42 protein-coding genes, 1 tRNA gene and 2 pseudogenes (1 of these 45 cut by a window edge) are annotated in these 57,671 nt (G+C 53.2%); 23 read left to right on the forward strand and 22 right to left on the reverse strand.

Translation table 11 applies throughout. The features are described from left to right. A partial coding sequence (locus tag HALA3H3_RS05120; RefSeq protein WP_199105050.1) for a signal recognition particle receptor subunit alpha occupies window positions 1-298 on the reverse strand: 298 nt, incomplete at its 3' end. A gap of 246 nt (window positions 299-544) precedes the next feature. On the opposite strand from HALA3H3_RS05120, the gene HALA3H3_RS05125 reads away from it, so the two are divergent. Together HALA3H3_RS05125 and HALA3H3_RS05130 are read left to right on the forward strand one after the other, a co-directional pair. Beyond that, on the forward strand, window positions 545-1,342 hold the full coding sequence (locus HALA3H3_RS05125; RefSeq protein WP_022520235.1) for a cytochrome C assembly family protein: 798 nt from the start codon (window positions 545-547) through the stop codon (window positions 1,340-1,342). 104 nt (window positions 1,343-1,446) lie between these two features. Further along, window positions 1,447-2,721: an HlyC/CorC family transporter gene (locus HALA3H3_RS05130; protein WP_022520236.1), complete on the forward strand. Its 1,275-nt coding sequence runs from the start codon at window positions 1,447-1,449 to the stop codon at window positions 2,719-2,721. A gap of 15 nt (window positions 2,722-2,736) precedes the next feature. Here HALA3H3_RS05130 and HALA3H3_RS05135 read toward each other — a convergent pair whose 3' ends face one another. Together HALA3H3_RS05135 and HALA3H3_RS05140 are read right to left on the reverse strand one after the other, a co-directional pair. Continuing rightward, complete coding sequence (locus HALA3H3_RS05135; protein WP_241254355.1) at window positions 2,737-3,345, reverse strand: 1-acyl-sn-glycerol-3-phosphate acyltransferase; 609 nt, start codon at window positions 3,343-3,345, stop codon at window positions 2,737-2,739. A gap of 50 nt (window positions 3,346-3,395) precedes the next feature. Further along, entirely contained in the window at window positions 3,396-4,010 is a 615-nt protein-coding gene (locus tag HALA3H3_RS05140) for a TetR/AcrR family transcriptional regulator (RefSeq protein ID WP_022520238.1), read from the reverse strand. Window positions 4,011-4,201: 191 nt separating this feature from the next. On the opposite strand from HALA3H3_RS05140, the gene HALA3H3_RS05145 reads away from it, so the two are divergent. Then, complete coding sequence (locus HALA3H3_RS05145) at window positions 4,202-4,888, forward strand: SOS response-associated peptidase (protein WP_022520239.1); 687 nt, start codon at window positions 4,202-4,204, stop codon at window positions 4,886-4,888. After that, window positions 4,888-7,755: an insulinase family protein gene (locus HALA3H3_RS05150; RefSeq protein ID WP_022520240.1), complete on the forward strand. Its 2,868-nt coding sequence runs from the start codon at window positions 4,888-4,890 to the stop codon at window positions 7,753-7,755. The genes HALA3H3_RS05145 and HALA3H3_RS05150 overlap by 1 nt, the downstream gene beginning before the upstream one ends. Window positions 7,756-7,794: 39 nt before the next feature. Here HALA3H3_RS05150 and sbcB read toward each other — a convergent pair whose 3' ends face one another. From sbcB to minC, 4 genes are all read right to left on the reverse strand, one after another. Next, window positions 7,795-9,288: an exodeoxyribonuclease I gene (sbcB, locus tag HALA3H3_RS05155; protein WP_022520241.1), complete on the reverse strand. Its 1,494-nt coding sequence runs from the start codon at window positions 9,286-9,288 to the stop codon at window positions 7,795-7,797. Between the two features lie 81 nt (window positions 9,289-9,369). Further along, a complete protein-coding gene (gene minE / locus HALA3H3_RS05160; protein WP_007111776.1) occupies window positions 9,370-9,621 on the reverse strand; it encodes a cell division topological specificity factor MinE in 252 nt (83 codons plus the stop codon). Then, complete coding sequence (gene minD / locus HALA3H3_RS05165) at window positions 9,618-10,436, reverse strand: septum site-determining protein MinD (protein ID WP_022520242.1); 819 nt, start codon at window positions 10,434-10,436, stop codon at window positions 9,618-9,620. The genes minE and minD overlap by 4 nt, the downstream gene beginning before the upstream one ends. Window positions 10,437-10,593: 157 nt before the next feature. After that, a complete protein-coding gene (gene minC / locus HALA3H3_RS05170) occupies window positions 10,594-11,340 on the reverse strand; it encodes a septum site-determining protein MinC (RefSeq protein WP_022520243.1) in 747 nt (248 codons plus the stop codon). Window positions 11,341-11,566: 226 nt separating this feature from the next. Between minC and HALA3H3_RS05175 the strand changes: the two genes are divergently transcribed. Then, on the forward strand, window positions 11,567-14,383 hold the full coding sequence (locus HALA3H3_RS05175; RefSeq protein WP_022520244.1) for a DUF349 domain-containing protein: 2,817 nt from the start codon (window positions 11,567-11,569) through the stop codon (window positions 14,381-14,383). 62 nt (window positions 14,384-14,445) lie between these two features. Here the strand turns inward: HALA3H3_RS05175 and phbB are convergent, their stop codons facing one another. After that, complete coding sequence (gene phbB, locus HALA3H3_RS05180) at window positions 14,446-15,192, reverse strand: acetoacetyl-CoA reductase (protein ID WP_022520245.1); 747 nt, start codon at window positions 15,190-15,192, stop codon at window positions 14,446-14,448. Between the two features lie 271 nt (window positions 15,193-15,463). Between phbB and HALA3H3_RS05185 the strand changes: the two genes are divergently transcribed. Next, window positions 15,464-15,540, forward strand: a tRNA-Met gene (locus tag HALA3H3_RS05185). A gap of 192 nt (window positions 15,541-15,732) precedes the next feature. Here HALA3H3_RS05185 and HALA3H3_RS05190 read toward each other — a convergent pair. Next, on the reverse strand, window positions 15,733-16,005 hold the full coding sequence (locus tag HALA3H3_RS05190; protein ID WP_022520246.1) for a helix-turn-helix domain-containing protein: 273 nt from the start codon (window positions 16,003-16,005) through the stop codon (window positions 15,733-15,735). A 104-nt stretch (window positions 16,006-16,109) separates the two neighbouring features. Here HALA3H3_RS05190 and HALA3H3_RS05195 point away from each other — a divergent pair, with 104 nt between their 5' ends. From HALA3H3_RS05195 to HALA3H3_RS05245, 11 genes are all read left to right on the forward strand, one after another. Beyond that, a complete protein-coding gene (locus tag HALA3H3_RS05195) occupies window positions 16,110-16,349 on the forward strand; it encodes a hypothetical protein (protein WP_022520247.1) in 240 nt (79 codons plus the stop codon). After that, entirely contained in the window at window positions 16,342-17,562 is a 1,221-nt protein-coding gene (locus HALA3H3_RS05200) for a tyrosine-type recombinase/integrase (protein ID WP_022520248.1), read from the forward strand. Before HALA3H3_RS05195 ends, HALA3H3_RS05200 begins: the two co-directional genes overlap by 8 nt. Beyond that, window positions 17,549-18,508, forward strand: a complete 960-nt coding sequence (locus tag HALA3H3_RS05205) for a TraI domain-containing protein (protein ID WP_022520249.1) — start codon at window positions 17,549-17,551, stop codon at window positions 18,506-18,508. The genes HALA3H3_RS05200 and HALA3H3_RS05205 overlap by 14 nt, the downstream gene beginning before the upstream one ends. A gap of 205 nt (window positions 18,509-18,713) precedes the next feature. After that, on the forward strand, window positions 18,714-23,969 hold the full coding sequence (locus HALA3H3_RS05210) for a DEAD/DEAH box helicase (protein ID WP_022520250.1): 5,256 nt from the start codon (window positions 18,714-18,716) through the stop codon (window positions 23,967-23,969). Continuing rightward, window positions 23,966-26,812 (forward strand): helicase-related protein, encoded by a 2,847-nt coding sequence (locus HALA3H3_RS05215; protein WP_022520251.1) that lies wholly within the window; start codon window positions 23,966-23,968, stop codon window positions 26,810-26,812. Before HALA3H3_RS05210 ends, HALA3H3_RS05215 begins: the two co-directional genes overlap by 4 nt. Window positions 26,813-26,876: 64 nt before the next feature. Continuing rightward, window positions 26,877-31,136: an Eco57I restriction-modification methylase domain-containing protein gene (locus tag HALA3H3_RS05220; protein WP_022520252.1), complete on the forward strand. Its 4,260-nt coding sequence runs from the start codon at window positions 26,877-26,879 to the stop codon at window positions 31,134-31,136. Beyond that, window positions 31,133-33,778 (forward strand): McrB family protein, encoded by a 2,646-nt coding sequence (locus tag HALA3H3_RS05225; protein ID WP_022520253.1) that lies wholly within the window; start codon window positions 31,133-31,135, stop codon window positions 33,776-33,778. Before HALA3H3_RS05220 ends, HALA3H3_RS05225 begins: the two co-directional genes overlap by 4 nt. Continuing rightward, complete coding sequence (locus tag HALA3H3_RS05230; RefSeq protein ID WP_022520254.1) at window positions 33,775-35,001, forward strand: McrC family protein; 1,227 nt, start codon at window positions 33,775-33,777, stop codon at window positions 34,999-35,001. The genes HALA3H3_RS05225 and HALA3H3_RS05230 overlap by 4 nt, the downstream gene beginning before the upstream one ends. A gap of 248 nt (window positions 35,002-35,249) precedes the next feature. Then, window positions 35,250-36,278 carry a TRAP transporter substrate-binding protein gene (locus tag HALA3H3_RS05235; RefSeq protein ID WP_022520256.1) on the forward strand — a complete coding sequence of 343 codons (1,029 nt, stop codon included), beginning with the start codon at window positions 35,250-35,252 and terminating at the stop codon, window positions 36,276-36,278. Window positions 36,279-36,361: 83 nt separating this feature from the next. Further along, window positions 36,362-36,895, forward strand: a complete 534-nt coding sequence (locus HALA3H3_RS05240) for a TRAP transporter small permease (RefSeq protein WP_022520257.1) — start codon at window positions 36,362-36,364, stop codon at window positions 36,893-36,895. A gap of 3 nt (window positions 36,896-36,898) precedes the next feature. Next, window positions 36,899-38,176 carry a TRAP transporter large permease gene (locus tag HALA3H3_RS05245; protein ID WP_022520258.1) on the forward strand — a complete coding sequence of 426 codons (1,278 nt, stop codon included), beginning with the start codon at window positions 36,899-36,901 and terminating at the stop codon, window positions 38,174-38,176. A gap of 187 nt (window positions 38,177-38,363) precedes the next feature. Here HALA3H3_RS05245 and HALA3H3_RS05250 read toward each other — a convergent pair whose 3' ends face one another. The 4 genes from HALA3H3_RS05250 to HALA3H3_RS05265 form a co-directional block, all read right to left on the reverse strand. Then, the gene (locus HALA3H3_RS05250) at window positions 38,364-39,560 is read right to left on the reverse strand and encodes an FAD-dependent oxidoreductase (protein ID WP_022520259.1); all 1,197 of its coding nucleotides are present in this window, start codon (window positions 39,558-39,560) and stop codon (window positions 38,364-38,366) included. After that, the gene (locus tag HALA3H3_RS05255) at window positions 39,557-40,267 is read right to left on the reverse strand and encodes a GntR family transcriptional regulator (protein WP_022520260.1); all 711 of its coding nucleotides are present in this window, start codon (window positions 40,265-40,267) and stop codon (window positions 39,557-39,559) included. Before HALA3H3_RS05255 ends, HALA3H3_RS05250 begins: the two co-directional genes overlap by 4 nt. Window positions 40,268-40,486: 219 nt before the next feature. Next, window positions 40,487-41,968 (reverse strand): NAD-dependent succinate-semialdehyde dehydrogenase, encoded by a 1,482-nt coding sequence (locus HALA3H3_RS05260; protein WP_022520261.1) that lies wholly within the window; start codon window positions 41,966-41,968, stop codon window positions 40,487-40,489. 25 nt (window positions 41,969-41,993) lie between these two features. After that, a complete protein-coding gene (locus HALA3H3_RS05265; RefSeq protein WP_022520262.1) occupies window positions 41,994-43,262 on the reverse strand; it encodes an aminotransferase family protein in 1,269 nt (422 codons plus the stop codon). Window positions 43,263-43,786: 524 nt separating this feature from the next. On the opposite strand from HALA3H3_RS05265, the gene HALA3H3_RS26905 reads away from it, so the two are divergent. Continuing rightward, window positions 43,787-43,957, forward strand: a complete 171-nt coding sequence (locus HALA3H3_RS26905; RefSeq protein ID WP_022520263.1) for a hypothetical protein — start codon at window positions 43,787-43,789, stop codon at window positions 43,955-43,957. A 30-nt stretch (window positions 43,958-43,987) separates the two neighbouring features. Continuing rightward, window positions 43,988-44,296 (forward strand): hypothetical protein, encoded by a 309-nt coding sequence (locus tag HALA3H3_RS25965; RefSeq protein WP_238326117.1) that lies wholly within the window; start codon window positions 43,988-43,990, stop codon window positions 44,294-44,296. Window positions 44,297-44,678: 382 nt separating this feature from the next. On the opposite strand, the gene araD1 is transcribed toward HALA3H3_RS25965, so the two are convergent. Both araD1 and HALA3H3_RS05280 read right to left on the reverse strand, forming a co-directional pair. Then, on the reverse strand, window positions 44,679-45,665 hold the full coding sequence (gene araD1, locus HALA3H3_RS05275; protein WP_053856906.1) for an AraD1 family protein: 987 nt from the start codon (window positions 45,663-45,665) through the stop codon (window positions 44,679-44,681). 8 nt (window positions 45,666-45,673) lie between these two features. Further along, the gene (locus HALA3H3_RS05280) at window positions 45,674-46,846 is read right to left on the reverse strand and encodes an L-rhamnonate dehydratase (protein ID WP_022520265.1); all 1,173 of its coding nucleotides are present in this window, start codon (window positions 46,844-46,846) and stop codon (window positions 45,674-45,676) included. Between the two features lie 354 nt (window positions 46,847-47,200). Here HALA3H3_RS05280 and HALA3H3_RS27600 point away from each other — a divergent pair, with 354 nt between their 5' ends. The 3 genes and pseudogenes from HALA3H3_RS27600 to HALA3H3_RS05295 all read left to right on the forward strand — a co-directional run bounded on the left by HALA3H3_RS27600 (window position 47,201) and on the right by HALA3H3_RS05295 (window position 50,333). Beyond that, window positions 47,201-47,938: a FadR/GntR family transcriptional regulator gene (locus HALA3H3_RS27600; RefSeq protein ID WP_022520266.1), complete on the forward strand. Its 738-nt coding sequence runs from the start codon at window positions 47,201-47,203 to the stop codon at window positions 47,936-47,938. Window positions 47,939-48,187: 249 nt separating this feature from the next. Then, window positions 48,188-49,186, forward strand: a pseudogene (locus tag HALA3H3_RS05290) (IS30 family transposase); the annotation flags it as partial. A 190-nt stretch (window positions 49,187-49,376) separates the two neighbouring features. Continuing rightward, window positions 49,377-50,333, forward strand: coding sequence for a LysR family transcriptional regulator (locus HALA3H3_RS05295; protein WP_022520269.1), 957 nt, complete (start codon window positions 49,377-49,379; stop codon window positions 50,331-50,333). Between the two features lie 113 nt (window positions 50,334-50,446). Here HALA3H3_RS05295 and HALA3H3_RS05300 read toward each other — a convergent pair whose 3' ends face one another. Both HALA3H3_RS05300 and HALA3H3_RS27060 read right to left on the reverse strand, forming a co-directional pair. Continuing rightward, window positions 50,447-50,845 (reverse strand): transposase, encoded by a 399-nt coding sequence (locus tag HALA3H3_RS05300; RefSeq protein WP_158414236.1) that lies wholly within the window; start codon window positions 50,843-50,845, stop codon window positions 50,447-50,449. Continuing rightward, complete coding sequence (locus HALA3H3_RS27060) at window positions 50,755-51,021, reverse strand: hypothetical protein (RefSeq protein WP_053856908.1); 267 nt, start codon at window positions 51,019-51,021, stop codon at window positions 50,755-50,757. The genes HALA3H3_RS05300 and HALA3H3_RS27060 overlap by 91 nt, the downstream gene beginning before the upstream one ends. A gap of 8 nt (window positions 51,022-51,029) precedes the next feature. Between HALA3H3_RS27060 and HALA3H3_RS27990 the strand changes: the two are divergent. After that, a pseudogene (locus HALA3H3_RS27990) lies at window positions 51,030-51,462 on the forward strand (IS481 family transposase); the annotation flags it as partial. 656 nt (window positions 51,463-52,118) lie between these two features. Here the strand turns inward: HALA3H3_RS27990 and lhgO are convergent. The 5 genes from lhgO to HALA3H3_RS05330 all read right to left on the reverse strand — a co-directional run. Then, a complete protein-coding gene (gene lhgO / locus HALA3H3_RS05310; protein WP_022520271.1) occupies window positions 52,119-53,315 on the reverse strand; it encodes an L-2-hydroxyglutarate oxidase in 1,197 nt (398 codons plus the stop codon). A gap of 619 nt (window positions 53,316-53,934) precedes the next feature. Further along, on the reverse strand, window positions 53,935-55,512 hold the full coding sequence (locus HALA3H3_RS05315) for an aldehyde dehydrogenase (NADP(+)) (protein ID WP_022520272.1): 1,578 nt from the start codon (window positions 55,510-55,512) through the stop codon (window positions 53,935-53,937). A gap of 146 nt (window positions 55,513-55,658) precedes the next feature. Next, the gene (locus tag HALA3H3_RS05320; RefSeq protein ID WP_022520273.1) at window positions 55,659-55,973 is read right to left on the reverse strand and encodes an NIPSNAP family protein; all 315 of its coding nucleotides are present in this window, start codon (window positions 55,971-55,973) and stop codon (window positions 55,659-55,661) included. 36 nt (window positions 55,974-56,009) lie between these two features. After that, entirely contained in the window at window positions 56,010-57,176 is a 1,167-nt protein-coding gene (locus tag HALA3H3_RS05325) for an iron-containing alcohol dehydrogenase (protein ID WP_022520274.1), read from the reverse strand. A gap of 59 nt (window positions 57,177-57,235) precedes the next feature. Then, window positions 57,236-57,671 carry the 3' end of a TRAP transporter large permease gene (locus HALA3H3_RS05330; protein ID WP_022520275.1) on the reverse strand. 830 nt of this gene lie beyond the right edge of the window, so only the last 436 of its 1,266 coding nucleotides appear in the window; its start codon lies beyond the right edge, outside the window — the gene reads right to left on this strand; its stop codon occupies window positions 57,236-57,238.

The following is a 57,671-nucleotide window of genomic DNA, read 5'->3' on the forward strand; positions in this document are numbered from 1 at the left end:
CGGGGGAGCCTTTAAGCACAAAGCCGTCGTTGGCTTCGCCCATAATCGCTTCCAGCTCCTGCTGGACGATTTTGACGAACTGCTGGCCTGGCGACAGGCTTTTGGATACTTCCTGCCCGACCGCCCGCTCGCGCACGCGTTCGATAAACTCCTTGATAACCGGCAGCGCTACGTCGGCCTCAAGCAGTGCGCGGCGTACTTCGCGCAGGGTATCTTTAATATTGTCGTCGGTCAGACGAGCCTGACCCTTAATCGACTTTAACGTCTGGGAAAGACGCTCACTTAGATTCTGGAACATGGGGCCTCTCTGCCTCCGTCACTGCCGTTGGCGCGCACGCCCTGGACTAATTAGTAAAAAGATTATACGCGCTCACGCCTTGAGTCTCCATGGGGTGCATTCAGCACACATGGCTATTTCGTACGCCCACCCTGCTGTGCGACGCCGCTTGGATTAGTTATAGTAGTTGGATAGATTCTCGTCGTAATCACACTTAATTCGTTTATTTATTCACAGCAACGCGCTGCAAGGCGCACGGATAGCATCATGCAGGCGCTCCCTTTCGCCACGATTGCTTTTGTTTTTTATGTCGCCGCTGCCATTTGGCAGGGTATGACGCTTTTTCGGCGCGTACCACCCCGCCAAGGCATGGTTCGCCTGCTTGCCGTTCTGGGCTTACTGCTGCACATTCCTGTGGTGGTCAAATTAGTCGGCCAATCCCCTGGCCTGCTGCCCGGCTTTACCACCAGCGCCACGCTACTGATGGCGGTCGCGGTGAACGTCGTGCTGGTAGCCAGCCTGTTTAAACCGGTGCTTAACGCCGGGATTGCACTTTTCCCACTGGCGGGTATTGCGCTACTCGCCGCCACTTGGCTACCCAATCAAGGCGGCCATACCGGACTTACACCGGGCATTTTGTTGCATGCGATAAGTTCAGCCCTGGCGTTTGCCGTGCTGGCCATTGCCGCCGTTCAAGCGGTGCTGGTCGGCCTGCAGAATCAGGCGCTGCGCCATCATCACATTCGCGGCATTGTGCAGTCGTTACCGCCGCTAACCACGATGGAACGGGTACTTTTTGAGCTGGTATGGGCGGGCATCATTCTATTGACGCTCTCCATCGCGAGCGGGCTTATTTTTCTGGACAACTTCTTTGCCCAGCATTTGGCGCACAAAACCGTACTCTCGCTGCTGGCCTGGGTAATCTTCACGACCCTGTTGGTTGGCCGTTATCGCTTTGGCTGGCGCGGCATGCGTGCCGTGCGCTGGACACTGGGCGGCTGCGGTCTGCTGGTGCTGGCCTACTTTGGCAGTAAGTTCATACTTGAGGTTGTACTCAACCGATAAAGGCTCAACCGCTATCGGGGCGCAACCACGCCTTTGGTTGTCTTGACACACTACTCGCTACCTTCTACAAATCGAGCCTAATTCGCCACAAAGGACTTTTCGACTTGAGCGACGACTTCCCCCTGGGGTTACTGTTCGGCCTGCTAGCCTTACTGATACTGCTTTCTGCGTTTTTCTCCAGCTCTGAAACCGGCATGATGTCGATTAACCGCTACCGCTTGAGCCATCAGGCCAACAGCGGTGACCGCAGAGCCAAACGGGTCATGCGCCTGCTCACCCGCCCAGACCGCCTGATTGGCGTTATCCTGATCGGCAACAACTTCGTCAACAACCTGGCAGCCTCAATTGCCACCATTATCGCCATTCACTTCTTCGGCGACGTATCTGGGCCTGCAATCTCTACCGCCCTATTGACCATCACGATTCTTATTTTTGCCGAAGTCACGCCGAAGACCTACGCCGCGATTAAACCCGAGCGTATCGCCTACCCCACCTCCTACGCGCTTGAGCCGCTGCTAAAGCTGCTCTATCCGCTGGTATGGCTGGTGAACGTGATGTCTAACGGCCTGCTCCGGCTCATTGGCGTTAAAAGCGTTGATAACGGGGGCGATAGCCTTACCCGTGATGAGCTGCGCACGGTGGTTCACGAGGCGGGCACGCTGATTCCCTACCGCCACCGGGCGATGCTGCTGTCGATTCTCGACCTTGAGAACGTCACCGTGAACGACATCATGGTGCCGCGCCACGAGGTGCTGGGTATCGACCTGGATGATTCGCTCGAAGATATTTTGACCCAGATTCGCACCAGCCAGCATACCCGGCTGCCGGTTTATAAAGGCGATATCAATAATATTATCGGCATGCTGCATCTGCGCAACGCTGCACGCTTTCTCTCCCGGGACGAAGTCACCAAAGCGTCTATCGTGCAGGAAGCCCGTGAGCCCTATTTCATTCCCGAGTCCACACCGCTGCATACCCAACTGCTCAATTTTCAGAAGCAGAAACGGCGCATCGGTATCGTGGTGGATGAGTACGGCGACGTAGAGGGCTTGGTCACCCTGGAGGATATTCTGGAAGAGATCGTCGGCGAGTTCACCACGGATGTCTCTGAAGATGAAGAGATTCACCAGCAGGACGACGGTAGCCACGTGATTGAAGGCACCGCCAATATTCGTGAGATTAACAAGATGCTCGGCTGGCAGCTACCTACCGATGGCCCCAAAACGCTCAACGGACTCATTCTTGAGCATCTTGAAGCCTTTCCAGAAGGCCCAGCATGCCTACAGATCGGCAATATGCGCATGGAGATTTTGGAGATCCGCGACAACCTCATTACCTCGGCGCGCTGCTGGCAAAAACTGCGGGCGCCACGCCGCTAGTCAGTGACAAGCGGGTTAACGGGGGTTGGAAAGATCCTGATCAGCCGCCGCTTTTAACGCCCTAACCCGCGCTTCAAGAAACCGCCGCAGCGCTATATCATCGGCGTCCAGGCGGTTGAGCGGTGGCCCAAAATGCAGGCTCACCGGCGCCCGAAAACGCTTAGGGCACTTCTTTAGCGCCTTGCCATCATGGTGAGAGGTCCACGACCCCCATAACCCTGCCAGCCCTGCCGGGATCACTGGCACATCGTCGCGAGCGAGAATGGCCTCTAAGCCGCGTCGGAAGGCGTGAATCTCGCCATCCGGGGTTAGTCGCCCTTCAGGAAAAACCATCACAACCTGCCCCTGGCGCAGCGCTGTGCTCACGTCATCCAGGGCGCGCCTAAGGGCGCCGGGGCTGCGTCGTTCAGACTCAATGGGAATTGCGCCAACCAGCTGAAACCACCACTTAAGCCAGGGCGAGTCAAAAATCGGCTGGTCCATCACAAAGCGTAGCGGCCGGGGGCTAGCACCACCGAGCACCAAGGCGTCCATAAAACTGACGTGGTTACACACCACCAGCGCAGCCCCCTGCTTGGGGATATGCTCACGCCCATGCACCTGAAGCCGGTAGCAGAGGCGCATCGAAACAAAAATTATCCAGCGCAGCACCTGGCGCGCCGCAGTGACCCCCGTCACGTCGCCGCCCCGCGATGGCGCAAGCCGGCCAGAATGGTGCTCATCAGCTGATCCAGCAGCTCATCTACTTTTAATTGCTGACCCTGCCAATAGCCCAATCGCTCATTAAGCCCTAGCTGGACTAACCCATGCACGCTGCCCCACAGCGTGCGCCCCAAACGGCGGGCTTCGAGATCATCCAGCGCTGGCTGGTAGGATTTAAGCGACGCTTCCACTTGGGTAAACAGCGCTTCGATCAAATCGCTCTGGCGCTGATCAAGCTCGCCTTCTTGGGCCAGCGGGTAATCAAACAGCAGTTGCCAGCGGTAACAATCCTGCTCGGCGAACCGCCAGTAGGCACGCGCCAGCGAACGTAGCCATGGCTCAGGGTCATCGTCGATCAGGCTGGTAATGGTGTGCTGTAAACGCGCCAACGTTTCCACATTGACGTGCTGCAATAAATTATTGAAGCTGCCATATAGCTTCAATAGGGTGCTGGGGGCACAGCCGACCTCTCTGGCCAGGGCACGCAGTGAGAGACCATGGACTGGCTGCTCAGCCAACCACTCATCACAAGCGTGCATGACCTGCGCATGGAGGGCATCGGGCGCATGCTGTCTAGGACGGGCCATGGCAATCTCTTAAGGTCAACGGCAAACAAGAAGGAAGCCTCACTGCGCTTTAGCGGGAGCAAGGGATAAGATAGGATACCTTACATCGAACACTGTTTTCGACACTAAAACGCTACATTTCGTGCTTTATTGCGCGCAGTCCCCCGCCATCCAGGTACACTTCCACGACGATTCTGCTTAAGGAGATAGCTATGACGGGGCGATTGCATGTGCAAAATTTACCGCTGACCCGCTTATTGCCAACGCTAGCCACTCCTGAACCGTTGATTGAGTCGCCTAATCTAGCGCCTCGTAGGCCAATCTCTGCTATTCGCTTAGAGCAGGGGCAGTACCGGCTCTCATCGCTATTCTGGGGCCTGACGCCACCCTGGCTGGAAGTGCTGGATCATGCCCCCCACTGCGCTCGGGCGGAAACCCTTGAATCACGGGCGATGTTTCGCGATGCCTTTAGCGCTCGCCGCTGCGTTATTCCGGTCAGCGGTTTCTATGTATGGAAAACCCAGCCCCGCAGCAAGCAACCCTATTTGGTGACCCAGGTATCCCGGGCGCCGCTGCTATTGGGCGCGCTATGGTGCCGTTACCACACCACGTTAACGGCGTTTACCGACTCTGCCGCACTGATCACCGTGCCCGCCAATCTGCTGTTATCGCCGTTAACCGACCGCCTGCCGGTCACTATACCCAACCATGCGTTATCCGCCTGGCTCGACCCAGACACCGATACCGAAACGCTTAATTCACTGTTAGCACCCGCACCATTGGAACTGTTGGGCGCTTTTCCGGTATCTAAACATGTCAATAATCCCGCCTACCAGTCACCGGCCTGTGCCCATCCTACCGGGTCGATGCTGCGTTGGGCTGTGTCACAGGAGCTGTAATGTTGCGATCCACTTGCATAACCCGCTGGCGTGTTTTCCCACAGTGCGCAGTGATTGGCGTTATCGCCAGCATCGCGTTAACACCACAGGCCTTCGCGGCCACCGATGACGCAGTTGCCGACGCCATTGCTGACACGGTCACCCCGATCATTAGCCCCTATGACAGCCGCGACTACCGGGTTTTGACGCTTGAGAACGGCCTCAATGTGCTGCTGGTCAGCGACCCGGAGGCGGACAAGGCGGCAGCGTCGATGAATGTGCGAGTAGGCAGCGCCCAAGATCCTGATGACCTTAAGGGGTTAGCACACTTTCTAGAGCATATGCTGTTTTTAGGCACCGAGCCCTACCCGGAATCTGATGCCTACCAGCGCTATATTTCCAATAACGCGGGCTCTCACAACGCCTTTACCGCGCAGCAGGATACCAATTACTTCTTTGATATTGAGCCCTCGGCACTGCCGGGTGCACTGGATCGTTTCAGCGAATTTTTCCTCTCGCCGCTGTTTAACGCCGACCACCTGGAGAGCGAACGCAATATCGTTCACTCGGAGTACATGGCGCGTATTCGTGATGAGTCCCGTCGCGAAAACGATGTGCTCAACCAACTGCTCAACCCTGACAACCCCACCACCGGATTTGCCGTGGGCAGCCGGAAAACCTTAGCCAGCCCGCCAGAAGGCGAGGCAACGCTACGCGAGCGGGTCATCGATTTCTATCACCAGCATTACGACGCCAATGTAATGAATCTGGCGATTGTGGCGCCACAACCGTTGAACCAGTTGGAGGAGTGGGTAGCCGAGCGCTTTGCCGATATTCCCGACAACGACTTAAGCGTGCCGACGATTGACGCGCCGCTGGTTGATTCAGACACGCTACCCCGCTATATCGAGCGCCAGTCGCTGCAGGATCGTCGACAATTACGCTTCTACTTCCCAGTACCCGACCCCACTGACGACTACCGAACAAAGCCGACCCAGGTAATCGCCCACCTGCTTGGCGATGAAGGTGAAGGTAGCCTGTTAGCGGTACTGCGCGATGCAGGACTGGCCGATGGGCTTTCCGCCGGTGTGGGGCGCGGCGATGGCAACGAAGCACTATTCACTATCTCCATCAGCCTGACGCCCGCAGGCGCCGAACGCTTGGACGATATTGAAGCCACCCTGTTTGCCGCCATTGATCAACTGCGTAATGATGGCCTCGCCGAATGGCGCTACGAAGAGCAGGCAAAACTCAATGAGCAGGCCTTCCGCTTTCAGCAGTATGGCGCCCCACAGCAGGAAGCCACTCGCCTTTCAATGAGCCTATCCCGCTACCCGGTAGAGGACGTACAGTACGCGGCCTACCGTATGGATGGCCCCGATGCAGAACGCCAGCAGGTTTATCTTGACGCGCTAACGCCGGACAACATGCTGCGCTTCTACTCAGCACCGGATATCGAAAGCGACACTGTCTCCCCTTGGTTCAATACCCAATGGGACGAGCAAGTACCCGGACAGCCGGGCCAGCCCCTGAGCGGTTTGGCACTCCCGGGGCCCAACCCCTTTATCGCCAGTGACCTGACGCTGTTGGAAGGCCAGGATGAGCGCCCCAGCCTACTGGTCGAAACACCATCGTTTACCGCTTGGCACATGCAGGATGAGCGCTTTAACACTCCCACAGTTGAGTGGCGGGTCAGTCTGCAAAGCCCCACCGCCAGCTACTCCGCCCATGAAGCAGTGCTCACTCGGCTACTCGCCAGCTGGCTTAACGACAGTTTGAATGAATCCCTCTACCCAGCGTGGTTGGCAGGGCAGTCGTTTAGCGCTTATCCCCACGCCAGGGGCATAACACTATCGTTCTCAGGCTGGCGTGATGGCCAAACCCCGCTGATTGAACAAGCCCTAGAGCAATTAGAGAGCGCAGAAATCACCGACAGTGCTTTCGAGCGGGTGCGTTATCAGCTGCAGCGCGAGTGGCGTAACGCACCCCAGGCGTCACTCTACGGTCAAGCTAGCCGCACGCTGGGCGAAGCTTTACTCACACCACAGTGGTCTACCGCTGAGCTACTTGCCGCCAGCGAGCGCTTTGACAGTGGTCACCTGGAAGATTTTCGCCAGCGCTTTCTAGATAACCTGTACGTCGATGCCATGGCGGTGGGCAACCTGGACGCTGACCTGGCACGTGAACAAACACAGCTGATGCGTGCCAGGCTAAAACCGCGGTTAAACCGCGATGATATTGCTAACCTCACCCCACTTGCAGCAAGTGATGAGCACAGCGTGCTGCACCCTCACAGCTCTCGGGATGAGTCCTTGGTTCTGCGCTATCTGCAAGGCCGCGATCAGACGCCAGAGGAACAAGCCACCACCGCGGTGATCGCCCAGTGGCTGGAAACACCGTTCTACCAGCAACTGCGCACCGAGCAGCAGCTCGGCTACATCGTGAATGCCGGCTATTCGCCGCTGCTCGAAGCGCCAGGGGTTGCCCTTATGGTGCAATCACCCGACGTAGACAGCGGCACCATCGCCGAACGCATGGATGTGTTTCTTGATGAGGCTAACCAGCGCCTTGAACAACTCAGCGACGCTGACTTAGCACCTTATCGCCAGGCTGTTCACGACCAGTTACGCCAACGCGATACCAGCCTTGCGGGCATGGCCAACCGCTATTGGCAAGCCACCGCGTTGGAAGATGTGCGCTTTGATCGCCGCGACCAACTGGCCGAACTAGTGCTGAACGTTAGCCTTGAGGATATTAAGGCCCTATGGCCATCGTTGCGCGAGCACACCCTGGATATTCGCTTTAATCCGGGCGACGAACCCAGCGATGTCAGCGATTATCGTGAAGAGCGCTCACCCCTGCCCAAAGTGCGTGATGACAATGCGTAAAGAGAACTCCCTACAGGAGTGACCTAAACGGGTACCGGCTCAGGCGTCAAAGGCTTGAGCCGGCATCATGGCTTCCACGAACATCACCAGCTCTTCCAAAATCTGCCGCTCGCGATCAGTAAGGGTTTGCTGATTGTACTGAGCGATTTCCCGCGCAAACGCCTTGAGGGTAAAGCCCGCCAGGGCCGGATCATTGATCCGCATCCAACGAAACGCTTCCCACTGCTCGCGCTCTTCGCCTTCCAACGTGTCGGGGTAACTGCGTGCACGAAAGCGAAACAACATCTCTTCCAAGCGCGGATCCTGAAACGCAAAGCGCTGCCCTACCAAATCCCACGGCTCCATCTCTCGCACCCGCTCCATCTGCTGACGGTCAGCAGCCGAGAAGAAACTGCCTGAGTAGAGCATTAGATCAGGGTCTTGTGGCGCATCGTCGTAGCCTGCACTAAACACCTCTGCGATCTTAGCGGCAACACCGCTGGCATCACGCAGGGCTTTCCAGTGCTGCCGACAAGCCGCCACATCCAAGCCTAAGCGCGCAACGATGGTGCCATATTCACCCTGCTGAGGCCCCTCAACATCTTTCAAAGCACTGGCGGGAAACACCACCGGGCAACGGTTGATATGAATCACCTTCAGCGGAATACGCGCCTCGCCTTCGGATAAATCCTGCTGACTGACAAACACGCGCTCACGAATCTGCTCCGCCGACATACTCAGCATATCGCTGGGATCAACGCTCAAATCGTAAACGATCACCCCATTAGGATTTGTCGGGTGTTCGGCCAGCGGCATGACTAACGCACTACAGCCCCGGCTGGCGGGATAACGACGGGAGATATGCAGCAGCGGTTTGGCGTTGGGCAGGTCCAACTGCTTAGCCACCGCGCGCTTACCACGCAGACCGAGCAAATAGTCGAACAGCTTCGCATTGCGCGCCTTGAGCAAGCGGGCCAACGCGATCGTGGCCCGTACATCAGCTACCGCATCGTGGGCACCCTCATGGGCAATGCCGTTAGCTGCAGTTAAGTGCTCAAGCTTGAAGCTGGGTGCGCCGTCTTCGCGCAGCGGCCACTCAATGCCATCAGGACGCAGCGCATAAAAGGCGCGCACAACATCGATTAAATCCCAACGGGAATTGCCGTTTTGCCACTCACGGGAATAAGGGTCGAGCAAATTGCGGTAAAACAGATGGCGGGAGACTTCGTCATCAAAACGCAGGCTGTTGTAACCCACCACGCAGGTGCCCGGCTCACTCATATGGCGCTGAATCTCGCCCGCGAATTCTGCTTCGGGTAGACCATGGCGTTGGGCTTTTTGAGGCGTAATGCCGGTGATCAAACAGGCGGTAGGATGAGGCAGGTAATCATCGGCGGGCTTGCAGTAGAGCTCGATCGGCTCACCGAGCTCGTTCAAGTCAGCATCAGTGCGCAGGGCTGCGAACTGTGCGGGCCGATCGCGACGCGGATCCGCCCCGAAGGTTTCATAGTCATGCCATAGAAAACTGGCAGGGGCAGCATTGGGTGGCGCCATGAACAATCACTCCGCTGGGCAGTTAAAAGCCCAAGCCTAGCACACCCGCCACCCCTTTCGCCGCGTCTTCAGCGCTTAGGGTTAGCTTTTGGGGAGCGTAACGTTTAGTTCAAGCACTGAGCAGTTGTCTTCGCTGTCCAAGGAAATTTGAATGGCGTCGTCATCCACATGGACGTAGCGACGGATCACCTCAAGCAACTCGCGCTCAAGCATCGGCATATAGTCGGGCTGCCCGCGCTGGCTACGCTGATGCGCCACAATAATTTGCAAACGTTCTTTGGCTACCGAGGCGGATTTTCTGCGCTCACGCTTCAAGAACTCAAGCAGTTTCATCGACGACCTCCCCCGAACATACGGCTGAGCAGGCCTTTGCGTTGCATTTCATGAAAACGCAGCGGCATGTCTTCGCCGAGCAGGCGCGATACCGTATCGCTGTACGCTTGGCCCGCATCGCTGGAGATATCGTGGGTGACGGGCACGCCCTGATTAGAGGCACGCAGCACGGCCTCAGACTCAGGAATCAAGCCGAGCAGGTTAATCGCCAAAATTTCGCGGATATCGTCGAGCGTCAGCATATCGCCTGAGGTCACACGCTCGGGATTATAGCGGGTCACCAACAGGTGCTCTTTGATAGGGTCTTCGCCCTGTTCGGCACGTCGGGTTTTAGAAGCCAGCAGCCCCAAAATACGGTCAGAGTCACGCACTGACGAGACTTCCGGGTTGGTGACCACAATCGCCTCGTCGGCAAAGTACATGGCCAACTGCGCACCACGCTCAATACCGGCGGGTGAATCGCAAAGAATGAAATCGAAATCTTCTTTCAATTTCTCCAGAATCTCCGCGACCCCCTCTAGGGTCAAGGCATCTTTATCACGGGTTTGAGAAGCTGGCAAAATAAACAGATTCTCGACGCGCTTATCACGAATCAGCGCTTGGTTAAGCCCCGCTTCACCTTGAATCACATTGACTAAGTCATACACCACGCGTCGTTCGCAGCCCATGATCAGGTCGAGATTCCGCAGGCCCACATCAAAATCGATTACGACTGTTTTTTTACCGCGCAGCGCAAGCCCCGTAGAGATGGCTGCCGCGCTAGTGGTTTTACCGACCCCTCCTTTACCAGAGGTCACTACAATTATCTTGGCCAAGAGTCACTTCCTTCTTGAAGTCGTTCATCGCGAGCGCGAGTCAGCCGGCGCTCTGCGCATAACGGGAACGTCAATGTCATCAACATGCCATACTGTAACGGATAGCGCCTTCGGCGTCGCTAGGCATGAAGCACCAACGCAGCCTCATACAAATACCTTAGCTCAGTGGCTTAATTTCAAGCTGTTCTTTTGTAAAGTGAACTTCCGCGGGTCGCCCCAGAAGCTGTGCATCAATATCTTCAGAGCGTTTGTAATTACCTGCCACTGAAAGCAGTTCAGCCTCCAATTCGCGGCAGTAAATACCCGCTTGGATATTGCCATGAATACCCGCCAACGCACGGCCACGCAGCGCGCCATAAACATGAATACTGCCAGCGGCCAGCACTTCTGCACCGGCATTCACCGCCCCAATCACCACTAAATCTCCATCAGAGGCGCTTACTTGCTGCCCCGACCGCACGGTACCGCGATAAAGCCGCGTAGCGAGCGTTGGCGCTTCCGCCTCACTTACTGCCTCCTCACGGGAGACTTCTTGCACTGGCGAATTACTGACACTTTCAAGCCCCCGGGCACGGCCCTCTGCCACTGGTGGAAACCACCCCAACCCCAGCGCCCAGGACGATTGGCGCACCGGCTCGGTGCCACCGCGTACGGCCACCGGCAACAGCTTGTGGTCACGGCACACAGCACAAATGCGTTCAAGGGCTAAGTGGGGTTCATCGAGTTTTTCCACGCTGAGCACAACCGGTGTATGCTGAAAGAAAGCAGGAGACTGGGAGAATTTGCCAGCCAACTGCTGCCGGATTTGCTCCGGATCAGCACTACTTAGCTCCATGACGGTCATCGGCAACATGCCCCCTTTGAAGGTAAAGGCCACTACGGCACTATCCACGTTAAGGCTCATGGCCGAACTCCCCGTCATGTTCAGATAAGATAAAGGTAGCGTACTATCACGCATTTCGTCGTCTAGAAACACTGTAGTCTAAAAACAGTGTGGTCTAGAAGCAGTGTGGCCTAGAAAATAGACGTTTATCACACCATAGTAAGGCCAAGCTAAGCGACAGCGCCGGTGACTGCAACCACTGAGCCGCTTTTTTCATGCTACGCATTTCATACTAGCAGGATGATTCATGCACGGACTGTTAAGACGACTGTTCGCACCTCGGTGGCAGCACCCTGACCCCGAGGTGCGCCGTCAGGCCCTCCAGCGATTGAACCCTGAGCAAGCAGAGCAGCGCCAAGCGCTGCAGTCGCTCACTCAAGATAGCGACAGCCAGATTCGCCTAGCCGCGCTGCTAGCCCTGGATGACTGCGCAGGCCTGGTCGACGCTTACTCGCACCACCAGCAGGATGAGGCCTGGTTCAATGCTATTTGCCAACGGCTCAGCGGGCGTGAAGGCCATACCGACTTGCACCAACGCCAATCCTTGGTGGAACAGATCGAAGAGCCGCGGGTACTGAGCGCGGTGGCCCTGCAGGGTGACAACCTGAATCTACGCTTGACCGCACTGAGCAAGCTGGGCGATGAAAATGATCTGATTCATCAAGCTTGCCACAACGGCGTGGCCGCCGTTCGCCATCAGGCTGCCGAACGCATTGAGGGCGAAGAGGGGCTAAAACGGTTATTAAAAGAGGCCCGCCGCGACCGCCAAGTGGTGCGTCTGGCACGGGAACGCCTCAACCGCTTGCGTAGCGACGCCCAGTGGCTAGAAGCAGAAGCGCAGCAACGCGAAACGCTCCTGAATCAATTAGAGCAGCACGCCCGTGCGCCTTGGGAACCCCTCTATGGCGGCCGCTTTCGCCACCTTGAACGGCAGTGGGAACAGTTGAACCAGCCGCCAAGCGTGGAGCAAGAGCAGCGCTTTCATCAAGCGGTGCTCAATTGCCGCAAGACGCTTCACGACCACGAAACCCAGGAGCAGGCGCGCCAGCAGAGCGACGAGCGCCGTGAAGAAGCCGAAAACACCCGCGAACAGCTGCTTGAAGGCATCGAAGAAACCCTTGATGGCCTGCGCCACGCCTCAGCCATGACCGTGCAGGATATCGACAGCCTGCGCGCCCAGCGCCAACTATTAGGCCAACGCTGGCAGGCGCTTTCTGATATCCATCCGCCCAGTGAGACCATGCGCCAGCGCTACACGTTGGCGATTCATCACTACGACCAGTGCTTAGAGGCATGGCAGCGCTGGTGCGCGGCAAGCGCCCCCATCGAAACCGCATTGGCCAACGGCGACCACGCTACCCTCGCCACGCTGATGAGCGAATGCCAATGGCCGGATGCCTTAACGCCGCCCGCGCTGCTCGGCCGTGCCCAAGCGGCCCTCAACGCTGAAAACACTACGCCCTCGCAGCCGACAGAAGACAACGCCTCCCTAAAAGCACATGGCGCAGAACTCGACACCTTTGAGCACTTGTTAGAGCGCGGCGCCTTTAAAAGTGCCAGCCGTCTGCATCAGCGGCTAAAGCCGCGCATTGAAGCGCTGGAAAGCCCAGCCGCTCAACCGCTCAAAACGCGCTTAAAGCACTTAGCCGCCCGGCTCGCGGAATTACGCGATTGGCGGGGGTTTGTCGCCGGGCCAAAGCGCGAGCAGCTATGTGACAGCATCGAAACCCTCGCGAATGACCGCCATATGGCAGAAGAAGCACTTGACCGCCACCATCGCCAACTGGTCAAAGAGTGGAAATCACTGGGAGATGCGGCGGCTAACCGCGAACAGTCTGCTCGTTTTCGCAGCGCCTCGGATCGCATCCACGAACGTCTCGCCCCTTGGCGAGACCAGCTCAGCGAAGAGCGTGAGGCAAACCTTCAAGCCCGCGAAGCGCTGTGCGATCAGTTGGAAAACCTGCTGGCTCAGCCCGCCGAAGACGCCGACCCCGATGTGCTACGGCAAATCCGCGACAAAGCGCGCCACCAGTGGCGACACTACAGCCCCGTTCCCCGTGAACGCTCCGAGTCCGTTGGGCGGCGCTTTGGTGTCATTCGCCATCAGCTACAGGCGTTGATCGATCAGCGCGCTGAAACTATCGCCGCGCAAAAACGGGATCTGATCAGCCAGGTGAGCGCGCTGCGCAGCGACGAAAGCCAACCTCTTGCACAGCGCATTCACTTGACCAAACAGCTGCAGCAGCAGTGGCGGGCCCTGGGCCGGGCACCCAAAGGCGAAGAGCAAACGCTGTGGAAAACCTTCCGCCACGAATGTGATCAACTCTTTGCCCAGCGCGATGCGCATAAAACTGAGCAGGTAGCGCGCCAGCAACAGCATCTTGATGAGATGCAAGCCCTCATCGACGAAATGGATAGCTGGCAGCCGATTGAGGCGAGTGAGTCGGCCACGTTGGAGCGCTTTATCGAACAAGCCAATCAACTTGAGCCGTTGCCACGCAATCGGCGCAGCGAAGGCATGCAGCGGCGGATGAGTGGCATCGTGCGTGCGCGCAGAGAACGCTTAAACCGTCTGGCGGTTGCCGATACAGTTCAACAGTGGCATGCGATCATGCCATTAGTGAGCGCTCACTTGACTGCCGACCAGCGCTACCTCGACGAAGGGATCCCAAGCAACGTGGACGCACAAGCGGCTCTCGGCACTTCACTGCCTACCGCCTTTAATGAGGCGCATAACGCACGCAATCAACAGCGCCATAGCGTAGCGGTACCGCTATCAGACGCTGATCACACTCGCATCGCCGACTCCCTCGCCAGACTGAGAGTGCACCTCTCGATGCTGGCCGTGGGTAGCGTGCGGCAGAGCGATGAGCCGCTGCGCTTGGCGATTCAGGTAGAGCGTTTGAATGAAGGCTTCAATCAAGAGCGCAGCCGTGATCAAGAAGTGATCAACATCTTGGTCGCGCTATTGGCGCTAGGGCCAATGCCAGCCACGCTATGGGACACTGAAGTAGAAGAGCTGGATAACCTGCTTAGCCGACTAGCGCGAGTCCCGCTACCTTAAGCGTTAGCAAGAAAACGGGAGGCTTATAGCCTCCCGTTTGCGCTCTCCTCTTGGGCTAATCACTAGCCCATAAACTGACCACCGTTGATATCGATGTTCGCACCGGTGATAAATCCTGACTCCTTATCGGCTAAGAAGGTAACCAGTCGACCAATCTCCTCTGGCGTGCCGTAGCGCTTCACCGGGATTGTTTCCCGGATTGCTTCGCGCACTTTTTCTGGAATATTCATGATCATATCGGTGGCGATATAGCCAGGCGATACGGTATTGACGGTAATCCCTTTGGTCGCTGTTTCCTGTGCCAGCGACATGGTCAAGCCATGCATACCGGCTTTCGCCGCCGCGTAGTTGACCTGGCCAAACTGACCTTTACGACCGTTGATGGATGAAATATTAATAATTCGACCATAGCCATTCTCAAGCATCATCTCAATGACACTTCGGCAGGTGTTAAAAACGCTGTTGAGGTTGGTATCAATCACTTCGTACCACTGCTCGTAAGACATTTTTTTCATGGTGCCATCACGGGTGATCCCCGCACAGTTCACCAGCACACTAATCGGGCCATACTGGTCGTGGATTTGACGGGCTCCTTCCAGGCAGGCGTTGTGGTCAGAAAGGTCGACACCCGACAATTCGATATTGCGATAACCGTCGGCGTGCTGCGTTTCTAGCCAGGTCTTAGCCTTGTCGGGGTTGCGATAACCCGCCACGACCAGATATCCCGCATCTGCCAACGAACGACAAATTGCCGTACCGATACCACCAGTTCCACCAGTTACCCAGGCGACGGGGGCTTGATTGGCCATTGACTACCTCCCTGAAATGACAAATGGCTTGGATCTCAAAGCACGCACATCGCGCCGCAAGCCATTGTGAATAAGCGCGACTGCGCCTGTATTACCCTAGTGCATAATTTTCTTGAACAATGCACCAACGTAAGCTTTTTGTTATGGCTATATAAAGCATAGCTGCACTTACCCCATGTTGCCGCAGGTCATAATCAACGGCTATAAGCCAAACGTGTTAATCACCCTATTGACTTCACCTAAAACTTCTGTAAAATACGCCACACGTTGATGCGGGGTGGAGCAGTCTGGTAGCTCGTCGGGCTCATAACCCGAAGGTCATCGGTTCAAATCCGGTCCCCGCTACCAATATTTTGAGAGGCAGATCAGTCACTTACTGATCTGCCTTTTTTGTTGCCCGCTTTTTCAAATTCCTCTGTGCCCACTTTGTGCCCACACCGTGCCCAATATTTTCATTGCCCCTGAAGATCAAAAATTTGCATGACCTTCAGGCACCTGACGGCAAATTCCTACCTCACCATTAATTTCCATACTACGTTCTTAGTCGGACAATGGCGTAGATCTATCTTTAGCCTCCTTGATATGAGTTACCAGCTGCTCGATCTCACAATCAAAGTAGTCGCAGAGCTTATCTAGGTTATCCGTCACCGTACTATGCCCTGGATGGTTGATGATCTTAGACAACGTCATCCGATTAATACCCGTTTCTTTTGCTATCTCGCCTATCGTAATCCTGCGCCGTTCTTCAAATTCTTTCTCCGCAATCAGCTCTTTTAAGTGATACCGAATCATCTCTTTGCCCAATATGATCATTAAAATTATCAAAAAGGTGTTGAAATAATCATTTGATCGTTTATATTTATAATCGAACGATTAAAAATATTATCAAATGATCACTTGATCGAGGAGATAGTCTCATGGCCTGCACTTTTTTGACAACAGAAGAGCTAGCATCACTTATCAAGTACGATGCGCGTACTATCCGCCAGCAACTCAAAGATAGTGTGCTCATTGAAGGCACTCATTACATCCGCCCCTTTGGGCGTCGGAAAATCCTTTATATCTGGGAAACTATTCAGGAAGAAATGCTGAAAGCGACCCCTCGTGAGCAAGCAATCGCCATTCCAATGGCGAACGGAGGCGTATGCCATGGGTAAGGTTCGCGTCCGCCAAGAGAGCAAAAAGCTTTTTATCGACTTCAGGTATGACGGGCAACGTTTTCGTGAACAAACGCTTCTAGACGACAACGCAAAAAATCGTAAGCAGTTGGAGCAGCTTTTACAGCGCATGGAAGCAAAAATGCTGCTCGGCGAATTCAATTATGCAGAATTCTTTCCTAATAGCAGCAACTTGCAGAAATTGAAGACTTGTCAGCCTACCAATACAGCTAAACCTCAAGTTGTCAGCGATTTAGACACACCGCTCTTTAATGATTTTTCTAATCAGTGGTTCGACGAGAGCAAAATCCAGTGGCGTGCTTCCCACGTCCGCAATGTGAGTTCGATCTTGGATAGCTCGCTGAAGCCAACTTTTGGGAAAAAGCCCATCGGAGAAATCACCAAGGCCGACATCATGGCGTTCCGCGCTAAGCTCGCTAAACGCAGGGGCCGCGGTATCACAGGGTTTGTGTCGCCTAAAACGATCAACAGCCATATGTCCATTTTGCGTATGGTGCTCGATGAGGCGGCCGAGCGTTTCGATTTTGAGACGCCGTACAAAAACATTAAGCCGTTAAAGCTACAGAAGACGCACATCGAGCCGTTTTCACTACACGAGGTGCAACGCATCATCGATAACGTCCGCGCAGACTATTGCAACTATTACACAGTGCGGTTCTTTACCGGCATGCGCACCGGTGAAGTCGATGGGTTGAAGTGGAAAAACATTGATTTTGCTAAGCGGGAAATCTTAGTGCGCGAAACATTGATCAATGGTGAAACGGAATACACCAAGACCGATGGATCGCAACGAGAAATCCCCATGTTCGGACAGGTGTATGACGCCCTCAAAACGCAGTACGCCGCCACTGGGCACATGAGCAAGTACGTGTTCTGCAATCAGATGGGACAGCCGCTTGATCACAATAACGTGACGAAGCGCGTGTGGTATCCCTTGCTCAAGTCTCTTGGGCTGACCAAACGCCGTCCTTATCAAACACGCCATACTGCCGCGACACTCTTTTTGGCATCTGGCGAAAACCCAGAATGGGTAGCGCGCATGCTGGGTCACAGTTCAACCGAAATGCTGTTCAAGGTCTATTCGCGTTACGTCCCCAATGCCACCCGTATGGATGGCTCTGCCTTTGAGCGTTTGTTAGGCAACACCACGCCCACTAAGCCCCAGAAGGAGCAGCATCATGAAACGGCTTGATAACGCCCCTACGCACCTGTCTCGCACCTTCACGGGCACTTATCGCCTTACTGGGCGCGTGGTGGAGTTTGATAGCGTGAAAACGCCCTTCTTAAAACTGCGGTTGAGCGATTGCGTGGGGGATCAAGTCGCGATGCTCAACCTGAACAAAACGCTTATACCTGAGCGCATCGGTCATTTGGATTTTGTCACCGCCTCTGGAGTGAAGTGCTTATCAGGCCAGTTTTTACTTGATGAGTTTCGCAAGGCGACCCGAGAGGAAGTAAATTCGCTTGATACACTGCAGTCGTTGCCGCGGGTGTATTGCCCAGTACCAACGGTATTCGATCAGTTAGTCACGACCGTGCAGTCGCTTCAATCAGAGCACCTCCGGGCGTTTTTGACGCGGGTACTGGAACGCAAGGATCGTCTTGAAGCTTTTTTGAATGCACCCGCCAGCGTGACGTATCACCACGCTTATCCGGGGGGTCTGTTAGAGCACTCACTGGACGTTGCTAATAATGCCGTGGCAATGCTGCGTCTTAACGAGCCAGCCATCCCGCGCCTGATGCAGGAGACATGCTTTGTGGCGGGGTTATTGCACGATATTGGGAAGACCTATACCTACGATTCTAAAGGCAAACCAAACGCCGCCTGGAAGCTTTGCAGCCACGATGCCTTTACCTTGGAAGCCTGCGCCTATGGGCTGGCGTATTTGGATAAGCACGCGCCTGACCTTGCCATCATGCTGCGGCATATTTGGACATGCGCGTCACCGGGCGCGCGCTACGGCCAGAAAGCAGCCATAACACTCGCTCGTTATATTCGTGATGCCGACGGGCAAAGTGCAATGGCCGATAACCAAATGCGAGCATTTCGTACCAAAAACCAGTGGGGCTTTGGCCGCCTGGGTCAAAACCTTTTCTGGCGACCTGAGATACCAGCTTTGCAGCCTCAGCCTCGATAGCGCTACACATGCCATCACTTTAATGCCGCCAACGCTGTCGTGTGGCGGTTTTTTTATGCTTTTTCGTTAAACCAAAGCTCTAGCACTCATGTTATTTGGTGACACATTAACGCTTGGCTGACACCCTCTCTTGATAGCATTAGACTGCTTTCCTAAATAAGGCTAGTCGAAGTGCCTTTTCAAACTTAAGTAGACAGGGGCGTGCATGGACGTTTTCGAGTTTAGGAACCAGCTAGTAAACGATTATCGCGATTTCACTCGGTCGTTCATTCAGCCCAAAGCATCAGACATCATCACTTTCCTAGATAGCGAGTATGACGGCGGCCACTACTGGCCATCACCACTTATTCAGATCAACCCAGCTTATGTCACGGAAGGCACTGTCGAAACACTGGTTAATCAAAAAGTTTTACATCCAGCTACAGCCAACATATTTCGCTTTGGAAAAAGCAAACAATCCCATGGCACACCAGCATCGTTGTATAAGCATCAGCGTCAGGCAGTTGATTGCTGCCTAAGGCTAGAGCCCTACGTATTAACAACCGGCACAGGCTCTGGCAAATCATTGGCGTACTTCATTCCAATGATAGATGCGATCCTTAAAGACAAAGAGCAGGACGCAACACCGCGAGTCCGCTCGATTGTTATTTATCCCATGAATGCGTTGGCCAATAGCCAACGAGAAGAGCTAGAGAAATTTTTAGCTGACTTCCCTGATGATAAGCCTCCGGTGACCTACGCACGCTACACAGGCCAGGAAAGCCAGGAGGAGCGCGAACGGATCATGCAGGATCCGCCCGATATTATCCTCACCAACTATATGATGCTTGAACTGCTGATGACTCGGCAGAGTGAGCGCGACAAAGCCGTGATTCGTCACTCTCAAGGGCTGCAGTTTTTAGTATTAGATGAGCTGCATACCTACCGCGGAAGACAAGGTGCGGATGTTGCTATGCTGGTTCGCCGCGTGCGTGAACGCATGAATCCGGATCTCACTTGTATTGGCACGTCCGCGACGATGGCAACAGAAGGTACTAGAGATGAACGACGCTCTAAAGTTGCTGAAGTAGCGAGCAAGATGTTTGGCCAAACAGTTCCGCCGGGCAATGTGATTGGAGAAACCCTGCAACGCCAAATCCCAGGAAACATGCCAGCCTCTGAAGCATTGGCAAATGCTCTTAACAACCCGCCACCGGCCAATGCTAGCTTTGAATATCTTAGAGAACACCCCATTGCCGCTTGGGTTGAGCTCACACTTGGGATTATGAAGGACGAAGGAGAGTTGGTTCGAGCCAAACCCAAATCATTGGGCGAAGCCGCTGAGCTCTTAGGCAAACAATCAGGTATAGAGGTCTCAATCTGCCAAGACTACTTGGCGCGCTTCCTGCTACTTGCCTACCAAGCAAGAGATATCAACGACAAACCTCTCTTTGCTTTTCGCCTACACCAATTTATTTCTGGCGCTGGCAACCTCTATGCCACGCTTGAAGCACCAGGAAAGCGGCGCCTGGATTTACATGGGCAACGCTTTGTCCCTGGTGAACGCCACAAGCGTTTTTACACGGTGCATTTTTGTCGTGGTTGCGGTCAGGAGTATTACCCAGTCTGGCATGAAGTTGACGTGGAAACAGGTTCGCTTGGTTTCCAACCTCGTGATATCAAAGAAACCGCTAGTGGTGACAGCGAAACCTCTTACGGGTTCTTAATGCTGAACCACTGGAATGAAGAGGATTACCCCGAAAACTGGCTAGATTTCAAAAAAGACCCACCTAAGCTCAAACCACACTACAAGAAATTCCGTCCACAAGAAGTGCATGTACTGCCTGATGGGTCGCAAGGGCAGAGTGGTGAACGAGGCTTTTATATACCAGGCGGCTTTCGCTTTTGCCTTTCATGCGGTCAATCTCACGTTGCTGGTCGAGACTGGACGCGCCTTGGGTCTCTATCAGCTGAAGGCCGTAGCTCCGCGACGACGACACTGACGCTATCTTCACTGCGTTATTTGCTAGGCGCCGAAAACGATCTTGCTGACGAAGCACGCAAGCTCTTGGGTTTCAGCGATAACCGTCAGGATGCTGCGCTTCAGGCCGGTCACTTCAATGACTTTATGCAGATTCTACTGGTACGCGCTGGCGTTTTGGCCTCGCTAGGCGACAACAGTAACAGCGTGCTCTCAGATCAGGATCTAGCCCAGCACGTTTTTCATGCATTAGGCTTGGATAGTAAAGATCCTGCTATTAGGGCTGACTTCCTCTCTAATCCAAATGCTCGTGCACCGCATGCCAGACGCGGTGCCGAAGAAGCCATGCGTAATGTCCTTGGTTATCGCGCTTATCACGATTTGCGCCGTGGCTGGCGCTATACCGTACCCAACCTAGAGCAGGTAGGACTGCTACAAATTGAATACGGTGGCCTGGATGAACTTAGCGAGCTCCAGGAACTCTGGAATGATGCCCCGCCGATGCTAGCGCAAGCAGACCCCAAAATACGTTTTCATGTGACAAAACTAGTGCTGGATGTCATGCGGAAAAATCTCTGTATACGCACGCGATATCTTGATCAGGAAGAACAGGAGAAGTTCGTCAACGCCGCCTACACACATCTAACGGAAAAATGGCAGCCAGGTGACGTGCGCGATATGGCAAAAGCCAACCACGCTATCACTGGCAGTCGACCAAAAGGGCGTGAACTAGATTTAATTTCACTTGGCAGCCGTTCTCGCCTCGCCCAAGAGCTAAAAAAGCCCGCTAGTTGGGGTAACGGGCCATTTGAGCCGCTAGATGATAAAAGTTGGCCTCCCTTCATCGACGCGATACTGAAAGCGCTGTGCGAGTATGGCTTGATTGAAGTTGAAAATGTCGATAAGGAGCTGGTCGGCTATCAGCTGATTGGGGAAGCACTGATTTGGCGTCGCGGGTCTGGTGAGCCAGAGCGCGACCCATTAGCACCAGCCACCAGTCAAAACCCCTATTTCACTGAGCTTTACCAAGCGGTGGCACAAAGTCTCGCACATCAACACCATGACTGGTTCCAGTTCATGGCACACGAACACACAGCCCAAGTAGACCCAGAGGACCGAGAAGAGCGTGAGCGCGATTTCCGTAGCGGTGATCTACGCGTAATGTTCTGCTCACCTACGATGGAGCTCGGTGTCGACATTAGCTCACTGAATACTGTTTACCTCCGCAATGTCCCGCCAACACCTGCCAACTATGCACAACGCAGCGGTCGTGCAGGACGCTCAGGCCAACCTGCTCTAGTCGTGACTTACTGTGCCGCGCAAAGCCCTCATGACCAGTATTTCTTCCGTGACCCAAGACGTATGGTTCATGGCCAAGTAACACCGCCCATGCTGGATCTCGCCAATGAAGAGCTAGTTAGCAGCCACCTTTATGCGACTTGGCTGGCCGAAACCGGTGTTAGGCTGCCCGCCGGTATCAATGAACTCATTGATGTAACGAAAGAGGAGATGCCGTTAGGAGACGACTATGCCAACCCGCTAAGCAAAACGGAAGCGCTAAAAGGCGCTCAGCAGCGGGGTGCTCAGCTAATGCGCTTAATCGGAAATGATTTAGCCCCTGCTCAGGGCGTATGGCTTCCAGATAATAAGCCCCTGGAAACCGCTGCTGCTGACTGGGCTGATCAGCAGCTTAACAAGGCCATGGGAGCTTTTGATGGTTGTTTCAACCGATGGCGTGAGCTTTACACGTCGACGCTTAATCAGATTGAAGAAGCTTCTAAGTTGATGACCCAGCCTGGTAGCAGCAAGCGAGAACGTGAGGTCGCAAAAAGACGCTTCGACGAAGGCTCGATCCAGCTCAACTTGCTACAAGACAACAGCAAACGACAATCCGATTTTGAAACGTATCGCTACCTGGCAGGTCAAGGCTTTCTTCCTGGATATAATTTTCCACGTTTACCTCTGGCTGCCTTCATTCCTGGCACACGCAAGAACCGCAGGGAGACACAAAGTCGCGTGCTCTCACGCCCACGTTTTCTAGCGATTGCCGAGTTTGGCCCACTGAGCCTAATCTATCACGAAGGACAACAATATCGTGTCAAACGCGTCATTCTGGGTGCTGTAAAGCAACAACAAATTAACGAAGCAAGGCTTCCAGAACAGCAAGTCCGCCTTTGCCCACATTGTGGTTATGGCCACTTCAGCGAACAACTCAACTTGGATTTGTGCGTTGCCTGTCAAACACCACTGGCAGAAGCGAAACACGTCCACAACCTGTTTCGTATTGAAAATGTGGCAACTCGCCCGGTGACGCGTATCACGTGTGATGAAGAAGAGCGCATGCGTCAGGGGTATGATTTACGCACGACACTGCAATATCCCGAAGAGAATGGGCAGCTTAAAGTAGTACGAAGCGAAATGCGTCATCAAGATGACGTGCTCGCCGAGATGGAGTACGCCCAGCAATGTCATATTTGGCGAATCAACTTAGGGTGGAAACGGCGCAAAAATACCGCAATAGACGGCTTTATGATCGACCCCATCAACGGCAACTGGCTCAAGGACGAAGAACAACAAGCCGCTGATGATGAAGAGGCAGACATGCCAGTCAACCAACGTCAGCGCATTTCGCCCTATGTCGCTGACCGCCGCAACGCCCTAGTGATTCGCCCGCGCCTAGATATGTCATCGACAACAGCAGCGACACTACAATACGCGCTAAAACGCGGTATCGAGCTCAACTTCCAGTTGGAAGAGAGTGAGTTGATGGCGGAACCTCTTCCCAGTCAGCATGAGCGCAATGCCCTGATGTTTTACGAAGCAGCCGAGGGGGGAGCAGGCGTATTAACGCGACTAGCCACCGATGTCGCCGCCTGGCGAAAAGTCGCTCTCACTGCCCTGGAGCTGATGCATTGGAAGGGACAAGATGAAAGCAAACCCTGGCACAGACTACCACTGAAACAATGGGTTAATGCGGATGAGAGCTGTGAAGCTGGATGCTACCGCTGCATCCTGAGCTACTACAACCAGCCTGACCATGAAAACATCGATCGCAAAGACTCTCTCGCGTTGGAGTGGCTTGCCAAGCTAACTGGCCTTGACCTCAACGTAGGAGCTGGGGGGAAACCAGCTGCTGAGCAGAAAGCGCGACTAAAACGCGCCAGTGGTAGCAGCCTTGAGCATGCTTGGCTTGAGGCATTGAACACTTATCAGCTACACCAGCCGGATTCAGCGCAACCGCTGTTAGAAGCCTATGGAGTACGACCGGACTTCGCTTATCGAGAAAGCCGTGCACTAATTTTTGTCGATGGCCCTCATCACGATACGTCACAGCGCAGCATGATCGATCAACAACAATCGCAAGATCTCGAAGATGCTGGTTTTTTGGTAATCCGCTTCCCGAAAGAAACACAGCGCTGGCCTGCCATCTTTACGCAACACCCGGATGTTTTCGGCAGCATGCCTGCCTCTGATAAAAATACTAAGGAGAGCACTTCATGAATGCGCCTGTCACACAAACAGATTTTACCCCTGGCAGTATTGTCAAGGCGCGGGGCCGTGAATGGATCGTGCTCCCTGAGTCCAGCGACACCGACCTTTACCTACGCCCACTTGGTAGCGGTGATGATGACAAAGTGCGCTTGCTAACAGCACTGGAAAACGTCGAAGCGGCATTATTCCCACCGCCTTCTCCTGAAGAAGCGCGAGAGGGTAATCGCCAAGCAGGTTTACTGTTGCGCGACTCACTACTTCTCAAACTACGTGCTGGTGCTGGCCCCTTCCGCGCAATCGGTAATCTTGCCTTTGAACCCCGCGCCTACCAGCTAGTGCCTTTGCTGATGGCACTTCGCCAACCTATAGTCCGCTTGCTCATCGCGGATGACGTCGGTATTGGTAAAACGATCGAAGCAGGTCTCATTCTGCGTGAACTGATCGACCGCGGCGAAATACAAGGCTTCACTGTGCTTTGCCCGCCGCACCTTTGCGAGCAGTGGCAAGAAGAATTGGCCGAAAAATTTCATCTTCGCCCAGAAATAGTCAGCCGCCACTCTGCGGCGCGCCTGGAACGGGGGCTTTTACAGAGCGAGTCACTCTTCCAGCAGTATCCCTTTACTGTCGTCAGCTTGGACTACATCAAGTCCGACCGGCGCCGTGACGAATTCCTCAATAGCTGCCCCGACTTTGTCATCGTCGATGAAGCCCACACTTGCGTTCAAAGCAGCGCACAATCTCGCCACCAGCGTCATGCATTGCTACAAGGCCTGGCAGAGAATCAAGCCCGCCACATGCTGCTACTGACCGCCACGCCACATAGTGGGGATGATCAAGCTTTCCGCAGCCTACTTGGCCTCTTAAAGCCTGAGTTTGCCCAACTAGAACGGTTGGATGATACTCGCAACCCACTGAGGCAGCAGCTAGCCAATCACCTCGTACAACGCCGCCGCCAGGATATTGCCGAGTGGCGTGATAACACTCAGTTCCCTGAGCGCAGCGTCGGCGAAACGGCTTATCAGATGCAGGGTGAATGGCAAGCATTGTTCCAGGACGTGGTGGATTACGCCCGTGAGCTAGTCGATCGTGCCGAAAGACTGGATCACGTTAGCCAACGCCTACACTGGTGGGCCGCATTAGCGCTGCTGCGCTGCATTTCATCTTCACCGGCAGCAGCAGTGCGCACGCTCAAAAACCGTATTCATAACTCGCAAAAAGAGAGCATTACAATTAGCGAGCTGGATAACCAAGCGAACCGCACAATTCTCGATAGTAGCGATGACACTCAGGACGACTTGGAGCCTGATGCTCATCTTGAAGATATCCCGCTGCTGGAAAGCTTTTTAAAGCGCGCGACAGATTTACATGGGCCAAAAAAAGATCCAAAGCTGAAACAGCTCATCACCACTCTGACGCCCATGCTTAAAGAGGGGTATCGACCGGTCGTTTTCTGCCGCTACATTGCCACCGCGCAATACGTAGCAGAAGAGCTGCATAAGCGTTTTCCATCGCACAGCGTTGGTTGCGTAACGGGGGAGCTACACCCAGCCGAGCGTGAAGAGCGTGTTCTGGAGCTTACTCAAGCCCAAGGCTCTGCATTGCTGGTAGCCACGGACTGTCTTTCTGAAGGCATCAACTTACAAGACGCTTTTGATGCGGTGATTCACTACGACTTAGCTTGGAACCCCACCCGTCATGAACAGCGCGAGGGCCGTGTTGACCGCTTTGGCCAACGTTCCCCTACCGTGAAAGCACTGATGCTCTATGGCGATAATAACCCTGTCGACGGTGCCGTACTCCGCGTGATCCTGCGCAAGGCCGAGACCATTCGCAAGGCGCTTGGGGTCAGCGTTCCCATGCCAGAAGATGAAAACCGCATCACTCAGGCCATTATGCAAACAGTGCTACTAACCCGCGGCGCGGACAGCGGAATGAGCCAAATGGGGCTTGGCTTTGATGAACCCTCGCACAGCGTCGACGACCTTGCCAACCACGTGGACGTTACCTGGGAAAGCGCACTGAATAAAGCCAAACGCAATCGTACCATTTTCGCCCAACAGGCCATCAGCCCAGAGGAGGTGCTACCGGAATGGCAACGCATGCAAGAGGTGTTGGGAAGCCAACAGGACGTGGAACGCTTCATCAAGCAATCCCTAAGCGCGCTGCGAGCACCACTATCAGAACAAGCAGATGGTCGCTACCACCTTAGTTGGGACGCGTTACCCCGCGCCATTAGCCAGCGCTTAGAAAGCCACGGCATCACAAACCTGAGGGATATCGGTTTTGCCATGCCGTTACCCCGGGGCACTTCCTACATTCATCGCAGTCACCCACTGGTTACCGTATTAGCTGATGAACTTGCCGAACGAGCGTTGGAAGCAAGCGATAGTGAAATTGAACGCCCCGCACGTCGAGCAGGCGCCATTACCACCGCTCATGTCAAAGAGCGCGTCGTGATTGCCCTGCTTCGCATGCGCACCAATCTCACGCTAGTAAGAGAAGGCACACGCCGCGAGATGCTAGCGGAAGAAGCTGTAACGGTGGTTCTGGAAGGCCAACATCCTCCTCGTTCTCTCACCACCCAAGAGGCTGTCGATTGGTTTGCCCTTGAGGCCACACAGAATACCCCCCCAGCAGTGCGTGAGCGTGCCGTTAGCAACGCACTAAAGCACTTAGATACCCATCAAAAGGCACTTGATCACATCGGGCAAGAGCACGGTCAACAGTTACTCAAGGATCACCGTCGTGTCCGTGACGCCGAACGTCACGGCCGCGGTTCATTCGAGGTCAAACCGCAGCTACCTATTGATGTATTAGGTATTTATGTGCTGATGCCGGAGGTCGCATTTTGACATACGAACGCAATAAACCGGCTGTCCGCCAAATCCGTTTGACCAACATGCAGGAGCTTTTGACATGAAGCGTAGGGATGCTATTCAGGATGCGATCTTTCGGCTGGAAGGTGGCTTACTGCCGGCTGACCTGTTCAACCAGCTGGATGCTCTGCAGCTGCCTGGCCAGAAACCAGGCGACTATCAGATACCCAAAGGGTTAACGCTTCGTGACGAGATAGGCCGCTATTGGCGTATCGCTCAGGCCCAGTGGGCCAGTTTCGATAAACAGCGCCAGCGTGAAGACCTAGCCGACCCTATCGCGACTGCTCAATCCTGGATGCACTATCTGCTCGTTCAGGTATTTGGCTTTACTGATTTACATGAATGCAAACACGCCCGCGTTATTGGCGAACGCCACTTCCCTATCACACACTTCGCCTTTGGGGGCGCTGTGCCGCTGGTGATTTGTGCGCCGGGGGAAAAGCCCTTGGATACTGCCCTACCTCGCTTTGGGCATGAGGGGCGAAAACGTAGCCCCACCGGGCTTGTTCAAGAGTACTTGAACGCGACAGATGAAGCGTTGTGGGGCATCGTCAGTGATGGGCAGCGCCTGCGCATTCTGCGAGATAACCCTTCAATGACGCGCCCGGCTTATATCGAGATTGAACTTGCCACGCTATTTACGGAAGAGCGACTGCCTGATTTTCGCCGTCTCTGGCTACTGCTGCACGCCAGTAGGTTTGCTTCACAAGACGATATAGATACCGCACACGCACAACCTAACCACTGCTGGCTGGAAAAGTGGCGTGAGCAGGCCGAAGAACAAGGCGAAAGGTTGCTTGATAAGCTGCGTTTGGGCGTTACCGATGCTCTTAAAGCCCTCGGCAGCGGTTTTCTCGCTCACCCAGAAAATGTCGCTCTGCGCCAGCAATTCAGTAACGGCTCGCTCGATGCCCACGCTTACTATCAAGAACTTTTGCGCCTTGTGTATCGACTGCTGTTTCTACTGCGTGCCGAAGCTCGCCATTTGCTCCACCCAGCCGATAGCAATCCACTGGCCATTGAGCGCTATCGCGAAGGATACAGCCTGGAAACCTTGCGCCAAGCTGCGCGCAAAACCCATCGTTTTGAAGCGCGCCATCATGACCTCTGGGTCACGTTACAGCACTCACTCGCTGGGCTCGCGAATGGCCAACCCCTGCTAGCGTTACCGCCGCTAGGTGGGCTGTTTGGTGACGAACAGTGCCCGCATCTAGATGCTTGCCAGCTAGATAACCGTGCGCTGTTGACTGCCATTCGCGCCTTAACTTGGCACCGCAGTGATACCACCCAAACCCTGGTAGCGACCGACTACGCCAACATGGATGCCGAAGAGTTAGGCTCTGTCTACGAGGCCCTGTTGGAGCTGGTGCCTGCCATCAGTGAAAACCCGTGGCAATTCCGCTTTGTCGGCTTAGACGACGGCGAAACCACTGCAGGCAACCTGCGCAAACTAACCGGCTCTTACTACACACCGGATGTGCTGGTGCAATCGCTTATCGAGTCCACCTTAAAACCGGTGATTGCCCAGCGGCTGAAAGATAACCACCACCAGCCCCGCGATGCTCTTTTGAGTATGCGCATTATCGATCCGGCCTGTGGCTCAGGCCACTTCCTGCTGGCAGCTACCCGTACCCTGGCGCGTGAAGTTGCCCAGCTGGACGCCGAAGAGAGCGAGCCCACACCCGAACAGTTCCAGCATGCCCTGCGCGACGTGGTGCAGCACTGCATTTTTGGGGTGGATGTCAATCCCATGGCAATCGAGCTGTGCCGCACCGCATTATGGATGGAGGCGCTCGAACCCGGCAAACCATTGACATTTTTAGAAAGCCATATCCAAGCGGGAAATGCGCTAGTGGGCGTGTTCGACACAGCGGTACTAGAGAACGGCATCCCTCAAGAAGCCTTCGATGCCATCGAAGGCGACGACAAGGAGCTGCTCAAGGGGCTGCGTAAGAGCAACAAGGCCATGGCCGACACTCTGGCGGTGGATCTGCGCATCAACAGCCGCCAGCTCGCAGCTGTAGAAGAACTCTCGGAGGAGTCTCTGGAGGAGATCGCCGAAAAGCGACAGCGCTGGGAGGCAGCCCAGGAGAGCCCCGAAGCCCGCCGTGCCCGTCTACTTCAGGATCTCTGGACAGCGGCCTTTTTCATTCCCAAAAATGCCAGTTTTAAAGATCGCATCATCACTAACGAGGCGCTAATGGCCGCCAACCGTGATGAGCTCGACCCGCGCATTGAAGCTGAAGTTCGCCTGCGCGCCGAGCAGAACCGCTTTTTCCACTGGCAACTGCAGTTCCCGGAGGTATTCGATCGCGAATCGCCGGGCTTCGATGTGGTACTGGGCAACCCGCCCTGGGAGCGCATCAAGCTACAGGAGAAGGAGTTCTTTGCCGTGCGTGCCCCAGAAATTGCTGAGGCACGAAATGCCGCCGCCCGTGGCCGAATGATCCAAGCACTCGCTGATAGCGAAAGTCCCGCAGAGCTCCAGCTCTACACTGACTTCCAGCTGTCCCGACACGCCGCCGAAGCCTCCAGCCAGTTCGTACGCAAGGGCGGGGGCTTCCCACTCACCGGCACTGGCGACGTCAACCTCTATGCACTTTTTGCCGAGCTGGCGCTCAAGCTGATTGGGCACGGCAGCCGTGCCGGCATCATCGTACCTACCGGCATCGCCACCGACGACAGCACCAAGGCCTACTTCGATGCGCTAGGCACTGGCCATCGCCTAGCCAGCCTTTACGACTTCGAAAACCGAGAAGGCCTGTTTCAGGGCGTCCATCGCAGCTACAAGTTCTCGCTATTGACCATCGCCGACCAGGTGGAATTTGCCGATCTAATGTTCTTCGCCACCCGCATTGAACATTTACATGATCAAGATCGCCACTTCCAGCTCACCCCGGAAGACTTCGTATTAATCAATCCGAATACCCGCACCTGCCCGGTATTTCGCTCTAAGCACGATGCTGAGCTGACAAAAAAAATCTACTCCAGATCCAAAGTATTAGTTAAAGAGACGACTTCAGGAGAGTTAAACCCGTGGGGAATCAAAGTAAAAACCAGACACTTCCACATGGCGGAAGACAGTCATCTACTAAAGACATCTAATAGTTTATTCAGTGAAGTCTCACAAAAGGATAACCTTCATACTATTGCCAAAGAGCTAAATCACGTTCCGCTCTATGAGGCAAAAATGGTGCATCATTTTGACCATAGATTTTCTACTTATAATTTTTCTGGAGAAACTGCAAGAGATATATATATACAAGAAAAGAAAAATGCAGACTACTTGCCAATACCACGCTACTGGCTGGAGAAAGCAGAAGTAATCTTGCGCACCGCAGATCTTCCAAAAGACTTGCAAACCAGCTTCAGACGCGAAGACACTGAAAAGCTGGAAAAAGAACTACGAAAATGGCTCGCGGGTCTGCTCCTGATTCGTGGCAAAAAAGAACGCGCTGCCCTAATACTGGGTAAACAGGTGGTCAAGAAGGGTTCGAACGGAAATCTCTTCGTAGAGAGCGAGGAGACTAAGGCTGGCCTAGAATCCAGAGCACTCGCCGAACAGCACCCTATGCAAGATGAGGAGCTAACAGGTTGGCTTCATCACTTCGACTCTGGAAATGATGCATTCTCTATAATCGATAAGCTGTTACCAAACCGATGCCCAAAATATTTACTTGGTTACCGTGGAATCTGTCGATCAACCGATGAGAGGACAGCTATAGTTAGTTTAATCCCTTTATCAGGGGCATCGAATAGCCTTCCCATCTTCTTTTTTCCCATTACAATAAGCACTCCGCTCATAGCGGCACTCCAGGCTAATCTCTCCTCGCTGACGCTAGATTTTGTAGCACGCCATAAAATTGGCGGCGCAAACATGAGCTTCTTTATCATTAAACAACTTCCAGTATTATCACCTGACTCTTACAATAAAGAGCACCTAGACTTTATCATTCCTCGCTTGCTGGAATTGACTTACACCAGCCATGATCTGACGCCTTTCGCCCGAGATCTCGGCTACGAGGGCGCGCCCTTCGGCTGGGAGCCAGAGCGCCGCCACCAGCTACGCTGTGAACTCGACGCCTACTACGCACACCTCTATAGCCTCACCCGCGACGAGCTGCGCTATATCCTCGACCCGGCTGATGTCATGGGACCGGATCACCCCTCTGTCACCTTCCCCGGCCTCAAGCGTAAAGAAATCGCCAATTTTGGCGAATACCGCACCCAGCGCCAGGTACTAGAGGCGTTTGATGTTCTGGCCATCCAATTTGCGAACGACGAGGAAGTCTTGGCATGAGTCGCTATAGCCACAAACACGAGACAACGCACCTGCTCGCCGCTGCCGAGCGCTGGAAGGAAAACTGCCTTCTTCAAAATGGCAGCCTCTTCAGCGATACAAGACTCTGGATCCTCGACAACCTTGAGGAGCTGAACCGCAGTTTCATCCAGAACCCCATAGAGGGAGGAGACAGCTTCGTACACAAGCTGTCGCTTCAGCTGGCCGATACCTCCCCACAGGCCATCCAGCTGATGGCCGAACTCAACTGGCTATTGTTGCTCTTCTCGAGCAATATCAAGCCCGACACAAAACGCCGCATGGTGAAGGAAATCTGGGAGCTGAGTGGTGAGCCCTTCCCCGAGCAGGCATCTGGACTCGACGACGAGAGCCTCGGCGGTGTGGGCAGCACAGGCACCGGCTTCAATACTCATCGCTGGCGCGAGTTGGTATTTCTGATCGACCTGCTGCGCGCTTTCAAGTCGCTCCCGGTCGATCAACAGCAGCGCCAGGCACAAGCTCCCTGGGCTTTTGCGGACTGGATGGCTAGCGTACGTCGCGACGGCAACCGCCAGCTGACACATATCCTCAACTACCTACTCTTTCCGGACAGCTTTGAGTACATATCCATCAGCCTCGACAAGGAGAAGATTTTAGAGGCCTTCGAAGGCCTCTCGAAGCACCGACTCCGCCAACTTTCAGAGCGCGAGATCGACCAGGCGCTACTAGCCCTGCGCCAGCGACTAGAGCAGGAACACGGCACCAAGGTGGACTTCTATGACACCCCCTGGCTAGAGCAGTGGCGCCCTACTCCCGGCACCTGGCTCATGGCCTGGAACCCCGAGCGTTGGCATTGGGAATCCTTTCAGGACGACCGTCTGAAAATCGCCAGTGGCGAGAACGTCACCATACCGTGGCGCACTGCCTCCACCCAGCTGCGCGAGGGCGATACTTTCTACCTGGTGCGAGTGGGGCAGGAACCGCGTGGTTTGATCGCTCGCGGGAACATAGCATCGGCCCCCTACGAGGATACCCATTACGACACCAATCGCGCCGCCAACGGCGATACCATACGACGCGTGGATATCACCCTGACTGACCTGCGCGACCCTAAGGTAGATGCCTATATCAGCATGGCTGACCTTCTAGGAGGTACGACCGATGGTCAAATATGGTCACCCCAAGGCTCTGGCATCGAGATCAAATCACTTTCGGCCAAGCTGGTCGGCAAGCTGTGGGAAAAACTGCCTAAGATAAAGGTATCTGCCGCCAGGCCCAGCACACCCAAACAACAGGCTATTCAGATCGCACGCCCTGTAAACATAATCTTTTACGGCCCACCCGGTACGGGCAAGACCTACCACTTGCACACCCATTTAATGCCCCGCTACGAGAGCCAGGCTAATCGAGCACCCACCGGCGAGTGGCTGGAGGAAGAGCTGGCGAACACTTCCTGGTGGGAGGCTATCGCCCTGGCACTTGCCGATCAGGGCGGTATCGCCACTGTTAATGAGCTTTTAATTCATCGTTTCTTCAAAGCTAAGGCCCGGGTACAAGGGCGGGCTAATAACCCTCATTTACGTCAGACCTGCTGGGGCGCATTACAGCAACACACGGTACTTGAATCGAAAACGGTTCAGACTGCCGCCGAGAAGCGAATTTCACCACTGATATTCGACAAACAAAATGGCCGCTGGATCTTGACCGGCGAATGGGACGAAGCCGGTGAAGGGCTACGCGAGAAGCTAGCACAACTCCAGGAGGGTCCCGCCAGTGATGACGCCCGCATTAAACGCCACTTAACGGTCACCTTCCACCAGTCCTATAGCTACGAAGACTTTGTGGAGGGGATACGCCCGCAGACTACCGAAGGTGGCGGTATAAGCTATGAGGTTCGCGACGGGCTATTCAAGACGTTCTGTCAGCGTGCCAGCCAAGACCCTGACCAGCGTTATGCGTTGTTCATCGATGAAATCAATCGCGGCAACATCTCACGTATTTTTGGCGAACTAATCACTCTGATCGAGCCTGACAAGCGTGCTTGGTGGGATCCTGGAAGCCACTTGGTTGAGGGAATCGAGCTGGTACTGCCCTATTCCGGTGAGCGCTTCGGTGTGCCCAAGAACCTTGATATCTACGCCACCATGAACACCGCTGACCGCTCCATCGCCTTGATGGATGCCGCTCTGCGCCGACGCTTTCACTTTCAGGAGCTGATGCCGGAGCCCATGCGAATTCCTGGCAGCCAAGGAGACGGCTATATCCCCGATGGCGAGGGCGAGCTACTTAACCTGCGCGCCCTGCTACAAGCCATCAACCTACGCCTGCGCTACCTATTGCACCGCGACCAAACCTTCGGGCACGCTTATTTCACGGAGGTGAAGGATCTCGACGCTCTGCGCCGGGTCATGGTATACGACATCATCCCTATGTTGGCAGAGTATTTCTACGACGACTGGCGCCAGATCCGCCGCGTTCTTGCCGATGAAGGCGCTAACAGTGAACAGCAGCTAATTACCGCTACCATTCTTGACCCAACCCAACTCTTCCCGGGTAGCGATGACCTGATGCTTGAGAGGCCCGACTATCAAGTCAAAGCACCTAATGAGATCACCGCTGATGCCATCAAAAAAATCTATGAGTCGCTGGAAGGCGAAGCATGAGGCAGTTGACCGCCATTGAACATGGCTGGCTGGAGATCGGCGAGGGGCACTCTCTATCGCCACTTGAGGCTGAGGCGCTGGCCACGGTTGAGAGCATGCTCCCGCCCGGCTGCTTACAGTGGGGTCACCGGCGAGTTAAGTTTACCCAGTTCTGCGGTGTCGTCCAGGTGGACGGACTCCAGATGGAGGTGCTGCCCAAACTGACTCCCTACCAGACCGAAGCCCAGCAACGCAACACCCTACTAACCATGCTCGCTTACGCCGGCGACTTGGTGGGAGTGGATACCCTGGGCGCAGGGCTGGCGACCAGCCAAACCACCCTGCTGGACCTGTTCATAAGTCATTTCGCCCGGCTGTTAGAACGCCAGTTGCAGCAGGGCCTGCTACGCGACTACCGGGACATTGACGACACTCTGGATCAGGTGCGTGGACGCATTGATCTGGTGCGCCAGCAACGCGAGAACCTCTTCAAGCCACAGCGGCTGGCCTGTCGGTACAGCGAATTGGTCGCTGATATTCCGGTTAACCGCTTGCTGCACAGCGCTCTGCGGCTAGTGATCCCCCTCTGCACCAGCCCCCTGCTGGCTCAGCAGCTTCATGCGCTGCGCATGCGTTTCGGTCACGTCGGTACCTTGGCGTTCCAAGAGCGAGGACCCGCGGTCGATCAACTCAACAGGATGCAGACTCGCTACGCCCCGCTGGTCGCTCTGGCTCACCTATTTCTGGATGGACAGTTTCTCGATGCTCGCTCCGGAAGCCAGCAAGCCTTCAGCCTGCTCTTCGACATGAACCGTCTATTTGAGCGCTACACGGCTAACCGTTTAAGGCCGCTCGCTCGCCGCCATGGGCTTCGGCTTGTAGAGCAGCGACCTAGGCGTTACCTCGCCAGTGACGAGCACGGCAAAGGCCGAGTACTCATGCGTCCTGATATCGCGCTTCTCGATAAAAATCAGCGCCCCGTGACTATCTTGGATACCAAGTGGAAGCGTTTGCCTAATCAGGATCCACTCTCGTCACTCTCCGCCGCAGACCTCTATCAAGTCAACGCCTACGCCAGCACCTACGGTTGTGCCACAGTAGGGCTACTCTACCCGGAGCAAACATTTTTACCTGCAGGTAAGACGTACTCATTGCAATTGTCAGGCTCCGTCAACTGCAATGTGTTACTGCAATCCGTCGCTGTTGATGGAAAACCAGTGGATATAGTGATTGAGGCAAAGTAAGGGTCACTCATTTCAATAGGCTTGGAAAAACGCTGAAACGCGAATGTTCTGTGCAATCACCAAAGGATATAAAGTTGTAGTACTACTCAATCAGAGGGTGACGTCGGGGGAGTCGTTGCGCTAGTTGCGGTAGATGCATATTGTGTTACTGTAATACAATGTGGGTGTGCATGACTGGTGAAAATGGCACCAGACACCAGCCCACGTGCAGTTGCTCCCAAATAATTTTCCAATAACAGGAGTGCTTTATGATCCGCACTACAAACCTCATCACCGCTGGAGCCGTCGCTGCCTTCGGCCTCACTGCCTGGTCGGGCGTCGTCGTCGCCAGTGACAGCCACACCATCAAATTCGGGAATGTGATCTCGGCTGGTGACACACAAAACCAGGGTTACGAACTGTTCGCTGAGCAGGTGGCCGAACGTACCGACGGGCGAATTACGGTCGAGGTGTACCCCGATAGTCAGCTCGGTGGTGAACGGGAAATGATCGAAGCTACCCAGTTCGGCGATATTGAGATGACAGCGCCTTCGGTCGGTGTGCTTGCTAATTTCGACAAGTCACTCCAGGTCTTCGACTTTCCCTTCATATTTGAAGATGCCGAGACCGCCTATGAAGTACTTGACAGCGAACTCGGTGACGAAATGCTGGCAGGTCTGGCCGACAGCGGCTTGATCGCGCTCGGCTGGGGAGAGAATGGTTTCCGTAATCTGGCCATGACAGATGGCACGGTTCGAGTCCCTGAGGATATGGAAGGCGTCAAACTGCGTACCATGCAGGTGCCAATGCACATTGCTTACTGGGAGAGCGTCGGTGCGGCGCCCACTCCCCTCTCCTTTCCCGAGGTTTTTACCTCCTTGCAACAGGGAGTCGTGGATGGTGTTGAGAACCCTTACGAACTTCTCTACTCTGCTCGCTTGACCGAGCCTGCGAGCTACCTGACCGAAACCCGGCACATTTATGATCCTGAAGTCCTGCTCATCAACAAGGATTTCTATGAAAGTCTGTCCGACGAGGATCAGGAAATCATTCAGTCTGCAGCGGATGCAGCGATCGACAAAATTCGCTCGCTCAAGAAAACCGTGAGTGATGAGATCCGTGCCGAGATTGAGGCCGCAGGCGGCACAGTCACTGACCTGACGGAAGAAGAGCGGCAAGCATGGATTGACTCTGCTGTTCCGTTCTATGCAGATAACGCTTCTGAAGTGGATACAGACAAGCTTAAAGCGATACTGGAAGCGGCAGGCAATACCAGCTTTCTTGAAGCTATTCAGTAATTTAGGCTGAAAGTGCCCCTATCTGAGTCAACAAGGCTTGGGTGGGGGCTCGTTGTCTTTGTCGCAGAATGGATGATAACCCCATGCTGAAGTGGATATATTCACATTTCGACGATCACATAGAAACCTACTTAGCCACAATAGCCCTAGTCGTGTTTGCATCCTTGGTGATTTATCAGGTCGTGATGCGCTACTTCTTTAACAGTCCATCCTCATGGTCTGAAGAGATTGCGCGCTATGCTCTCGTCTGGTTCGTCTATTTGAGTGGAAGTTATGCCATCAAATATCAGCGACATGTAAGATTTGGTGTTGTAGTCGATCTGATCGGCAAAAAAATGCCATTCGTGCAACGGATTATTCGCCTTTTCGTATTTATTACCTGGCTAGCCTTTCTTATCTACATGTTCACTCTGTCGATTGAGATGGTCAGGAGGCAAATGATTACTGGGCAGTTGTCCCCAGGTTCACAGATTCCCATGTATCTCGTGTATGTAGGGCTTCCCCTTGGCCTATCCCTAATGTCGTTTCGGGTGTTGCAGCATATGGTGCGTTCACTCATCGATCTCATTCGGAACCCCTGGGCACCTATTCCTCCATCACAGCCCGAAGGTGATTAAGACATGGGCATCAGTATTCTGGCAATAAGCTTTATCGTGCTTCTCATCATGGGCATGCCAGTTGCCTTTGCGCTTGGCATTTCCTCTATGCTCTCGGTAATCATTACTGAGGTCGTTCCTGTCAACTATCTCACGCAAACGATGTTTGGAGCTGTTGACTCATACTCGTTGCTTGCGGTACCTCTCTTCGTATTATCCGGCGTCATTATGGAGTATGGGGGGCTCTCCAAAAGACTGATTGATGCTGCCAAGGCATTTGTTGGTCATATCACCGGTGGATTGCCGGCCGTTACCTTGCTGGGAACCACCGTTTTTGCCATGTTGAGTGGCTCTGGTCCGGCAACGGTTGCCGCTATCGGTGGCATCATGATCCCTGCGATGATCCGGGAAGGATACGGTCGAGGCTTTAGTGCTGGCATACTGGCGACTAGTGGGGGTGTGGGCATTGTGATCCCACCCAGCATTCCGCTCATCATATACGGAATAACCACGAACACTTCTATTGGTGACCTTTTTCTTGCCGGCCTCATTCCCGGTATTGTCATCGTACTGACTCTCTATATCGTTAGTCGTTACATCTGTAAGAAAAAGGGCTACGGAATCAAGTCACCCAAAGCGAACTGGGGTGAACGTCGCAAAGCGATATGGCGAGCTAAGTGGACGCTGATGATGCCTTTGGTGGTGTTGGGCGGCATTTATGGCGGTGTGTTCACTCCGACTGAGGCATCGGGTATTGCCGTGGCCTACAGTCTGGTTCTTGCAATACTGTATCGTGAGGCTCAGATATCACAGATACCTTTGATGCTGAAAACCACATTCCTCATTTCTGGAATGATTCTGGTGATCATCGCTACTGCGTCTACTTATGCCAGAATCTTGACGCTTGAACGCATCCCCACACTTATTGCCAGCTTTCTCGGTGCGCTGCCTGTACCGTTCTGGATTGTTCTCGCAGTGATCGTTCTGCTGTTGCTCTTCGTTGGAATGTTTATGGAGACCATAGCGGGTATTATCCTTCTGGCTCCCATTCTCGTTCCGGTGGTTATGCAGATGGGAATGGACCCAGTTCATTTCGGCATTGTAATGATCATGGCGTCAATGATTGGGTTTGCCACTCCACCAGTGGGTGACAACCTCAATGTGGCCAGTGCCATTAGCGGCTTGTCGATCGAAAAAGTGAGCATAGCGGCGCTGCCGTTCGTGGCGGCTCTTGTTGCTATCCTGTTCCTGGTGGCTTATGTGCCACAGATATCTCTCTTCTTACCCAATTTGTTGGGATAACGTATTTTTGGTGAACGTGGTTGGTCGTCGTCGGCATCCGTTCGGCGTCCAGCACTCCCTTAGTGTGGTGGTGTACGGTCTTGCCCAACTGGGCCGGTTTCAAGCGGTCGTGGCCTCGATATGCATACACAGCTAGGTTCGCGACCGACGCATGACCGGCTCGGGCAGGAAGAGGAAATGGATAGACTCAAACTCGCGAAGGGCCGCTGGCCATGGCTGAGTTATGAGTTGTGGTGCCTTGTTTAGGGTCAAGAATGGAGAAGAGCGGGCTTGCCCTTTCCATGAAGCCGATATCCACACTGGTTTTCCCATCGACCACTAGTTGGCAACCGATCTCGCCGATGGCGGGAGAGACACGGAAGCCATGTCCCGAGAACCCTGTCATGATAATGACATTCGGATTCTCTACATGTGGGCGGATATACTCGAGCATTGAGCGCGTATAGCTTTCGACATACGTTTCGACACGGTAGGGTCGGCGGCTGAGCCACGGCAGCATTCCCTCGCGAATCCATTCGAACTTGTTCAGCTCCGCCGCGAGCTCAGCTCCTTCAAGCTGTCGAGGTAGCGTGTCGGCATCGCCAGTGACGTAATGATCATTGAACCCAAGCCCGAGCTTGATTGAGCGCCGATCCTGGCTGGGAATACCATAGCAGTATTGAGGAGCCGTCCTCAGGAATGGTGGCAGGTCAATGAAGTCGTCTTGGCGTGCATTAAACCACAATGAGGTCAAGCGTCTTGTCACCACCTCGTCCTGGATATGGGGCACCAGTTTCGAGGTCCAACCGCCACAACACATCACCACCCGATCGAATGTCTGCTTACCAGACGGTGAGAGTACGCTGACCGTGGAACCTGTAACATCTAGCGCTGTGACAGGGTTAAATTCATGAACGATTGCGCCGTTTCGACGGGCCAGTTCAACGGTGACTTCCACTGTACGCTCTGGCCGAATGACGGCCCCATTGATGTCCCAGAGACCGAAGGAATGATCATCGAACGCAAAGTGGGGAAAGCGCCTACACAGTGCGGATGTCTCCAGGAGCTCTACGGGTACTTCTAGTGCTTTGGCGGAGTTGAGCGCGCACTGCATCTGGGCGTCTTGCTCTCCACCGTATATCAGCACGCCAGTAGGATCGCGCAGCGTCTGGCCGCTAGAGGCTTCCAGCTCACGCCATGCCACCGCGGCACGCTCGATCAGGGGGACGTAGGCAGGCTCGGTCATCTCTAGGTTCCAGAAGAGCCGGCTCTCTCCTCCAACACCCGCTGAAGGGTGGCCGGGGTACTCCTTATCGAAGCCATGCACCTCGACTCCGTCAACGCGGCTTAACTGCCAAAGTACCTGCGCGCCGATGGCTCCTAGTCCGATGACCGCAACTCTCATTTTTCCGCTTCCTTTTTAGAGGTCTGGGCACTTTGATTACCGGACTGAGATTCGCGTTGCGCTTGTATCGCCCGCTTGATGAACGCTTCTGACTCTTCTATATGGATGCGGCTAGCTTTTGCGGCCATGTCAGGATCTCCAGTACGAAGGGCATCCAACAGTTCCCGGTGCTCCTGAGCAATTACCTGGGGTGAAGAGTTTCCCGAGCGGTAATAGGAGAGAGCCAGACGTTTTTCGGCCGAAATGCTGCGATAGAATCGCTGCAGGCGTGGACTGTCGGTGGCTTCAATAAGAGCTTGATGGAACTGAAAGTCAAGCTTCAAGACTTCGTCCCAGTCGTTGCCATCACATAGCACTTCCATGAACCGTACAGCGCTCTCGGCGCTTTTGGGAACTGTCTTTCGTGATGCGAGGATGCGAGCTGTTTCAATCTCGAGTAGTCGGCGTGCAGCAAAAAGGTCGTGAAGATCATCTTCCGAGAACTGTGGAACGTATACGCTCTTGTTGGGCTCACGCCGAAGGATGCCATCATGTATCAGCACCACGACCGCAGAGCGGATCGTTTGCCGAGGTACTTGGTAGCGGTCCGCGAGTTGCGATTCCACCAGCACGTCACCGGGACGAAAGGTACCATCGAAAATCGCCTCACTGAGTTGCTCGGCAACCGCATCCACGACTGAGATAGTGCGAAGCTTAGGTGTACTCATGGGGGGTGGGAGATACCTTGAGTTGGGGAACTAGGGTGGGTTGCCAATCCCTTTAGCCGGTAGTGGCGCGATCTCCCTTCTCCTGTTTCCTGTTTCCTGGGTGAATGAAACATGATGATACCGGGCCTGAGTATCGCCTTGCATCCATGTAATCCTATGCAGGGTACCCGGGAAGAACAAGGTCCTGATGGTAGTCAGGACCTTGTTCACGGGAAGTGCTTACACGGTGGGTCGCCGCGCTATATTGTAGTAACGAATCTCCTGGTACTCTTCTAGCCCTTCGTGGCTGCCTTCGCGGCCAAGACCGGACTGCTTCATGCCACCAAACGGCGCAGCCGGATTGGAGGGTACCCCGTTGTTGATGCCAACCAGCCCGGTTTCCAGTTCGTCGGCAACATTGAGTGCACGGTCGAGGTTTTCTGTGAAAACGTAGCCGGCCAGCCCGAACGGCGTATCGTTTGCTCGCGATACCACCTCTTCCTGCGTTGAGAAGCGGGAAATGGCCGCGATGGGGCCGAAGATTTCTGTGTTCGCGATTTTGGCCTCAGCTGGCACGTTATCGAGCACGGTCGGGGCAAAGAAGTAGCCGTTGCCTTCAGGGGCTTGTCCTCCGGTGCGCAGATCGGCACCGTGCGCAATGGCATCACTGACAAGAAGCTGAAAGTTGTTGACAGCATTACGGTTGATCACCGGCCCCAGACCAACTCCCTCGGCGATGGCATTGCCGACCACGACCTCTGACATCCGCTTGCTGAAGGCCTCGACGAAAGCGTCGGCAATGCCGTCTTGCACATAGAAGCGGTTTGCCGCCACGCAGGATTGCCCCCCATTGCGCAGTTTCGCCAGTATCGCCCCGTCCACGGCGCGCTCGAGGTCGGCGTCGTCGAAGACGATGAGCGGGGCGTTACCCCCTAGTTCCATCGAGCTCTTGACGATGTTTTTAGCCGCAAGCCCCATAAGAGTGCTGCCCACACTGGTGGAGCCGGTGAACGAAATCTTCCGGACCCGAGAGTCTGAGAGTACCGCTTCGCTGAAAGCGGCAGGGTTCGCTGTGGTGACCACGCGCATCAGCTCACGCGGCACGCCGGCTTCCGCCATCAGCTCGACGGTCAGCAGGGTGGTCAATGGAGTCAGGGCCGCTGGCTTGATCACGGATGCGCAACCGGTGGCAATTGCTGGAGCGATCTTGCGCGTGATCATCGCCATGGGGAAATTCCATGGCGCAATGAGCAGTGCCAGGCCCACAGGAGCGCGTCGTGTCAGTATCGTCGAGCCTCCAGCTGGATTCTCACGATACTCTCCGGCCGGGCGCAGCAACTCTTCGGCATACCACCGTACGTAATCGGCAGCATACTGCACCTCGCTTTGGGCCTCTGCCAACGGTTTTCCCATCTCGCGACTGATGACATAGGCCAGGCGCTGCTGGTTGGCGATAAGTACCGAATAAACGTTGTGAAGGGTATCGGAACGCAGCCGTGGCGTCGTCTTCGCCCAAGTGCGGCCCGCCTTGTCGGCTATCGCCACCTCAGCTAAGGCTTCCTGTGGCGTCATGCTGGGCAGGGTAGCGATGCGCTCCTCCGTGGAAGGGTCGAGGACGGCAAATTCCTTGTCGCCGGGCGCATGCTTGCTATAGCCGGGCAAGCTCTTCAGGGCTTCCTCGGAAGCGGCTAGGCGCTCCGCTGATGGGGTTGGTAGCTGCATGGTATTTCCCTCTCAGTTTTTTAGCTTATGCCGAGGCCCGGGCCTTGCCTGACCGAATGTCGTCAAGTACATGTCGAACTCCGTTGACGAGGTCGCGCACTTCCTGATCTGTAGTGATAAAGGGCGGACTGATCTGCACGGCGTTACCCCGCAACGGGCGAGTGATGAAGCCGAGGTCGATAATCTGGTCGGTGACCCATTCCGCCTGAACCTCATTATGCAGCTCGATTGCGCCCAGAAAGCCACCGACCCGTGTGGTTGCCACGAGCTCATGAGATTCGATTGCCGCGAGCTCACTGGCCAGTATTCGTTCAAGCGCTGCCGAGCGCTCCACCAAACCCTCGCGCTCAAGGATTTCAAGGTTTTTCATCGCTAAGACGGCGGTAACGGGATGGCCTGAATAAGTAGTGCCGTGGCGGTATACCGGTGAGGCGGCCCCCTGTTCAAAGAACGGTTGCCACACGCGGGGGGCAACGAATACCCCGCCCAGAGCGGCATAGCCGGAGGTTACGCCTTTAGCAAAAGTGATGATATCCGGCTGCAGCGCATAGCGGGATGAGGCAAACATAGTGCCGGTTCGCCCGAAGCCGGTGATCACCTCATCGGCGATAAACAGAATATTGTTCTCATGGCACAGCCGCTGAATTTCCGCGAAGTAGCCTTCGTGTGGGGGGTGCACCCCTCCGGTTCCCATCACTGGCTCTGCGATATAGGCAGCGATGTTTTCCGCACCGATACGTTCGATTGCCTCGGCAAAGGCCGCTGTGGAGTGCTTGTCGATCCGCTCGGTGCCATCGACCAGAGAATCCGAACCGTAACCTTCACGGTTAAAGTCGAGGCCGGCGACGCTGGTGCCATAAGCGTGGAGCCCATGGTAGGAGTGCTCCCGGCTGATGATGACCTTCTTCGATGTGCAGCCTACCTGGTTCCAGTAGCGGCGCGCCAACTTCAACGCCACGTCAATGGAATCAGAACCGCCGCTGTTCAAGATCACTTTGGCATCGTCGATGGGGGCCATGCTAACGAGCATTTCCGCAAGCTCTACGGCCCGGTTATTCGTGTAGCGACCGAACACATGGTAGGAGTCGAGCGTCTTCATCTGCTCGTAGGCAACTTTCGCCATCTCTTCGCGACCGTGGCCGATATTGGCATACCACAGAGAAGCGGTGCCATCGAAGAGTTTGGCGCCCGTATCCGTAGTGAGGTAGGAGCCTTTCGCGGAGACCACCTGGATCTGTCGGCCGATCACCGAGGGCATGTGTGCTTGCGCACTCCACAAAGCCGGAGTTGTCATTCTGTTACCTATCGGGATTGAACTGAGGTTAAAAAGATGATTGTACAACTGTTCTATACTAGCGACTGTACTATTGTATTACAATTTGCCTAGCACTACGACTTCCCAGATTCCCTTGATATAATGAGACATTTTACTTTTTGGTCACCTATCGGTGAAAAGCGTCCTCACAGGGATAATCGGCAATTCACGGTCGGAAAGCCCAACATATTGATGGTGGCTGACATTGCCTAGGGTCTGTTGACGTTTGGAGAGATAGTATTGGCAGGATAGGGGCAAACTCGCAGAATACAGGTTCCGACACCAAGAGACTGCGAGCTCGCCATGCCTAGACTGATGCTCAAGAATGAACACTGATTGAAGCTTAAACCTACCCTGCTTCAACAAAGTATCTATGACAAGCCTGACCTGCGATTAACGGGGGGGGTAGTCTTTACCGAATGCATACCGGTTGCCAGTAACGGGATTTACCCGACGACTTCGTGCACTGGAACATTGTCTATAAGCGCTTCAACGCCTAAAACGTGGTGGGCAAACTGGTGGCTGTTTTTAATCGATTAGTGGAAGACCCAGCTATTAAATGGCTCTTTATCGAAGACTTCTATAACAAGGTTCAGCAAGACAGCACAGGGGCAGCCACAGAGAAAGTAGAAGCCATTGGTAAAAGCCGCATGGGTAACAAGAGAAAAATTTAATTAGCCCATGGGTTACCAATTGCCTCCAGGATCACCGGAAGTGACGTCCATGACGGCACACAGGAGCAAGCGCTGATTGATGAGTCTTCAACAGGTGGAGCATTAGTGGCAGATAAAGGGGACGAAAGTGGGCGTACCCGTGAGCAGGTCAACGCCAACGGGATTAGCTTGGTGATCCCACGCAGGCGCAACTCAAAGATAGGAAATAGCTGTTTTGGCAGAGGGTTATATCGCTATCGTTATCTCGTAGAGAATGCATTTTCTCGATTGAAGCCGAATCGCGCCATAGCGACGCGCTACGACAAAGGCAGTGTCGCCCCCGGCCACCTAGAAAACTAGCGGAAAGTTGCTGGTTCCGAACACGGCCACCGGAAGTAGGTCGATATGACATTGGCACAGGACGGCCCCGCTCCCCTACCAGATGAGCCATGGGCAGACCGTATTCGGGCATGGCACGCTCGTTCAGTTCATCGCCAATTTTTCCAATCTCAATAGCGACAGTCGAGGAATCCGAAGGAGGCCTCCCAATAGATAGCTAAGGCCCTCTTGGCAAGCCTCCAGGCATACTCGACCTCGACCGTCTTACCACCGACGACCATAGGCTCGGGGAATTTGTTAGTAGCCGGGTTGATCGAATCGATGGACCTTGATCTGCCACTGACGCTTGAGTAACTTGCCTTCCAGGGGCCCTGGGGCATGTCGAACTCCTTTCTGATTGTTGTCAGAGCGATTTCACGTCGATAGGCGCACTGGCCGTTTCAAAGCTTAGTGGGTTGCGCAACGGACGGCCGAAATAGGCAAGACTGATCTCAAACCGGTCCCCCTCGCGGGTGCGGATGTTATCGGCAAAGCTCAAGGTGGCGGTCCCGAAGAAATGCACATGCACGTCGCCGGGCCGGCGGAAACCGACATATTTGAAGTGATGGTGCTCGAGATTCGCTAGGCTGTGCGCCATGTTGGCCTCACCGGTAAGGAAGGGTTTTTCCCACACCGTCTTGTTACCGCGTACGATACGGCTAATACCCTCCAAATGAACAGGTAGCTCTCCTACTAAAAGTTCCGGGCCGAAGCTGCAGGCACGCAGTTTGGAGTGGGCCAGCCATAGGTAGTTGTAGCGTTCGGTGACATGATCAGAAAACTCATTGCCGATGGCGTAACCCACCCGCCACGGTTGGCCGTCATCTCCAATCACATAGAGCCCGGCCAATTCAGGCTCTTCACCCGCATCCTCTGCGAAGTGCGGCACGGGAATCTCGGCCTCAGGGGCCACCACGCAGGCGCCATCGCCCTTGTAGAACCACTCGGGCTGCGCACCCGACATACCCGACTGAGGCTTGCCTCCCTCGATCCCCAACTTGAACATTCGCATTGAGTCGGTGAGTTCTTCCTCACTCACTTGCGTCTTAGTATGCATGGCCGAGCGCGTGTCGGCACTCCCCAGATGGGTCAGCCCGGTGCCGGTGACCAGACAATGGGCCGGGTCCGGATGAGTAAGCGGGGGCAGCAGGCGTTTCTCGTCGAGAATTTGAGTATATTCGAGCCGGGTCTCAGTCGCAGCGGCTTCGATGGCTTCAGTCAACGAGTGCCCCGCAGCGATGGCACGGCGGGCCAGGGTATAGGTGTCGGCATTAAGCAAGCGAACCTGTTCGGCGTTCTCGACTAGGGCGGCGTATGGGGTGCCATCATGGATGCACTGGATCAATCTCATGCTTGGCCTCATTCGGTGATATTGAACTGATCAAAATGATCGTGGTTGAGTGTCAAACCAAGACCTGGCACGTCGTCGTCGAGATCAATGAAGCCATTCACCGGCTCGGGATCGCCTTTGAAGAGGTAGTAGAAAAGCTCGTTGCCGATCTCAACGTCATGAACTGGGAAGAACTCGGACATTGGCGAGGCCAGCGTCGACATGGTCAAATGGTAGTTGTGCATCTGTCCTGCATGCGGGATTACAGGAATACTGAACGATTCGGCAAGGGCGTTGATCTTGCGTGCAGCAGTGATGCCGCCAACACGGTTGGTATCGTACTGAATCACCGAAATAGCGCGCTTCTCCAATAACTGTCGGAAGCCATAATGAGTGAATTCGTGCTCTCCCCCAGAGATCGGAATGCTGGTGAGCTGATTCAGTTCAGCATAGCCATCGATATCGTCGGCCAGCACGGGCTCTTCGAGCCACCGAGGCTCAAAGCGTTCCAGCTTGGGTAACATGCGCTTAGCGTATTCCAGGTTCCAGCCCATATAGCATTCGAGCATTAGGTCAATATCGTCGCCAATAACTTCTCGAACCGCTGCGACACTATTCAGGTTTTCGCGCATGCCAGCCGGGCCGTCTTTGGGGCCGTACCCAAAGCGCATTTTCATCGCGGAAAAACCTTGGTCGAGATAAGACTGTGCTTCGTCTTGCATACTTTTAAGATCAGTACGGTAGAGTTTCGATGCGTAGCAGGGAATTTTCTCCTTGGTACGTCCGCCGAGCAGTTTAAAGACCGGTTTATTTACCGCCTTACCCATAATGTCCCAGATGGCGATATCGACGCCCGAGATTGCCGCCATGCCAATCCCTTTACGCCCCCAGGCGTGGGTGGCGCGGTACATGCGTTGCCATAGGTATTCGTAATCGAAAGGATCTTGACCGATCACAAGTGGAGCAAGGTACTGGTCGATGATTGCCTTAGCGATGGAAGGGGCAAGCGCCACGTTGCCTAGGCCGACCAAGCCTGTATCGGTTTCAATTTCCACGGCGGTCCAGCCATGAAAGCGGAAAGTACCCATTGAATCGCTCTTGTCCCACAGCTCATCCATAGCATTAGAGCAGAAATGGGCTTGGGCTGGGACGGTGTGTCCTTTCCACTCGAAGATACGGGCTCTGACCTTGATAATTTTCATTGGTAGGATTTCCTTTGTATTTATGAAGGCATTAGGCGCTTGTGAAGGCTGGTGTACCACCGATAGCGAAGACAATCTTGCTCGACTGAGCATTCATGCTGGCGATAGTCAGTGAGAAGAAATAAAGCCTCAGCAGCTTCCTGAGCATAGTGCACTCCTTAATTGTAATTGGTAGTGATAAACTGGTCTTCTGGTACGGCCAACATACCACTAACTTAGAAACCTAAACATGCTGTAACACTATGTCAATAAATAATTAAAAAAATATAGCTTTGTTTTAATCTGCCTGCGCAACATATATAGTTTTTGATTATCTGGTCTATTATATATACCAGCCATGAGAGGAGTGTAGCTATGCACAATTCAGCATTCGCCTTCGAAAAGACGCTTATGAATCGGACCAAGAAAGAAATATTGGCTGATAAGCTGACCGACATGATTCTTACCGGCCTATTACGGGATGGAGACGAATTACCTAGTGAGCGTGAGTTGGCTCAACTATTTGGCGTCAGCCGAGAGACCGTGCGCGGGGGGCTTTCCCAGCTCACCGCTCACGGCCTAATAAGCGTCTCTCATGGCAGCAAGACGCGCATCTGTGCTAACGATGAAGCCTTGGCGAGATTCCACGCAACCCATTCTGACGCCAAAGTGCCTGTGATGAATTGCTTCGACGTGGACAGTGTATTCGAGAGTCGCATCGTGGTAGAGGCCGCCATTGCTAGGCGCGCAGCCATCCATATTGATGCTCAGGGTATCGACGTTTTAAAACGAATGCTTGAGGAGCAGGAAAAATTGTTTAACTCTCCCGTACATTTTCAGCTCTCCGACCAAAACTTCCATAAACTTATATCAAAGTACGCCGACAATGAGATTCTATTGCGCTATGCCGAAGAACTTTACACCTTTGGACTCAACATCCGGCGCCAGGTAATGCTGGAGCCAGGAGCTATAGAGCGCAGTTACCTAGAACATCAGCACATCGTTGATGCCCTCATGCGCGGCGACCCTAATGCCTCTGAGCGCGCTATGCTTACCCACCTAGATAGTGTTTTCCGAACCACCAGGGCTAAATTGAAAACAAGCCATAGCTAAGATTGATTCAAAAAACGAACCGAGGATCGCACAGTGCCTGCTAAGCAGCATGGATACAAATTCAACATGAGCAGGAAGGGGAAATTTTAGAATACGCCTTCGGAGTACTTCTTCCACACGTTGACGTGGGAATTAGACTTAAGGAAGCTGAGTAAGCTTCCCTTGAGTCTAACGAACTGCTTTTTTAACAGGACACAGGGCGGTCTCAATGCCCAAGTGCAACATCTACCAATTAGGCATGGTGTTTCCATGACTCACTGTTATAGCCATCTTTCTGCTGAAGACCGAGCCGCCATTATGCTGATGCGGATTAATCACTAGATTCGTGCCATCGCTCGTCAGTTGGGGCGCGCACCGAGTAACGTTTCACGAGAACTAGCACGCCACACGTTCAGGCCTGGCATGGCGTATGACGCCAATTTTGCTGGTTACCGAGCTCGACTGGCCCGCTGTCGGCCTCAACGTAGCCCGAAGCTGCATCTGGATGGGTGAACTATTCGAAAAGGTGTTCTACCTGCTGCGTAAGTACTGGTCTCCAGAGCAAATAGCCAGCACACTCAAGCGTATGTTACCTGATAACACTGACCACCAAGCCTCACACGAAGCCATCTACAACGCGCTCTACTTCATGCCGCGCGGCTCGCTCAAGAAGGAGCTGGCTGCCTGTTTAGGTAAACGGTGTCCTCGCAGCCAGGGCAAGGCAACAGATTCCAGACCTAGCCAGCATCCACCTGCGATCTACTGAGCTCGAAGACCGCCTAATGCCTGGCCATTGGGAGGGGATCTCATCTTTGGCGTTAACAATCGCTCTGCTGTCGGTACATCGGTGGAAAGCACTACGCGCTTAGTGATTCGCGCAAAGGTGGATGGCACCATGGCTACGGCGGCGACCATCGGCTTCAGCGACAAGCTTAATGAATTGCCGCGTTCCCTGCGCTTATCTATAATTTATGGTCAGGGCAGAGAGATGGTGAAGCATGCCGAGATCACTCAGAATACTGGTACAGCGATTTAATGTGCTGCCCCGCATAGCCCGTGTGAGCAGGGTTCCAATGAGAACACGAACGGGCTGCTGAAACAGTACCTGCCGAAGGGTACGGATATGTCTCGGTCTACAGCCAAGAATAGCTTGACGAAATAGCCGACTCATTGAATACACGACCACGAAAGACACTGGACTGTCGAATGCCGCTGGAAGTCTACGCCGAGGTGCTCAAGAAATCCGTTGCTGGACCGAGCACCCTTCAATGGCGTTGCGCTTGTAACTTGAGGCAGCCACTTGAAGCGCCAAAATATAGTAATATCCGTGTAGACGCTCCACGATTATAGCAATACTTATATCCTCGACTTTGAAATAAAACGGTATAGAAAAGCATTTCTTTTAATTAATAAAAAACACAGTCCCTTCGACTGATTTTACATAAAAAAGGCCTTCCCCATGGTTCCAACATTAAGTTTAATTACTTCACGTTTACGACTGAAGCACATGCAACTTTTAATCGCACTGGATGATTACGGCTCCCTTCATAAAGCTGCGCAAGGCATATCTATATCTCAGCCCGGGGCAACCAAGTCACTACATGAAATTGAAGATGTTCTAGACATGCAGCTTTTTGAACGCAACCCCAAAGGAATTGAACCAAATGAAGTTGGCAGATGTGTGATTCGTTATGCAAGGTTAGTTTATAGTGACTTAGCTCATATGAGAGAAGAAATTGTAGGAATAATGCAAGGCCACGGAGGGCATATAGCTATCGGAACAACAATGGGAGCTGTCCCTTCATTGACAAAAGCAATCCGTAATTTACGATTGGCACAGCCAGCCCTTTCGATTGAAATTTTTGAGGACACTAGCGCCAATCTATTGAAACTACTAGATAAAGGACGAATAGATTTAGCCATATGCAGATCACATGTAGGACAGAAGTCAGCAGCTTATGACAGTCTTGAACTCAGTGACGAACCCCTGGCTGTCGTTGCTAATAAGAAAAACCCTCATGCAAACACTAACCATTTAAAATTAAAAGATCTAATTGACTACTCATGGATAGTATATCCTTCTAACATGCCAATGCGTCAGTCCTTAGAATATGAAATTAACAGAGCGGGCTTAGAGGTAATTCAGTATCCGATAGAAACCTCGTCAACTTTCACCACTCTAATGTTACTACAGCAAGACCCAACCTTGGTTGCAGTTATCCCTGAAGAAGTAGCCAAATTCTGTGTTAGCACTAATATTCTTTCACAGCTAGACGTGCGCATCCCATCTTTGATGGGGCCATACGGTGTCGTTAGACGCACCGGGGCTCATTTACCTTCAGGAGCTCATTTGATTATTAGAGAACTATTTAAAATAGCTGGTAAAAACCATACCGTTATGCACTGGGATGACTGATCGACACCTAAACTAGGCCTGAATAATTGCAGATTTTCATCAAATACCGAAGTTATGCTAACGGATTTAGAATAACCAAAACTTGGTTATTGCACCTAAAGAGGTTCTCCACCTTAGCACGGATACTGGCTTTGGTTTTTTTCAACTTTCTGTTGGTAGGCATCCAGATTATTGTGGGCGCCAGGCCGTTTGGTAATATACCAAGATCCGCTGTTGCTGTGCTTGTGCTCATCCGGCTTTTCCATGCCAAGATAACCGCTATCACCACAGTCGCGTTGCTCTTGACTGTGAAGCAGCTTACCTGCGGAGACAATGTCGAGGGCATTGACAGCGGTGATATCGATGACGCCAATTAACTGAAGCTTATCGTCGACCCCCATGTGCATTTTCATGCCAAAGTGCCATGCATTGCTTTTTTGGTCTAGCGCATCTCCGGGTCGCGCTGTCCGCTTTCGTTCTTGATGAAAATTGGCGCAGAAATGATGGTGAAATCGACAATGTTGCCTTCGCACATTATCAGGCCATGTTTCTCCAGATACTTGTTAACTTCTTTGAACACCATCATGCCAAGGCCGTGGCGTTCAGGAAAATGGCAGAACTTGCGAAACTTGGTTTCGTCTAAAAAGTGGCCCAACTTCAAGCCAGCGAAATGCCGCATGGGTTCGTTTTCGTACAGATCATCTACCATGGCTGGATCAGTCAGCAAAAGATCTTCAGACGCTCATGAAGCGTGTAGAAGAGAAGGCCCTTCAAGATCCAGACGATGCAACGGACAATGGAAGTCTTTCATAGATCGCTTCACGCGAGCCGATGAGCGCAAGCCCAACAGCCGCCACCCATTTGGCCAGGAGTGCCAGGCCCCAAAGCAGCATTGAGCTTCGTCAGATTATAAACAAGGAAGGCGGCGAACGGCATAGTAGAGTGCTTCAACGACCGCATCAGCGACATGCTGGGTACCTCATAAGACCTAGAAAAAACATTCAAACGCAACTGCTGGGTATACAATCACCAAATCCTGCAATAGGCGTAGCATCATCAATCACCGATGGTAGTGACGAAGGAATGGAAGGCCAAGCTGCCAGAGCTATTTACCAAGCGGTTGATTAACGCCCCTGAACCTATTACCTAATCTAGAAATATTATTTAATCTTCTATTACTAAACGATATTATTATGCTCTTGTTACTTGGCACCGTTCTCAGCGCCTCACTTTAATCATCATTACCATTTTTCTTTTACCGAACTGTGATGACTTGATGGTTTATATTATTATGAAATTAACAATTTGTTTGAGCAGTACCCCACTTTCTGAAAGCGCCGTTTGGACGTAATAAGACAAATCATTCAGAGTGAAATTTATCATGTCGGTAATGATATGAGGCGTAGCCAAGATTCAACTGCATACGATGGACTCACGGCAGATAACAAAGCCTTCACTTCGTTAGCCTGGGTTCAACTTATTACGATTGCAACTAACAAAAGTATAATGTTTGCTTGCTGCGAAAATGCCCTAGTTGTTGGCATCGGCGTAAGCATAAGACTTATCAGGGTAGAACTTCTAGACGGCGGCTAGGCTGTTCTCGTCAGTTATAAGTTCACGATAGTATGGCAAAAGAAAAGTCGTTACGCTTTGCTCCCAATCAAGGTGGCAAATCTCATATGAAGGCTTCATCAGGGCCGGTGCAATTCTCCTAAACCTGGCTTTCTGCCAGATACGGGTTTCCCGAGCCAACGCCCATCTTTAATTATGAAACCCTCCTAACCGAAAAATGGGAAACGGTTAGTATCAACCATCGACCTGCGCTTGGATCTGCCTGACAATATGCGCTCCAATGGGAATCGCCGAAGTTGCAGCTGGGGACGGTGCGTTACAAACATTCACGGTACGTCTCGTATTGTAGAATAGGAAATCGTCGATTAGTTTGCCGTCATTAGAGACCGCTTGGGCACGTATCCCTGCTGGATGAGGTTGTAGGTCATTTGACGTCAGGCTCGGGCAATATCTGCGTACTTCGTCGAGGAAGCCCTTCTTATACAGCGAGTTCTTTAACTCGACCAGGCCCGGACGCAAATTAGCCCTAAGCACTTTACGGATTCCCGGGTTGGCCAGCATCGCCAGACTATCGGTCAGCGAGAAGTCGCGTTTATTGTAACCTTCTCGCTTCCAAGCGAGTACTGCATTGGGGCCTACTGTGACGCTACCGTTAATCATGCGCGTCAGGTGTACGCCGAGAAACGGCATCGCTGGGTCAGGAATAGGGTAAATAAGGTGATTTACGATGCGGCTATGCTCTGGTGGTAGTCGGTAATATTCACCGCGAAACGGGCAAATGGTAAACTTCGGAGGAAGGCCTAGCATCTGAACCACACGATCGGCCATCAGCCCTGAGCAGGAAACTAGATAGCGGGCAACGAACTCACCCGAGGTAGTCTTTACCACGACTTCATCGGTACGCTCCTCCAGCCCAGTTACTGGCGTAGCGTAGAGGATCTCGCCGCCTTTGATTTCGAATTCACGACCCATAGCAGCGGCGACTTCGGCATAGTTCACTATGCCACTGGAAGGTACGAATACCCCGCCTAGCCCTGTTATGTTAGGTTCGCGCTCGCGCAGTTCATCAGCACTCAGCCAGCTGCGCTCCAGACCGTTGGCCTCGGTACGCTCCCATAGGGACTGCATGCGCTGCATCTCTAGCTCGTTGGTCGCCACCAACAACTTGCCGCACTCATCAAAGGGAATAGCGTGTGTTTCACAGAACGCCTTAATAGCGCGGTTGCCAGCTAGGCAGAAGCGCGCCTTGAGGCTACCCGGCGTATAGTAGACACCAGCATGGATCACGCCGCTGTTGTTTCCAGTTTGGTGCTTAGCCGGGCCGTTCTCCTTCTCGACCAGCAATATCCTACGCTCGGGGTAGGCTTCGATAAGCTGCATCGCAGTGGACATGCCAAGAATGCCGCCACCAATAATGATGAAATCGTACATTTTTACCTCTTTATATCCTTCGTGTATAGTCTCTGGATACTTCGATAAATGGGATTTAAGGTCATTGGCGGTCCATAGGCCTCTTTGAAGCCCCTGCCTCGACCTGTGGGTAACGACCTCTAGCTCATGTCACGCCTATCGTTCCCACCCAATCATGCAGATAGCGGTCCGGTCGTTTCGGTATCGCCATTTTCTAGCGCTGCTCTGCTATTGAGGATTGTATTCTCATGCTCACTGACATGGTGACTTCATCAAGCTGTTAATTTGGGAAAAAAGTTACGACTAACCAATTTTGGTTCGGTACTTCAGCGATGAGGTCCATCACCCTTTCAACACCACAGTGTTCTAAGATTTCTTCGTATAGATATACTGGTTACTGCTTTGGAATCGGTACCTTGAGGTTAGTGACTGACCGTACAGACACCGCCACGCAAGCAGGACAAATTGGCCCCCTCTGCGCGCCCCTTTCGATAGACATAGATAGTTACGCTTGCAAGTACCAGATGTCGACGGAAACTGAAGCCGAGATTACTGCCCACTTAAGGCGGGCCTACTTAAAATATAAACCGACATGAGTTTCTCATGTCGGCTCGATTAACATATAGCTATATGGCAAAAATCAAGTCTCGCGCTTTCCATTGTAGAGTCGCTTGAGGCCCAGCGGATTGCTTTTCTTTAGAGACTCAGGCAATAATCCGTCAGGCAGCGCTTGGTAACACACCGGGCGTAAAAAGCGAAAAATCGCTGCACTTCCTACTGAAGTTGTGCGGCTATCGGAGGTGGCTGGGTACGGCCCACCATGGACCGTAGCATGTCCAACTTCGACACCGGTCGGCCAGCCATTGACCAGTATACGTCCTGCCTTGCGTTCCAAAGTTGGCAGTAGCTGACGCGCTATGTCGAAATCGGAATCATCCATCTGCAACGTAGCGGTAAGCTGGCCTTCCAACTGTTCGGCGACCTGCTTCACTTCGGCCAAATCGGTGCATTCAATTACTAACGAGGTAGACCCAAACACTTCATTCTGCAGCGCCTCATCAGTGAGGAAGTCGGTTGCAGTAGTAATAAATAGTGCCGACTGGCACTGGTTGGGCGTATCGCCCACTAGACCGCGAGCAACCTCGCTCACATTAGCGTGGCTGGAGAGCCGATCCAATCCTTGCTGATAGGCTTCATATATCCCCCGGGTAAGCATGGTCTGTGATGCACTCTGCTGAAGAACGTCCCGAGCCTTAGAGACAAAGGCATCCAACGCCTCTCCCTTCTTGGCAACAACCAAACCCGGGCTAGTGCAGAATTGTCCAGCTCCCATATTGAGGGACGCTACAAAGCCCTCTGCAATTGTCTCGCCACGTGCCTTGAGCGCGGACGGCAGAGGGAATACTGGGTTGATCGAGCTCATCTCGGCATAGACCGGAATTGGCTCTTTGCGCTGCTGAGCAATCTGCATTAGCGCAGTCCCGCCGCTGCGTGAGCCGGTGAAGCCCACTGCCTTGATACGGTAATCGGCGACTAACGCCGCACCGACATCACGGCCTGAGCCGAACAGCATTGAGAAAACGCCTTCCGGGAGACCACACTTGCATACGGCCTTTTGCACCGCTCGACCTACCAATTCGGAGGTACCGGGATGGGCGGAATGCGCCTTGACAATCACCGGGCAGCCAGCGGCCAGTGCCGAGGCGGTATCGCCGCCGGCCACGGAGAAGGCTAGCGGGAAATTGCTGGCACCGAACACCGCCACCGGGCCAAGAGCAATATGACGCTGACGCAGGTCAGTACGAGGCATTGGTTGGCGATCGGGTATGGCTGGGTCGATCCGCACATCCAACCATTCGCCAGCACGTACGACAGAAGCGAACAAGCGCAGCTGGCCACAAGTACGACCGCGTTCGCTCACGATACGGGCTTGGGGGAGACCGGATTCAGACGAGGCGCGCTGTATAAGAACTTCACCAATAGCTTCGATCTCGTTGGCGATAGTTTCAAGAAATAACGCACGATCTTCCAATGCTAGCTCGCGATAATCATCGAAGGCGGCCAAAGCCAACTGACACGCTTTCTCTACCTCAGCAGTGCCCCCTCCGGGGTAAGGTGGCTCCATCTGTTCACCTGTGGCCGGGTTGACAGCATGGATAACTGAGCTACTGCCGGTGACTGCCTGCTGACCTATTAACATTTGTCCAGAACAATGCATTTTCAATCCTATTGGCATAGAAAAATTAATTTTTCTTTTAAAATAATGTTTGTTTTATAGTTTAAAGATTGTATTTAGGGGGGATGAAGGTGATAAATCTTCAACAGCTATTGAAGCCGGCCAATATAGCCGGCTTCGAAATCCGCTCATTTAATAGGAGAAAAATTAGCAGCTAAAAGAAGCTTAGACTCTTGTTTCACAATCATTGGAAAAGCTTTTGGCACAAATTTATTTAGCCAATCCTCATCTTTATACAAAGCAGCTCTTCGACTTGTTCTATCGTCAAGGCTTTCGTAGGCCCACACGTGAATAACCTGATTTAGCTCTCCAATTTCAGTATACCACCATGCAACCAACTGGGCATATTTAGAAATAGCAGGCAAGCCAAACTCCTCAAAGTGAGCTAGGTAATCCTTCATTTTACCAATCTGAATTGTATAAGTCCGCATCTCATAATACATAACAATCAACTCCAATATTAAAAAAAGACTATCTAATTAGCTAAAATCTCCTTTATGTGCATCAACAATTATATTCTTAATGTCCTCTGATGTGGTTAATCGTGGATTAACTAGAACATTCCCGCTACGCATCGAATCAGCTATCATTTGAGGAAGCATATCTAGCTTTACTCCCAAAGCCTCAGTATTGGAAGGTATACCGATTGATTTATTTAACTCGCAAATGTAGCTAACAACTTTATTACCAGCATCATAGTCACTAAGTCCTGTAACATTTTCGCCTAGAGCAACCGCTACATCACGAAACAATTCAGGACATGCTTCTAAGTTAAATTTTACAACGTAGGGAAGCAATGTAGCATTCGCGATCCCATGGGGTATGTCGAAAACACCTCCAAATGTGTGTGAAATTGCATGAACATTTCCTAATTTTGATTGGGTGAACGCAACACCAGCAAGGAATGAAGCAACAAGCATATTTTCGCGGGCTTCGGTGTCGCTACCTACGAAATAGGCCTTTTTAATATTAATTGAAATCATGCGTATCGCTTGAATGGCAAGTGCCTGACTAATTGGGCTTGCCTGTTTCGAAACATATGACTCGATTGCGTGTGTAAGAGCATCCATACCGGTAGCCGCCGTAATAGATGGCGGCAATTTCATTGTAAGCTCAGGATCTAGTATTGCAATTTTAGGGAAAAGCAGAGGGCTTATAATTACAGTTTTGAATAAAGTTTCTTTATTTGTAAAAACTGTTGAAGCTGTACATTCGCTACCTGTGCCTGATGTAGTGGGAATTGCAAATAATGGAAGTGGCGCGTTCTCAATTTTATCGTAACCTTCATAGTCAAGAATGCTACCAGGGTTAGTAGCCATTGCAACCACGCCTTTAGCGGTATCGATACTACTACCACCGCCCACACCGATAACTGCGTCACATCCCGATACCTTAAGACGATCAACAGCATTTTCTAAGACTACTGTAGATGGATTTGGATCCACCTCAGAAAATACTTCGTAGCTTAGGCCAACTTCCTCTAAGGATTCAAAGAATCCATCCAACACCTTGGATTGAAGAACCCCTTTATCGGTAACGACAAAAAGTTTATTTTCAACATAAGGCTTAAGCAGAGAACCAGCCTGCCTAGCCATGCCAAAGCCAGATTTAAGTGTTGTTGGGAAATAAAATTGAAAGTTTTTCATTATTCACCTATCAAACTCTAGTTCATATTAATACTACACGGATATTTACACACCTTTGCTCACCCCACAAACAACAAGGATATTTTTGGCAAAAAGGTGAATAAAAACAAATCAACCAACATGACTATAAGCAAGGGAGTAACTTTCTGAACTATCAGTGTAAATGAAGCTGTCCCCAGACTCTTTGCAACAAAAAGGTTTACACCTAAAGGAGGAGTTAGCAATCCAATCGCCAAGTTGGTTATCATCACAACGCCAAAATGTATTAAGTTAACATCCTGTTCTAACAGTATAGGCAAAAGAATAGGAACTAAAAGAATAATGGCTGCATTTAGCTCCAAGAAAGTACCGATTAAAAGAAGAAGAACATTTATTCCTACCAGAAGCCAGACTTTATCGGCACCGAAACTAGTAACCCAGTCAGATACTTGCTGCGGAAACTGTTCAGTTGTCAATACCCAACCCATTATATTGGCTGATGCAATTATTAAAAGC

Source organism: Halomonas sp. A3H3, assembly GCF_000982975.1.
Lineage (GTDB): Bacteria > Pseudomonadota > Gammaproteobacteria > Pseudomonadales > Halomonadaceae > Vreelandella > Vreelandella titanicae.

Bases quoted from the DNA above. Each gene is read 5' to 3' on its own strand.
- HALA3H3_RS05125 (WP_022520235.1), top strand. From the start codon at position 545: ATGCAGGCGCTCCCTTTCGCCACGATTGCTTTTGTTTTTTATGTCGCC.
- HALA3H3_RS05135 (WP_241254355.1), bottom strand. From the start codon at position 3,345: ATGCGCCTCTGCTACCGGCTTCAGGTGCATGGGCGTGAGCATATCCCC.
- HALA3H3_RS05140 (WP_022520238.1), bottom strand. From the start codon at position 4,010: ATGGCCCGTCCTAGACAGCATGCGCCCGATGCCCTCCATGCGCAGGTC.
- HALA3H3_RS05145 (WP_022520239.1), top strand. From the start codon at position 4,202: ATGACGGGGCGATTGCATGTGCAAAATTTACCGCTGACCCGCTTATTG.
- HALA3H3_RS05150 (WP_022520240.1), top strand. From the start codon at position 4,888: ATGTTGCGATCCACTTGCATAACCCGCTGGCGTGTTTTCCCACAGTGC.
- sbcB (WP_022520241.1), bottom strand. From the start codon at position 9,288: ATGGCGCCACCCAATGCTGCCCCTGCCAGTTTTCTATGGCATGACTAT.
- minE (WP_007111776.1), bottom strand. From the start codon at position 9,621: ATGAAACTGCTTGAGTTCTTGAAGCGTGAGCGCAGAAAATCCGCCTCG.
- minC (WP_022520243.1), bottom strand. From the start codon at position 11,340: ATGAGCCTTAACGTGGATAGTGCCGTAGTGGCCTTTACCTTCAAAGGG.
- HALA3H3_RS05175 (WP_022520244.1), top strand. From the start codon at position 11,567: ATGCACGGACTGTTAAGACGACTGTTCGCACCTCGGTGGCAGCACCCT.
- phbB (WP_022520245.1), bottom strand. From the start codon at position 15,192: ATGGCCAATCAAGCCCCCGTCGCCTGGGTAACTGGTGGAACTGGTGGT.
- HALA3H3_RS05190 (WP_022520246.1), bottom strand. From the start codon at position 16,005: ATGATCATATTGGGCAAAGAGATGATTCGGTATCACTTAAAAGAGCTG.
- HALA3H3_RS05195 (WP_022520247.1), top strand. From the start codon at position 16,110: ATGGCCTGCACTTTTTTGACAACAGAAGAGCTAGCATCACTTATCAAG.
- HALA3H3_RS05200 (WP_022520248.1), top strand. From the start codon at position 16,342: ATGGGTAAGGTTCGCGTCCGCCAAGAGAGCAAAAAGCTTTTTATCGAC.
- HALA3H3_RS05205 (WP_022520249.1), top strand. From the start codon at position 17,549: ATGAAACGGCTTGATAACGCCCCTACGCACCTGTCTCGCACCTTCACG.
- HALA3H3_RS05210 (WP_022520250.1), top strand. From the start codon at position 18,714: ATGGACGTTTTCGAGTTTAGGAACCAGCTAGTAAACGATTATCGCGAT.
- HALA3H3_RS05215 (WP_022520251.1), top strand. From the start codon at position 23,966: ATGAATGCGCCTGTCACACAAACAGATTTTACCCCTGGCAGTATTGTC.
- HALA3H3_RS05220 (WP_022520252.1), top strand. From the start codon at position 26,877: ATGAAGCGTAGGGATGCTATTCAGGATGCGATCTTTCGGCTGGAAGGT.
- HALA3H3_RS05225 (WP_022520253.1), top strand. From the start codon at position 31,133: ATGAGTCGCTATAGCCACAAACACGAGACAACGCACCTGCTCGCCGCT.
- HALA3H3_RS05230 (WP_022520254.1), top strand. From the start codon at position 33,775: ATGAGGCAGTTGACCGCCATTGAACATGGCTGGCTGGAGATCGGCGAG.
- HALA3H3_RS05235 (WP_022520256.1), top strand. From the start codon at position 35,250: ATGATCCGCACTACAAACCTCATCACCGCTGGAGCCGTCGCTGCCTTC.
- HALA3H3_RS05240 (WP_022520257.1), top strand. From the start codon at position 36,362: ATGCTGAAGTGGATATATTCACATTTCGACGATCACATAGAAACCTAC.
- HALA3H3_RS05245 (WP_022520258.1), top strand. From the start codon at position 36,899: ATGGGCATCAGTATTCTGGCAATAAGCTTTATCGTGCTTCTCATCATG.
- HALA3H3_RS05250 (WP_022520259.1), bottom strand. From the start codon at position 39,560: ATGAGAGTTGCGGTCATCGGACTAGGAGCCATCGGCGCGCAGGTACTT.
- HALA3H3_RS05255 (WP_022520260.1), bottom strand. From the start codon at position 40,267: ATGAGTACACCTAAGCTTCGCACTATCTCAGTCGTGGATGCGGTTGCC.
- HALA3H3_RS05260 (WP_022520261.1), bottom strand. From the start codon at position 41,968: ATGCAGCTACCAACCCCATCAGCGGAGCGCCTAGCCGCTTCCGAGGAA.
- HALA3H3_RS05265 (WP_022520262.1), bottom strand. From the start codon at position 43,262: ATGACAACTCCGGCTTTGTGGAGTGCGCAAGCACACATGCCCTCGGTG.
- araD1 (WP_053856906.1), bottom strand. From the start codon at position 45,665: ATGAGATTGATCCAGTGCATCCATGATGGCACCCCATACGCCGCCCTA.
- HALA3H3_RS05280 (WP_022520265.1), bottom strand. From the start codon at position 46,846: ATGAAAATTATCAAGGTCAGAGCCCGTATCTTCGAGTGGAAAGGACAC.
- HALA3H3_RS27600 (WP_022520266.1), top strand. From the start codon at position 47,201: ATGCACAATTCAGCATTCGCCTTCGAAAAGACGCTTATGAATCGGACC.
- HALA3H3_RS05295 (WP_022520269.1), top strand. From the start codon at position 49,377: ATGGTTCCAACATTAAGTTTAATTACTTCACGTTTACGACTGAAGCAC.
- HALA3H3_RS27060 (WP_053856908.1), bottom strand. From the start codon at position 51,021: ATGGTAGATGATCTGTACGAAAACGAACCCATGCGGCATTTCGCTGGC.
- lhgO (WP_022520271.1), bottom strand. From the start codon at position 53,315: ATGTACGATTTCATCATTATTGGTGGCGGCATTCTTGGCATGTCCACT.
- HALA3H3_RS05315 (WP_022520272.1), bottom strand. From the start codon at position 55,512: ATGCATTGTTCTGGACAAATGTTAATAGGTCAGCAGGCAGTCACCGGC.
- HALA3H3_RS05320 (WP_022520273.1), bottom strand. From the start codon at position 55,973: ATGTATTATGAGATGCGGACTTATACAATTCAGATTGGTAAAATGAAG.
- HALA3H3_RS05325 (WP_022520274.1), bottom strand. From the start codon at position 57,176: ATGAAAAACTTTCAATTTTATTTCCCAACAACACTTAAATCTGGCTTT.